Below are 56,475 nucleotides of genomic sequence, written 5' to 3'. Positions count from 1 at the left end.
CGTGATCGCCGTGCTCGCCGGCGAAGGCGAGGACGTGAAGGCGGCAGGCAGTGCCAAGCCCAGCGCCTCGGCCGCGCCGCCTAAAACAGCGGAAAAGCCCGCCGAGGCTTCCGCCGCGGCGCCGGCTCCCGCGCCTGCACCGGCCGCACCCAAGGCTCCGCCCGCCGCGGCACCTGCGCCGCAGGCTGCCGCTCCCGCCGCGCAGGCCAATGGCCACGGCGGTCGCGTGTTCTCATCGCCGCTGGCGCGGCGTCTGGCCAAGGAAGCCGGCATCGATGTGTCGATGGTTACGGGCACCGGCCCGCACGGCCGCGTGGTCGCCCGCGACGTCGAGCAGGCCAAATCGGGCAAGGGCCTCAAGGCCCCTGCTGCTGCTCCGTCGCCCGCGCCTTTGATCGCGCCGACGATGTCGGACAAGCAGATCCTGTCGCTGTTCGAGCCCGGCTCCTACGACATTGTCCCGCATGACGGCATGCGCCGCACCATTGCGCAGCGCCTGACCGCATCGATCCAGAACGTCCCGCACTTCTATCTCACCATCGACTGCGACATCGGCAAGCTGCTCACGGCCCGCGAGGAGATCAACGCCGCCGCGCCGAAGGACAAGGAAAAGAAGCCGCTCTACAAGATCTCGGTCAACGACTTCGTCATCAAGGCGATGGCGGTGGCGCTGCAGAGGATCCCGAACTGCAACGTCAGCTGGACCGAAAGCGGCATGGTCAAGCATCACCATTCCGACGTCGGTGTTGCCGTCGCGATGCCCGGCGGCCTGATCACGCCGATCATCCGCAAGGCGGAGACCAAGACGCTCTCGACCATCTCCAACGAGATGAAGGATTTTGCCGCGCGCGCACGATCCCGCAAATTGAAGCTCGAGGAATATCAGGGCGGCACCACGGCGGTCTCCAACCTCGGCATGTACGGCATCAGCCACTTCACCGCCGTGATCAACCCGCCGCATGCGACGATCCTTGCGGTCGGCACCAGCGAGGAGCGGCCCGTGGTGCGCGGCGGCAAGATCGAGATCGCGCACATGATGAGCGTGACCTTGTCCTGCGATCACCGCGCCATCGACGGCGCGCTCGGCGCCGAGTTGATCGGCGCCTTCAAGCAGCTGATCGAAAACCCCGTCATGATGATGGTGTGAGCCGCGAGGGTTGAATTCGTAGGGTGGGCAAAGGCGCAACGCGCCGTGCCCACCTTGTTTCTTTGGGTTGGAAGGCGGTGGGCACGCTTCGCTTTGCCCACCGTGCGAACTTCGGGGAGCCGCAATGGCCGATACATCCTTCGACGTCATCATCATCGGCTCCGGCCCCGGCGGCTACGTCACTGCGATCCGCGCCGCCCAGCTCGGCTTCAAGACCGCGATCGTCGAGAAGTCCTATCTCGGCGGCATCTGCCTGAACTGGGGCTGCATCCCGACCAAGGCGCTGCTGCGTTCGGCCGAGATCTATCACTACATGCAGAATGCCAAGGATTACGGTCTCTCCGCCGAGAAGGTCTCGTTCGATCCGAAGGCCGTGGTGCAGCGTTCGCGCGGCGTCTCCAAGCGCCTCAACGACGGCGTCGGCTTCCTGATGAAGAAGAACAAGGTCAGCGTGATCTGGGGCGCGGCCTCGATCGACGCGCCCGGCAAGGTCACCGTGAAGAAGTCCGATGTCGAGGCCCCCAAGGGCGCGCTGGGCGAGGGCACCTACCAGGCCAAGCACATCATCGTCGCGACCGGTGCGCGGCCGCGCGTGCTCCCCGGCCTCGAGCCCGACAAGAAGCTGGTGTGGACCTATTTCGAGGCGATGGTGCCGGAGCGGATGCCAAAGTCGCTGCTGGTGGTCGGCTCCGGGGCGATCGGCATCGAGTTCGCCTCTTTCTTCCACACCATGGGCTCCGACGTCACCGTGGTCGAGGTGCTGCCGCAGATCCTGCCCGTTGAGGACGCCGAGATCGCCGGCCTTGCCCGCAAGCGCTTCGAGAAGCAGGGCATCAAGATCATGTCCTCGACCAAGGTCACCAAGCTGGAGAAGAAGGCCGACAGCGTCGTCGCCACCATCGACGACGGCAAGGGCAAGCCCGTCACCACCGAGTTCGAGCGCGTGATCTCGGCGGTCGGCGTCGTCGGCAACATCGAAAATCTCGGCCTGGAAAAGGTCGGCGTGAAGACCGACCGCGGCATCATCGTCGTCGACGGCCATGGCAAGACCAACATCCCCGGCATCTATGCCATTGGCGACGTTGCCGGCCCTCCGATGCTCGCGCACAAGGCCGAGCATGAAGGCGTGATCTGCGTCGAGGCCATCAAGGGCCTCAACCCGCACCCCATGGACAAGAACATGATCCCCGGCTGCACCTATTGCCATCCGCAGGTCGCGTCCGTCGGCCTCACCGAAGCCAAGGCGAAAGAGAGCGGCCGCGAGATCCGCGTCGGCCGCTTCCCCTTCGTCGGCAACGGCAAGGCCATCGCGCTCGGCGAGGACCAGGGCCTGGTCAAGGTGATCTTCGACAAGAAGACCGGTCAGCTTCTCGGCGCCCACATGGTTGGCGCGGAGGTCACCGAGCTGATCCAGGGCTACGTCGTCGCCATGAACCTGGAGACCACGGAAGAAGAGCTCATGCACACGGTCTTCCCGCATCCGACGCTGTCGGAGATGATGAAGGAAGCCGTGCTGGATGCGTATGGAAGGGTGTTGAATATTTGACGGGTCCATCGTCGCCCACCGCCGTCATTGCGAGCGAAGCGAAGCAATCCAGGCTGCCTCTGCGGAAAGATTCTGGATTGCTTCGCTGCGCTCGCAATGACGAGCAGAGAGAACCGATTGCAGAATAAGAAGGAAATCAGCCCATGCACGACAACGACAATCTCACCATCGAACGCCCGACCTTCGTCACGCATCTCGAATGCGCGATGGAGGGCGATCATTACGCCGCCGACCAGGTCCACAACCTCTCCAAGGCCGGCAAGCCGCTTCTTGTCCGCTACGACCTCGCCGGCGTGAAGAAGGCGCTGACAAAGGATGCGCTGGCCCAGCGCCCCGGCGACATGTGGCGCTACCGCGAGCTGCTGCCGGTGCGCAAATGCGAGGACATCGTCTCGCTCGGCGAGGTCACCACACCGTTGATCCGGCTGCCGAAGCTCGGCGCAAAGCTCGGCGGCGGCGAGATCATCGTCAAGGACGAGGGGCGGCTACCGACCGGCTCGTTCAAGGCGCGCGGTCTCGTGATGGCGGTGTCGATGGGCAAGGCGCTCGGCATCAAGCATATGGCGATGCCGACCAACGGCAACGCCGGCGCGGCGCTGGCGGCCTATGCGACGTCCTGCGGCATCAAGACCACGATCTTCTGCCCCGCCGATACGCCCGAGGTGAATGTCAGCGAGATCGAGCTGCAGGGCGCGACCGTCTACCGCGTCAACGGCTATATCGACGATTGCGGCAAGATCGTCGGCGAGGGCAAAGCGAAAGTCGGCTGGTTCGATACCTCGACCTTGAAGGAGCCGTACCGCATCGAAGGCAAGAAGACGATGGGCCTCGAGCTCGCCGAGCAGCTCGGCTGGGACGTGCCCGACGTGATCTTCTATCCGACCGGCGGCGGCACCGGCCTGATCGGCATGTGGAAGGCGTTCGACGAGCTCGAGAAGATCGGCTTCATCGGAAGCAAGCGCCCGCGCATGGTTGCGGTGCAGGCGTCGGGCTGCGCGCCGATGGTGCGCGCCTACGAAGCCGGGACCGAGCACGCCACGCGCTGGGAGGACGCCCACACCATTGCGTCGGGCATCCGCGTGCCGCAGGCGATCGGCGATTTCCTGATCCTGCGCGCGGTGCGCGAAAGCAAGGGCTTCGCGATCGCCGTCGACGACGACAAGATCTCGTCGGCGCTGAACGAGGTCGCACGCGAGGAGGGGCTGCTGTTGTGCCCCGAGGGCGCCGCCACCTACGCCGCCTACAAGCAGAGCCTCGCCGACGGCCGTGTCAGCAAGACCGATCGCGTGATGTTGTTCAACTGCGCGACCGGCCTGAAGTACCCGCTGCCGCCGGTCGCCCGCACGCTCGACCGTCACAAGCCGATCGACTACGCGCAGTTCCAAGCATGATCTGGGAAAGTGCGCAGCGGTTTTCCGAAAGATCATGCTAGACAACAATCTAAAGCGCGATGACGTTTCATCCTAATCGCATCGCGCTTTAGCGCGGCACTGCGCTACAAACGATCCCTCTTCCCGTACGCGGGCAGAGGCCAAAAAAACAACGACATCGCTGGGGAGAAGACAATGAAGAAGGCCGCTTGGGCTGCGCTGATTGCTATTCTCGCTGTGACCGGCGCCGCGCGCGCCGACGACTATCCCTCACGTCCCATCACCGTCATCGTGCCTTTCGCCGCCGGCGGACCGTCGGATGCGATGGCGCGAGTCCTCGCTGACCGGATGCGGGTGACGTTGGGGCAGCCCGTGGTGATCGAGAACGTCACCGGCGCGGGCGGTTCGATCGGCGTCGCTCGCGCCGTGCAATCGCCGCCGGACGGCTACACCATCTCGTTCGGCCACCTCGGCACCCACGTCGCCAACGGTGCCGTCTACAAGCTCAAATACGATCTCGTCGCCGACCTCGAGCCTGTGGTGCTGTTGCCGAGCAATCCGATGATCGTCGTCAGCAAGAACGCGGTACCTGCGACCTCGCTGAAGGAGCTGTTGGACTGGCTGAAGTCGCGGCCGTCGCCGCCGACCGCAGGCACCGCCGGCGCGGGCTCCGGCAGCCATATCGCGGGCGTCTATCTCGAGAACGTCTCCGGCATCAAACTGCAATACGTGCCGTATCGCGGCACCGCGCCCGCGCTGAACGACCTCATCGCCGGCCAGATCGACCTCATCGTCGACCAGACCTCCAACTCCATCAACCAGGTCCGCGCCGGCACCATCCGCGCCTATGCCATCACCGACGACAAGCGCCTGCGTTCGGCGCCCGACATTCCGACCGCAGAGGAGGCCGGCCTGAAAGGCTTCAAGATGACGCTGTGGTCGGGCATGTGGGTTCCGAAGGGCACGCCGAAGGAGATCGTGACCAAGCTCAATGCAGCCGCCGTCGAAGCGCTGAACGATCCCGGAGTGAGGAAGCAGCTCGAAAGCCAGGGCCTGGAGATGACGCCCAAGGATCAGCTCACGCCCGAAGCGCTCGGCACCCGCCAGAAGGCCGAGATCGCAAAATGGTGGCCGATGATCAAGGCGGCGAACATCAAGGTGGATTGAAGCGGGCGCTCACTGCAAGGTTTCGTGACCTGCCGCCAGCGCACGGTCCAGGCACTGCATCAGATCCGAGGCGGCGAACGGCTTGCCGAGAAAACAGATTGCCCCGGCTTTGAGGGCACGCACCCGCACGCTCTCATCCGGAAAGGCTGTGATGAAGATGAACGGCGTCGCCGAACCATGCGCGCGCATCTGCGTCAACAGATCGATTCCGGTCATCAGCGGCATCTGCACGTCGGCGATCACACACGAGGTGCCATTCGAATCGGACGACCTCAAAAACTCATCGGCTGACGCGAATGTGTGGACGACGTATCCGCGTGATTCCAGGAGATTGTTAATAGCGGCCCGCACGTAAGGGTCGTCGTCAAGCACTGAAATGACCGAAGCCGCTGACAAGACGTCCGCTCCTCACCCGGCATCACGTTCGCCGTCGCCACGGCCATACATAAACCGGTAAGGTGGACCTGCCAGTTGCGATTGGAAACTCATACTTAGGTTTGTGCGTCGGGCTTGTTGGACCCTATCCCGAGCGCCTCGCTCATTCTCACCAGATCGGCCAGCGACTTCGCGCCCATTTTCCGCATGATCTGGCCGCGATAGATTTTGACGGTGATTTCCGCCAATCCGAGCTGGGCGGCCACCTGCTTGTTCATCAGGCCGGCCGTCACCAGTGACAATACATCTCGCTCCCGCGAGGACAGTGACTCGAAGCGGGATCTCACGGTCGAGACCGTCCTGTTGAGGTCGCGGCGCTTGCGGTCTCTTTCGATCGCGGCCTGGACTGCATCCAGGATGTCCTGGTCGCGGACCGGCTTGGTCAAGAAGTCGATCGCGCCGCTCTTCATGGCCCGAACCGTCATGGGAATATCACCGTGACCGGTGATGAAGATGATAGGCGTGTGGATATTCGCCTTGGCAAGATCGGATTGAAGATCAAGGCCGCTGGCTCCGGGAAGGCGGATGTCGAGCACGAGGCAACTGGGGACTTCCGGCGGCTTGGCGTGGAGGAGTTGTGGTGCCGAGCCGAATGCTTCGACCTTGAGGCCAACCGACTCGAATAAATTGGTGAGCGCACGGCGCATGGACGCGTCGTCGTCGACGATAAAGACGATTGGCTGATCGCCGTCGTCCTCCTGCGGCGACGGAGGTTCCCCGCGCTGGGTCACTAAGTTTCCTCCCGATGGAAGGGCAAGGTGATCTGAAAAGTCGCGCCGTGCTCCTGGTTGGGGACGGCGAAAAGCCGTCCACCGTGCGCCTCGATGATGGATCGACAGATCGACAGCCCCATGCCCATGCCGGTGGACTTCGTGGTAAAGAACGGCGTGAACAGGCGGTCTATTGCCTGTTCACTGATGCCGACTCCGCAGTCGGAAACGCTCACCAGCACCGCGCCATCGCCGCTCGCCGCCGAACGGATCGCCAGCTCGCGCGGGCGATCATGGACGTCTTCCATGGCCTCGATCCCGTTCATGATCAGGTTGATGAGGACCTGTTGCAACTGGATTCGATCGCCGAATATTTTCGGCAGTGCCGACGACAGCTCCATTCGCACCGACACGGCATGGCTGGCCATCTCACGCTGAACGAGCGCCACCGACTCCCGTACGACGACATTGGCGTCGAGCGGAGCCATGTCGATGTCGGAGCGCTTGGCGAGCGCTCGAACGCGACGGATCACGTCGCTGGCACGCGTGCCATCCTCGATGATCCACTCGACGGAGCGGCCGGCCGCTTGGAGGTCGGGCGGACTGCGCTGCAGCCAGGCGAGGCAGGCGTCGGCGTTTGCGATCACAGCGGCGAGCGGCTGATTGATTTCGTGGGCAATGGAAGCGGTCAGCTCACCCAGGGTCGTGACACGTGTCACATGGGCGAGCTCGGCCTGGGCCTTGCGCAGAGCATCTTCGGCCTGATTGGCCCGGATGGCCGCGGTTACGTCAGTGCAGACGCCACGATAGCCCAGAAAAGCGCCTTCGGCGTCGAAGAACGGCTTGCCACTGGTCCGGACGTAGATCGTCTGCCCGCTGCGATCCTTGCTGCGATACACCAGGTCACGGAAGGGGACGTGGGCGTCGAGCGCTGCCCGGTGTTGTTGCCATTTCTCCGGTTCGAGATCGGCGTCAGGAGCGATATCCCAACGCGTGAGTCCGATCAGGCCGGCGGGAGCGGTCATGGTATCGGAGTGTTCCGATATCTGGGTGACTCGATGGTCTGGCCCTGTTTCCCAGAACCAGTCGGAGGCGGTTTCGGCATAGTCGCGGAAGCGCTGCTCGCTCGCGCGCAGTCTGCGCTCTGCCTCTTTGGTCGCCGTGATGTCGGTCACCGATCCCACGAACTCCACGCACCCGTTCGAATCCCGCATCGCGCGGGCGACCGCCCGGACGTACTTGATGGAGCCGTCGGGCATCACGAGCCGGTATTCGTGGTCGTAATCCTTTCCCTCTCGCGCGGCCCGAGCCGTTGTCTGTTGCACCGCGAGCCGGTCGTCCGGATGGATCCGCTGGAGCATGAACGGGATCTTCGGCTTGGTTCCCTCGTCGCACTGGAAGATGCGGTAGGTCTCCTTGGACCAGGTGATCTCGCGGGTTGCGGCCTTCCATCCGAAACTGCCGGTGTGGCTCAATTGCTGCGCCTGGGCGAGATAGGCCTCGCTCTGTCGCAGCGCATTCTCGGCTTCCTTGCGCTCGGTGATGTTCTCGCAGGCGATCAGGACGATTGGTCCGCCATCCGCCCGCAGCATGGTCTTGGCATTCTCGCGCACCCATAGCACCGAGCCGTCCTTGCGTATCTTCCGGATCTCCCAGGTGTGGGACTGGTCGACGGTCTCAAGGCACAGCGTGACACACGCGCGGACGAGGTCGCGATCCTCCTCGAAGAAGACGTCCAGCACCGATCGGCCGATCAGTTCCGCGGCGGCGTAGCCCAGTTGCGCGGCGCCGAACGTGTTCACGTTGATCACGGTTCCGGCCGGATCGACCATGAAGTACATGACCGGTGTGTGCTCGAAGACTTGCTGCCACTGCTTGACCGCCTCGAGCAGGTCGTCACCATCGGGCTCGCTGCGCGGCTTAGGGGTTGCGGTTTGCCTTACGCAGCCGGCGAGGAATTGCGCGGCTGACTTCCCGAATGTCGCTGCTCGGCCAGGCTTCATCGCAGATGCTCCCGGCGTTCTCTGCGTAAATACGAGTAGAGCACGTTGCAGCGGGACGAGCAATTCCCGCCAAGCTCGGATGGGCAGTCATGCGTTCGCCTGTGACTTGACCGCTGCCGCCCTGTCCAGTGCGCAGCATCACGTACGCCATGCCGGCAAGATTTTCACGGTGACCGTGCGGCCGGAGCATCGTGCGCCGTCTCGTTGCACATGAGCCGGCGGGGAGCCCCCGGGCGAGTACGGACAAACCTAGGTATAGCTCCTCCATTCCTAGTCATACCGGTCACTTACCTCCGTACAATTGAGCGTCTCGTGCCCTGGGGAATAGCCTCACGACCATCGGGCGTATTGCAGTGAGCGCACGAAACGAACTGGCAAAGCGCGAGCAAGGGAGGAAGACGACAATGTGCGTGACATCGGTGCTTCCTGAGCGTGGCCGATCCGAGTCCGAATGTTGCTCTTCAGTCAATGGCTGTGCAGTGTGCGGCGGCAAGTTTGGCCTGATCCGCTACTATTCCTGGCGCACCGCGCTCTGCTCCAAGAAATGTGTCGATCGCTTCCGCACACGCCGCGAGCGCGATCACCGGTGGTTGTTCCGGGTTCAGGCCGCGTGAGGCCGAATTAGAGAGCTGATATCGTCCGAGGATCTGATCCGGGAGCACGTTCGTTGAACCGTTCATGCAAGCTGTTGTGCTCGATGGTTCTCCTCGGCTTCACTGCGACGGTCCGGGCACAGGAGGCGGGACACGATGCCGTACATCGCCGGCACCCACCCCAGGACCAGGCGCTGCACGAGAAATTCTATTCGACCTGGCACATGCCGGATAATCCGAGCGTCAGCTGTTGCAACAGTGCTGACTGCTATCCGACCGATATCAAATACATCGACGACCAGATCTATGCGCGGCGCCGGGAGGACGGGAGATACATTCTGATTCCACCGCAAAAGGTGGAGCGAAACAGGGATAATCCGGACGGCCGAAACCATCTTTGCGCTCCGCCGCCCGCACTGTCGCCGCTGGATAGCGTTTACTGCTTCGCGTTAGGAGGTGCCACATGAGATTCGCGTTCGTGCTGGTGAACGACCGGACCCCGTTCCGGGAGACCTGGTGCATGCAGTGCTGCGAGCCGATCAGCGGCAGCTATCTCCGCGAGATCGCGACCCGTCTGCCTTACTGCGACCATCAGTGCTACGCGCTGTTCTGCGAGACGCTTGCGAAAGACCGCATGAGGGCGGCTTCATGAAGTTCATGGTGGTCAATCACGAGCCCCCGTTGTGCGCGGACACGTGCAGCACCTGCTCGCGATCGATCCGGTCCGGCTATGTCCGGCATGTGCGGACGCAGCGCCTCTACTGTGACTACGATTGCTACCGGCGCGGCGAACTCGTGACGCTGCTGATGCAATGGTCGGTGCCAGGGCGCAACGAGCTGGCCTCCGGGAACGTCGAGGTCGCCGCTCGCAACGCGGTCGAGATGTTTACGGTCCTGGGTGCCGTCTTCTGCTGGAGCTGCACGATCCACGCCTTCGCCTTCGCAAGAATCTTGACCAGCGCATATTCGGACGGTCGCGATCCGATCACGATGGAAGGAGGTGACACCTAGCTACGCGACGGCGCTCGCGTGGAAGCCGCAGCGACGCAACCTGGCAGGCGCCGTGTCCAGCCCCGGCGACGTCGCCTAGGGTGCGGGCGCTGCGGCCGCCACGGGTGCCGTTGCGCCGGCCTCCTGCGTGACGACGCGCTGGTCGCTCTTGCCGGCGACCATGCCGCTGCCCTCGAACCTTGTGCGGTAGACCAGCACGTTCTCCATCACGCGCTGGACGTAGTTGCGGGTCTCCGACAGCGGGATGCGCTCGACCCAGTCGACCGGATCGACATTGGGGTCCCTGGGATCGCCGCGCGTCTGCACCCATTCGCGCACGCGGCCACGCCCGGCATTGTAGCCGGCGAAAGTCATGATCTGGTTGCCGCGGTATTCCGAAAAGAGCGCACTGAGCTCGGCTGCGCCCATCTGCGTATTGTAGACGGGATCGGAGACCATCTTGCTCCAGTCATAGGTCAGGCCGAAGCGCTTGGCGGTGTCGCGGCCCGCTTCCGGCGTCACCTGCATCAGCCCGACCGCGTTGGCATGGGACTTGTCGCGCTGGTCGAACGAGCTTTCGGTGCGCGCCACCGAATAGATTACGCTGGTCTCGATCGCTGGTGCGACCTGCTTGTGCTCGGGGATGCCGATGGTGGGGAAGGCGTAGTGGTCGAGCGCGAGCCCGCGCGCCAGCGCCGTCTTGCCGACCTCCAGCATCACGCGCGCATCGTTGCGCCGGCGGGCAACCTCGCCGAGGGCCTCGAGTGCTGCGACATCGCTGCTCTCCTTGGCGAGGTCCTCGGCGAAATAGAACACCATGTTGCGCTCGCCGATGGCGTAGAGCATGTCGGCCGCGCGCACGCGTTCGTCCTCGGGGGGCGTGTCGGTCGAGGCCAGCACAGGCGAGGGCGGACGCAGCTCGATCTGGTCGAGGCCGAGCCTTGCGCGGGCGAGCTGGCCGTAATAGGCGGTCTGATAGCGTGCCGCCGCCCGATAGCTCATGCGTGCATCGGCCATGGCGCCCATGGCTTCGGCGGCACGGCCGCGCCAGTAATGGGCCCGCGACAGCGCGATCGGATTGGACGAGCCCTCGTCGATGGCGGCAAAGTGCATCATCGCCGTCGTTGGATCGTCGAGAAAGCGTAGCGCGATCCAGCCGCACATGAAGTGATAGTCGACGCGGTACACCTCCTTTTCCGGAACGGCCGCCGTGCGCACCACGTCGTAGGCGGTCCTGGACTTGCCCTGGTCGAGCAGCTTGCGTGCGAGCATGCGACGCTCGCGCCACCAGGCATCGGTGTCCTGGGCGGACATCATGCCGGGCGCAGCGGCCAGGATCATCTCGGCCGCATCGTCGATGCGGTCGTTCTGAAGATGCCACTGGGCGCGGCACAGCACATAGCCGAGATCGCGGCGCGCTTCGGCCGGCACGTCCTCGAGATAGTCCTTGGCCTTGCTCTCCTTGCCGGTGACCGCGGCACAGGCCTTGACGATCGCGAGCTCATCCTCGCCGAGCCGTTTGGCGGCGCGCCTCGCGCCTGCGTAATCCTTGGCGCCGAGCCGCTTGTCCATGCGCGCGCGGTGATCGTCCATGGACAGAAGATCGCGAAACGCCTCGTAGGAATCCTCCTCGCTGCGCTCGGACAATTCGTCGGCGCGCCAGGCTTCGCGCACGAGCCGGGCGGCGCTGTCGGTATCGCCCTCAGCGCGCAATACGCGGGCGAGCGCAAACTTGCCCTTGGCGCTGGTCGGCCGGTCCATCGTGAACTTGTGCACAGTGGCGGCGTCGGCCTTCTCCTGCCACAGCCGCGCCTCGGCACGGCGGCGGAGCAGGGCGCTGCTCGGCCAGTCCGGATTGGCGGCGAGGAAGGCGGCATAGCGCTTGAAATTGGCGGTGCTCTCGGAATGGCGCAGCATGAACCAGTCGGCGAGTTTCTGTCCGGCAGGATCGGCGATGCGGTCGCGCGCCGCGCTCGCGTCATTCGTCTTGCCCTTGCGCGCGAGATCGATGGAGTCCTTCAGCGCGGCGAGGTCGCCGGTCAGCGGCGGCGGTGCCGGCCTATCGGCGGGCTCGACCGTCTTCTTCGACTTGCGCCTGGCCTCGGCACGCTTGGCGTGCCGTGCCTTGCCGGCGGAAGCATGGCGGTGCTTGCCGGCTTTCGCTTCATGCGTTTTCTTCGGCGCGGCCGATTTCTGGCTGCTTTTCGCGACCAGTTCCGTGGGAAGGAGGGCCATCGCGGCCACAGCAACGAAACACGCGAGCGAGCGTAGGCACTGGTTCATTTGATGGTCCCCCTGCGAAACCACTACAAACCAAGGTCCGCGACGACATGCGGCTTGAGAATCGAATATCGAACGATGCCGAGGCATCGTCCCGCGTTCCTGACGCTGTCGCAACAATGCGGCGAAAAACGGATGCGCCGTGGGAACTTCCGCAAAGGAGAAAAGGGCAGGATCGCTAACCTTCGTTAACGGTCGGTCTCGCGCGACGGTTGCATGGTACGGGACGCCAGGAGGGCCAAGATTGCGCGTGTTCCCGCAGCCAGTCCGGTGTATGGAGTTCCCTCGTTCCGTTCTTTTGGCCTTTGCCTTCCGCAACCCATGCCGATTTTCAACCAGTCGATCCGGCGCAAGATTGTCGGAATCGCCCTCGGATTGATCGTCCTGATGCTGGTCACCTCGATCCTGTCGATGGTGATGTCGAGTCAGGTCGGCGTCCTGCTCGACGAGCTGACCAACCGTTACATCCCGGCCTATAGCCATCTGGCGCGCGCCAGCAGTCGCTCGCTGGAGCGGGGGCTGGCGCTGCGGCGGATGGTCATGACCCGGATGGAGGCGCCGTCGGATGAGGAGGCCTATACGGCGCGCCTTCGCGACGTCGAGGAATCGGACCGCAAGATCGAGGAGGAGGCTGAGGCCGCGCGCAAGCTGATCAACGCGATCATCGAGGACCCCAGGACGTTTTCCGACAATGCCGCGCTTGGACGGATCGATATCCGCATCGAGACCGCCGTCGTCGAGCTGCGGCGCGACCTGAGCGAGGACCATGCGAAGCTCCTCAAGCAGGTCGAAGCCAAGCAGATGGCCGAGGCGCGCGGCACGCTGGAACACATCGACGTGACGCGCGAACAGTTCAACCGGAAGATCGATACGATCCGCGGCGATATGCTGGCGCAGGTCTTCTTCTCGACGTCGCAGGTGATCAGCCGCCAGCATCAGACGATCATCGTTTCGGGAGTCGTGACATTGCTCGCGGCGATCGTCGGATTTGCCTTTGCGCTGCTGGTGTCCAGCGGCATCACGCGTCCGGTGCGGCTGCTGCTGGCCGGCACCCGCGAGGTCGAGGCGGGCCGGTTCGACAAGCCCATCGCCGTCTCGACGCAGGACGAGATCGGCGAGCTCGCCGCGGCCTTCAACCGCATGATCGAGCAGTTGCGGCACAACGAGCGCATCCGCGAGACCTTTGGCCGCTACATCGACCCCAAGGTGGTGCAGGGGCTGATCGAGCGGCCGGAGGTCGCAATCGACGGCGAGCGCCGGGTCATGACCATCATGTTCTGCGACATGAGCGGCTTCACCTCGATGAGCGAGGGCATGACCCCGCGCGGCCTCGTCAAGGTGATGAACCACTATTTCACGATGATGTCCGGCCCCATCAGGAGCAATCGCGGCGTCATCGACAAATATATCGGCGACGCCATCATGTCCTATTGGGGACCGCCCTTCGTCGAAGAGGACGCGCAGGCCCTACTCGCCGGGCTTGCCGCTGTCGAGATGGCCGACCAGGTGCCCGCGCTGCAGAAGCAGCTGCCCGATCTGCTCGGTATCCGCGCCATGCCCGCGCCGTGCGATCTGCGGATCGGCATCGCCACCGGCGAGGTCCTGACCGGCAGCATCGGCTCCGAGCTGATGATGAGCTTTACCGTGATGGGCGACGCCGTGAATCTCGCCTCGCGGCTTGAGGCCGTCAACAAGGTCTACGGCACCCGCATCCTGGTCTCGCAAGCGACTGCGGACGCGATTGGATCTCGCCTCGAATTGCGCGAGATCGACCGTCTTGCGGTCGCGGGCCAAAGCGCGCCGCAGGCGATCTTCGAGGTGATGGCGCGACCGGGCGCACTCACCGATGCGCAAGTCAGCCTGCGCACGCACTATGTCGAAGGTCTCGCCGCGTATCGTGCCCGGCGCTTCGACGACGCACGTGCTGCCTTCAACGCGGCGCTCGAGGCGGTCCCCGGCGACGGTCCCTCGCGCGCGATGCTCGGCCGCATCGCGCAGTTCGCGGCCAATCCGCCGGATGCCGCTTGGGACGGCGCCTGGCGGCTCGAGCAGAAATAGGCTGCCGCGGAATAATTGATGCTACCCCATAACGATGTTCGCCGTGACCTATTTCCCGGATTTAGGTTAGCTGTCCTTGTGGCGTTTGACGGGGACACGCCGATGACAGAACTTCAGGACAGGTTGGAACGGTTCGAGACGCTCACCGCCGAATGCGAGCTGATCGCCAAGCTCGCCACCGACGGCACCAAGCGCGAGTTCTATCTGAGGCTCGGGGAACAGTATCGCCAGCTGGCGGTGGATATTCGGCAGGCGATCGCGACCACGGCTGCGGCCTGAGGCCGGCTGAAATCCGTTCTTAACATTTAGCGCGCATTCTCGCAGCACGCGGGCATCGCTGATCGGCGGTGGCTCGTGGTGGGAAGGCCGGGGTTCGTTGCAATGCAGCGCACCTCGCGAGTATCATCGTGCTGTGCCTGAGAGGGCAAGTCCCATGCGCCTCGTTGCCGTGATCATATTCGCGCTCATGACGGCGGCCTGCGACCAGGAGCGGGACATCACCGGCTCGACGACGTCGAGCTGTCCGATACGAAACTACAGCTACAATCCACGCGACCTGAACCAGTGCGTCAACGCCTGCAGATCGTGCGATCGCGGCACCACGGTCACCTGCACGACATCCTGCACCCTCAAGGGGGCTCGCTGAGCGGATTGCCTTCTGCCTTGCGCGGCGTCGCAACCGCGCGATCCCCGGCCCCCATCGTCCCCGCCGTTTTGATCTGATAGGCTCGATCGGAGCAGGGGGACATCGTATGAGATTCGCAAGCTTTGAAATCGACAACGCCGGAGGTCTCGTGGGAACGGCGAGCAACGCGCAGGCTCCCGCGTCCGTGGCGTCGACGGTGCCGAGGCACCGGAACGATTCACATAGGTAGTCATTGGAAGCAGTGGGCAGGACGCGGAGTCCGATGGAATGGGTATGCTCGATCCCGGCCGGTTCCTGGTATCGTGCTCGCACTGCGATGCCTGGCCGATGGCCGCCAACGTGAAACGTTCAAGCTGGTCGGCATCCCCGCATGAGGTCCGTTTCGTCTGCACGCGCTGCCGGCGCGAAGAGACCGCGATCGTCTCGGCGTCCGGCGAACTGACGCCGATCAAGCGCCTCGACGCTCCGCCGCGGGATGTCGCTGTCGCCTGGGCTCAGGCCCAGCGCCCGCGGGGGCGAACGTAGGCGGCGCAGGGCATTGCTCGATTCGTTGTGGAGCCGGCCGATCGCGTCTGCGCCAAGATGCCAGCGGTCGATTGACTCCCGGCCTGGACGCCCCGTAGATTGGCCGCCGACGGTTCTCCTTATGGAGATCAAAAGGGAACGTGGTGCGAGATGTCCCAAGGTCGGGATCTTCTCAATGCCATGGCTGCCCCCGCAACTGTAAGCGGTGAATCTCTCGTCCTACGCCACTGGGAATCTCGGTCCTGGGAAGGCGACGCAGAGGTAACGACCCGCGAGCCAGGAGACCTGCCGTCAGCCGTGGTCACACGCGAAGATGTCGGTCGGGGAGTACAGACATTAGCTTTGCCGGAGCCATCGATCGCTCCGCCGTAAAGCCTCGTTCGCTGTGACGTGCCACTGACGTCATGCCGAGGTTACAATTGTGTCCCGTATTGTCACTGCCGCCGGGCGCCGCTGCGCCGGCATCGTTGCGGCCGTTTCGCTGTATTCGCTCGATCACTCCATCGTCCACGCCCAGCAGTCCGTCGCCGAGCAGCTGCCACCGGTCGAGGTGACCAGATCCGACGATCAGAACCGTACCCGTGCCAGGGCGATCGGCGAGGGCGAGGCGGGGCGGCGCCGAGCGGCGCCGGACGGGGCGCCGAATGGGACCGGCTCGTCCGGCTCGGGCAACGAGGCCGCCGCCGGCAATGGCGGGATCGTCGGCGCCGCCACGACCGTCATTACGGCCACGGACATCGCTCATGCACCGTCGCAGACGCTGGCCGAGATCATCGCGGCGCAGGTGCCGGGTGCCCAGATCACGACGTTCTATGGCGGCCAGATCGGTGCCAGGACCAGTGTCGACCTGCGCGGCTTCGGTGCCTTCGCCACGGCCAACACGCTGGTGCTGGTCAACGGACGGCGGTTGAACGACATCGATATGGCGCAGGTGGACCTCTCCACCATCCCGCTCAATGCCATCGAGCGCATCGAGATCACGCGCGGCAATTCCGGTGCGGTACTGTATGGTGACAATGCGGTCGGCGGCGTCATCAACATCGTCACCAAGAACGGCGTCGGCGGCCCGCCCGTGACAGCGCGCATCGAGGCCGGTTTCGGCTCGTTCAATACCAGGCTCGGCAACGTCTCGGCCGCGGTCAATTCCGGTCCGTGGTCGACCTCGTTCTACGGCAATGCCGTCAGGACCGACGGCTATCGCGACAACAATCGCTATTCCCAGGAGAACGGCGTCGGCAATCTGAACTACACGACGCCGGGCCTGACCGCCTTCCTGACCGTCACCGGTGACAATCAGGAGCTGCGACTGCCGGGTGGCCGCACCGTCGATCCCTCCCTCGGCGTCGACGAGCTCGCGACCAGCCGGCGAGGGACCAGCACGCCCTTCAACTACGCCAATCAGCAGGGTTTTGGCGCGACCGCGGGCTTCACGAAAACTCTTGTCAACGGCGTCGATCTCATCGTCGACGGCGGCGTGCGCGACAAGAAGCAGCAGAGCGCGTTCTTCTCGAGCCCGGCGCCGGTCCCGGCTTTATTCACGTCGACCTATGTCGATGCTGACCTTACGACATGGTCGATCACGCCGCGGCTCAGCGTGAAGAGCCTTCTGCTCGGAATGCCCTCGCAAGTGCTGACCGGCGTCGACTACTACGATGCGACCTTTCAGCAGAACCGCGGCGCCGGCCAGGGTCTCGCTCCCTGGCACAATTACGATCTCAGGCAGCGGACGGTTGCGGGCTATGTCCAGCACACGCTCGGCGTCGCACCGGCGACCGATATCTCCTACGGCGCCCGGGTGCAGAACACCAATCTCTCGGCACGTGACAATTTCGACCCGGCGGCTCCGTTCAACGCCGATATCGGCGCGCTTCCACTCGGGAGCGACGAGACGCAATATGCGCTGCATCTCGGTGCGGAGCATCGCCTCAACGACACCGTCGCGCTGTTCGGCCGGGTTGCGCGCGCCTTCCGTACGCCTGACGTCGACGAGCGGGTGTCGTCAGGCCCTTCGTTCGACCCGTTCTTCAATCCGCTCCCACAGACGTTCCAGCTCAAGACCCAGACCTCGCAGGACATCGAGGGCGGGCTGCGCATCAGAGGAGGCGGACTGCAGATGCAGAGCAGCCTCTATCTGATGGACCTCGCCAACGAGATCCATTTCAATCCCATCCTGTTCTACAACACCAATCTGGATCCGACCCGCCGCTACGGCTCGGAGACCAGCGTCTCCTATCGCATCAACGACGCCCTGCTGGTGCGTTCCGGCATGGCCTACACACGGGCCGTCTTCCGCGAAGGCGTCTGGGCGGGCAACGACGTGCCGCTGGTGTCGCGCTACACCGCGAGCGCGGGCCTCACCTGGAACATCTGGCAGAACTATCTGGTGCTGGACGCCACCGCGCGCTTCTGGAGCGAGCGTCGCATGGACAACGACCAGGCCGGAACCCAGAAGCCGATTCCCGCCAATGGCACGATCGACCTCAAGCTCAGCGGCCAATATGAGCGCTGCTTCTGGTCACTCAGCATCAACAATGTGCTGAACGCGCTCTACTACGACTACGCCGTCGCAAGCACCTTCACGGACGGTCGTTTCAGCGCCTATCCGCTACCCGGTCGCACCTATCTGCTCAAGGCCGGCGCCACGTTTTGATTTCAATGGGGCTGTCACGGGCGCCCAAATGGACTAAAACTCGAAGAGAAGGAGATCACTTATGGCTCTCAATATCCTGCCGTCCGGCGGCGACGGTTTCCGCCTCCATCCGGTGGCGCCGCGTCTCGGGCCGATGTTCGGCTTCGCGCTGCTGACGGTATCGTGCGCGCTCGCAAGTTTTGCGTTCGCCTGTGCAACGCCGTTCGCGGCCTTCGCCGTGGTCGCGGCTGCGATGCTGCTGCTGCGTCCGGCGCTGCTCGTCGTCACCGGCGCCTGGCTCGTGAACCAGAGCATCGGTTTCGGCGCGCTGCACTATCCCATCGATGGCAGCACCATCGCTTGGGGTTTCGTCATTGGCGCGGCTGCGCTGCTGGCGACCGCAGTGGCGTCGGCCGTGCTCCGCATGCTGCCGCAGAGCCGCACGACGCGGATGCTGGTGCTCGCGCTCGTTGCCGCCTATGCGGCCTACGAGCTCGCGCTGCTCGCCGCCACGCCGCTCCTGGGCGGAGAGGCCGCCTTCACCGCAGCCATCGTCACGCGCATTGGGCTGACCAATGTCGCCTGGCTCGCCGGCCTCGTCGCCGTCTGCGAGGTCGTGCGCCTGCTCGATCCGTTCGGGCGCAAGGGAGTGATGTCGGCCTGAGCAGTCCTCGCGGCGCCTGGTTGGAGCGCGGCGAAATCCGGGACAAATCGTTCCATAGCGCGACACCTCCCGGACTACGCTTCCGCGCCATCCGGGTGGCGTCGCCTGTGTCGTCCTCTGTCAATCCGCCAGTGTGAAAATATTCGACTTTACAGAAATTCGGATTTGTCGTATGTGTCGCCCATCCCGGCTCATCCTTGAGGGGCGATCATGAGGTCGTCATTGTCGCGAGCCGGGCTTGCGGTGGACGCGGCAGCGTCGGGCGCGAAAGGTGCGGGCAGGGAGGGTAGTCCCCGGTGAGCTCGTGGCCGCGCGCGGACGAACGGCGCTGCTAGGCTTCGTCTCGCCTGTAAGTTTCCAGCTCCGTCGACAGGGCTGGAAAAACTGCGGCGAAATGGCGAACCGCGCGTACGGCAAAACCGTGTGGTCCTGGCCGTCGTTGCTACGGTCAAGCTCTTGCGGAGGCGGCAATCGCGTCAACCGGCGCGGAGGTCGGTGAATTTTGCGAGGGTGAGGGAGGCCAGAACGAACTCGGCTCCCGGGAGAGCGCGGCATAAGCCGTCCGACCATCGCGCAGGGAAGGCCGAGTGATTGGCACCACCTGTATGCTGCTGTGCGGTTTTCTGCGTGTGCCTTTTGCGCAGCAGACCGCGGGTGCGTTGTCAGCACCCGGCCTTCCCTGTGCCCTCTTGGCTCGAGAGGGTGAGCGACGAAGCAAAACTCGGGCGAATTCGGCCGCGGGAATGCGAGTGCATGTCCGCAGCCACATCCACCGTCATTGCGAGGAGCGTAGCGACGAAGCAATCCAGAATCCCACCGCAGAAAGGCTCTGGATTGCTTCGCGGAGCCTGTCATCGGCGGCGCTTCGCGCCGACCCGGTGGCTCGCAATGACGCGGAGGAGAGAGCGTGCGCCAAACTCCACTCTCGTGCCCCGGACGCAGCGCAGCGTCTCTTCGACGGTGCGTTGCAGAGCCGGGGCCCATACTGCTGTGTCGCATACCGTGTGGCCGCGGCAGATATTGGCACCCAATGCCCAAGCCGACTCAGCCGCCATGGCGCGTTGTTCTCGGGGGCAGAAATGGGAGCACTGCGTCCGTTGCAAAATCTGAAGTTGTCAGATGGCTTCTCGGCGGAGGTATCCAAGTAGCCTTAGCCGTGTCTTCTACGCCACGATTGTTGTGACTTCGCAACACTCATGCCGCATTTAACCTTCATCACCGGCGGTTCGCATCGTCGCCGCTTTTTGGCCACACCCGAACATGAATAAAATCACTCTAATGTTTTAAGGCAGTGGCGGTCTTCGAAGGCGACGAGAAAGTCCCAAGGTCGATTCAAATCTTGGCTCTGATTTTTCGGGTCTGAAAGGGTTGGCCGGGGAAGCTGGTTGCGATGGTCGCGAAGATTGACAAGCAGAGGCTGCCGAGCCGTCACGTAACGGAAGGCCCTGCGCGTGCGCCCCATCGGTCCTACTTCTACGCCATGGGGCTGACCACCGATCAGATCCACCAGCCTTTCGTCGGCGTCGCCTCCTGCTGGAACGAGGCTGCTCCCTGCAACATCGCACTGATGCGCCAGGCCCAGGCGGTGAAGAAGGGCGTGGCGTCGGCCGGCGGCACGCCGCGCGAATTCTGCACCATCACCGTCACCGATGGCATCGCCATGGGCCATGACGGCATGCGCTCCTCGCTGCCGTCGCGCGAATGCATCGCCGATTCGGTCGAACTGACGGTGCGCGGTCACGCCTATGACGCGCTGGTCGGCCTTGCCGGCTGCGACAAGTCGCTGCCGGGCATGATGATGGCGATGGTCCGCCTCAACGTGCCCTCGATCTTCATCTATGGCGGCTCGATCCTGCCCGGCAATTTCCGCGGGCAACAGGTCACCGTGCAGGACATGTTCGAGGCGGTCGGCAAGCACTCGGTCGGCGCCATGTCGGACGAGGATCTCGACGAGATCGAGCGTGTGGCCTGCCCGTCGGCGGGCGCTTGCGGCGCGCAGTTCACGGCCAACACCATGGCGACCGTCTCGGAGGCGATCGGCCTCGCTTTGCCGTACTCGGCCGGTGCCCCGGCACCCTACGAAATTCGCGACGCGTTCTGCATGACCGCGGGCGAAAAGGTGATGGACCTGATCGCCCAGAACATCCGGCCGCGCGACATCGTCACCCGCAAGGCGCTGGAGAATGCGGCTGCCGTGGTTGCGGCCTCCGGTGGCTCGACCAATGCTGCGCTGCACCTGCCGGCGATCGCGCACGAGGTCGGCATCAAGTTCGACCTGTTCGACGTCGCTGAAATCTTCAAAAAGACACCTTATGTCGCGGATTTGAAGCCGGGCGGCCGTTATGTCGCCAAAGACATGTTTGAAGTAGGTGGCATACCGCTTCTGATGAAGACGCTGCTCGACAATGGCTTCCTGCACGGTGATTGCCTTACCGTCACGGGCCGCACGATCGCCGAAAACCTCAAGAGCGTGAAATGGAATCCGCACCAGGACGTGGTGCACCCGGCAGATAAGCCCATCACCGTGACAGGCGGTGTGGTCGGTCTGAAGGGCAATTTGGCGCCAGAAGGTGCGATCGTGAAAGTCGCGGGAATGTCCAACCTCAGGTTTACCGGTCCGGCCAGGTGCTTCGACCGTGAGGAGGATGCTTTCGAGGCGGTCCAGAACCGCACCTATCGCGAAGGCGAAGTCATCGTGATCCGCTACGAGGGGCCGAAGGGCGGCCCCGGCATGCGGGAAATGCTCCAGACCACAGCGGCGCTGACCGGCCAGGGCATGGGCGGCAAGATCGCGCTCATCACCGACGGCCGCTTCTCCGGCGCCACCCGCGGCTTCTGCATCGGCCATGTCGGGCCGGAGGCGGCGGTCGGCGGCCCGATCGGGCTGCTCGAGGACGGCGACATCATCGAGATCGACGCGGTCGCCGGTACCCTTAACGTAAAATTGAGCGACGCCGAGCTCGCCCAGCGCAAAACCAAATGGAGCGCGCGCGCGACTAACCATACGTCGGGTGTGCTCTGGAAATATGCTCAGCAGGTCGGACCGGCGGTCGGTGGGGCGGTAACCCATCCAGGCGGCGCGCACGAGAAACAGTGCTATGCGGACATCTAGGCGTGCCATAGTTGCGTTTGTGTTGGGGGCGGCTGCGCTGGCCGCGCCGGCGCTCGCCTTCGACGGCGCGCCGGTCAACCCCAAGGACGCGGCCATCCCGGTCGTAACCACCTTGCCTGGCGCCGCAGGCGCCGTGCGCACCAAGGTTCCGCCGGCAGTCGCACCCCAGGAAACCTCGCTCAGCGCGCTGCAATATGCCGCCGAGGGTGGTCACCCCATCGCGCAGTGGAAGCTCGGCCGCATGTATGCCAACGGCGACGGCGTCGCCCAGGACGATTTGCGTGCGTTCGAATATTTCAGCCGGATCGCCAACGCGCATGCCGAGGACAGCCCGTCGGCGCCGCAGGCGCAGATCGTGGCCAACGCCTTCGTCGCGCTCGGCCGCTATTATCTCAGCGGCATCCCGAACTCGAAGATCAAGTCGGACCCGGAACGGGCGCGGGAGATGTTCTCCTATGCGGCCTCCTATTTCGGCAACGCCGACGCGCAATACGATCTCGCGCGGCTGTACCTGAAGACCCCGGACGCCTCGCGCGAGGATTTCCGCTATGGCGCGCGCTGGCTCGGCCTCGCCGCGCAGAAGGGCCAGCACCAGGCGCAGGCGCTGCTCGGCCAGATGCTGTTCAACGGCGACCGCCTGCCGCGCCAGGCCGCGCGCGGCCTGATGTGGCTGACCCTGGCGCGCGACAGCGCCGGCGCCGAGGAGACCTGGATCAAGGAAAGCTACAACCGCGCCTTCGCCAAGGCCTCCGACGACGACCGCGCCATGTGCCTGCAAATGCTGGAGCAGTGGGTGCAGGGCCGCCGGGACTAGGTTAGGTCCCGTGGGATGGGCAAGGGCGCCTTGGCGCCGTGCCCACCGCCCGATCGGCGCTCACGCCGCGTCGAGATCCAGATCCGCCCACACCGGCACGTGGTCCGACGGCTTCTCCCAGCCGCGCACATAGCTGTCGATGCCGACATTGGCGAGCCGGTCGCTGGCCTGTGGCGACAGCAGCAGGTGGTCGATGCGCAGGCCTTGATTCTTCTGCCACGCCCCGGCCTGGTAGTCCCAGAAAGTGTAGAGCCCGGGCTCATCGGTGACGGCGCGCAAGGCGTCGGTCAGGCCGAGGCCGAGCAGGGACTGGAAGCTCTCGCGCGTCTCCGTCTTGAACAGGGCGTCCTCGGTCCAGGCGGCCGGATTGTGCACGTCGCGGGCATGCGGGATGACATTGAAGTCGCCCGCAAGGATCAGCGGCTCCTCAGCCTTGAGGCGCTCCTTCGAATATTCAAGAAGCCGGGACATCCATTTGAGCTTGTAGGGATATTTGTCGCTCCCGACCGGGTTGCCATTGGGCAGATAAAGGCAGGCGATGCGCAGCACCCCCCGCTTGAGCGTGACCACCCCCTCGAGGAAGCGGGCATGCGCATCCTCGTCGTCGCCGGCAAGCCCCGACTTGGTCTCGTCGAATCGCAGCTTCGAGAGCAGGGCGACGCCGTTGAACGTCTTCTGCCCATGGGTGACGACGTTGTAGCCCAGCGCCTCGATCTCCAGCCGCGGGAAGGCCTCGTCGACGCATTTGATCTCCTGGAGGCAGACGATGTCGGGCTGGCACTCCTTCAGCCAGGTCAGCAGGAGATCGATCCGCTGCCGGACCGAGTTCACGTTCCAGGTGGCTACTCTGATGGACATAGGGAGGGGCTCCGGGCGGGGCCATGGTTAGAACAAACTGCAAACGCGCCCGTCAAGGACGCCGCAAAATCTCCCACAAAATTAACCCGGTCTAAGCAGGCGGCGGGCCATTGATGATCGAAAGGTTCCGCGGATGGGTTGGCCGGACGAGTCGATGAAGCGAACTGAGCCGCACGACGGCCTGATCGGCGCATTCCTGTATTGGCTTGGCGGCTTCGAGATCGAGGACGGCCTGACCGCCGATCTCAGCGAGCGCGAGATCCGCCGCATCCGCGCCAAGCAGATCGACGCCGTGACGCGGCTGATGCCGGTGACGATGGCGGTGACGATGCTGAACGTCGCCATCGTGCTGATCCTGTTCTGGGGCAGGGGCTGGAACGACTTCCTCGCGATCTGGGGCCTGACGCTTGCCGTCACCGCCTCGCTCGCGGTGCGCTCCTGGCAACGGTCGCATCAGAACCCGCCGCAGGAGGCTTCGCCCCGCGTCGCGCGCCGGATGTTGCGGCAGGCATTCTTCCTCGCCGCGATCTGGGGCACGCTACCGCTCGCGCTGTTCAGCCGCATCGAGCCGACCAGCCAGCTCATCCTGGCCTGCCTGATGGTCGGCATGATGTCGGGCGGCGCCTTCACGCTCTCGACCTTCCCGCGCGCGGGCCTCGTCTATCTCGCCACCATGACCGTTGCCTGCGCCGGCGCGCTGCTGCTGTGCGGCACCGGGCCCTATCTCGTGACCTCGGTGTTCCTGCTGCTGTTCGCATTCTTCATGGCGCGCAACATCGTCTCGCAGGGCAATCTGTTCCTCGGCAATCTCAAGGCCCAGCTCGAGCTCGAGCGCCAGACCGAGATCATCTCGCTGCTGCTGAAGGATTTTCAGGAAAACGCCAGCGACTGGTTGTGGCAGACCGACGCCGACGGGCATCTGATCGACGTGCCCCAACGATTCGCGGATGTCGCGCAGCTGCCGCTTCCGCTGTTGAAGGGATCCTATTTCGCCGACGTGCTCGACATGCTCTGCCCGGACGACAAGAGCGCAGCTTACAACGTTGTCGGCCTGATGGAGCAGAACGAGCCCTTGCACGAGATGAACCTCAGGGTCGTTGCCGGCGGCGAGGCGCGGCTGTGGTCGCTCACGGCGAAGCCCGCCTATGACCGCGAAGGACATTTCCTCGGCTATCGCGGCTTCGGGCGCGACGTGACCGAGCGTTGGCGCGCGGAAAAGGCGGAGGCCGAGAGCCGCGCCAAGTCGGACTTCCTCGCGGTGATGAGCCACGAGATTCGCACGCCGATGAACGGCGTGCTCGGGCTCGCCAGCATGCTGCTCGAAACCAAGCTCGATCCGGAACAGCGCGAAGCCGTCACCACGATCCGCGACTCCGGCGACAATCTCCAGCGCATCCTCAACGACATTCTGGACTTGTCCAAGCTCGAGGCCGGGCGCTTCACCTTTGAGGCGATCGACTTCGGCCCGCAGGCGCTGGTCGAGGCTGTCGCGACCGTTATTCGCGCGAGCGCCAAGAACAGGGGGCTGACGGTCAAGGTCGAACTCGATCCGAACCTGCCGCCGACCCTGCGCGGCGACGTCGCTCGCATCCGCCAGGTGCTGCTCAACCTCGCGTCCAATGCGGTGAAGTTCACCGACCGAGGCGAGGTGACGATTTCGGTCACCTGCCAGGCGCGACGCGACCTGCTGGCGACCGTCGAATGGACGGTGACCGACAGCGGCATCGGCATCGCCCCCGAAAAGCTCGGCCAGCTCTTCAGCGACTTCGCGCAAGCCGATGCCTCGATCAGCCGTCGCTTCGGCGGCACCGGCCTCGGCCTTGCGATCTCACGGCGCATCATCGAGCAGATGGGCGGCACCATCGGCGTCACCTCGACGCCGGGCGAAGGCTCGACCTTCCGTTTCACGCTGGTGCTGCCCTGGAGCCAGGCGCAGACGCCCGATCAGGCAGACGGCCGCGACGAGGCCGACGATCTCAAAGCCCGCATTGCCGGCCTCGACCGGCCGCTGAAGGTGCTGGTCGCGGAGGACGATGCCGTCAACCGCATGGTCGTGAGCAAGATGCTGGGATCCTTCGACGTCGAGCTGCGCGTCGTCGCCGACGGCGCCGAGGCCGTCGCGGCGGCATCCGAGGGCAATTACGACATCGTGCTGATGGACGTGCGCATGCCCGACATGGACGGACTTGCCGCCACCCGCGCGATCCGCGCGCAAGGCGGGCGCTTCGAAGCCTTGCCGATCGTCGCGCTGACCGCCAACGCCTTCCCCGAGGACATCAAGATTTGCCGTGAGGCGGGCATGTCGGACTTCCTCGCCAAGCCGCTGCGCAAGCCGGCGCTGATCGCGGCACTCCTGCGCGCGCTGGACGGCCACGTCATGTCGGAGGACGCGCCGCTCCAGCCGGGCCTGACGCCGGTCGAGGTGGAGTGGACGGAGGAGGAAAGGCAGATGACGGGCGCGTAGCCGGTCAGACCGAGAAGCTCGTCCCGCAGCCGCAGGACGCTGTGGCATTGGGATTGTTGACGCGGAACGAGGCGCCGATCAGATCGTCGACGAAATCGACCTGCGAGCCCGCCAGGAATGGCTGGGAGGCGGAATCGACCAGCACCACCGCATTGTCCTGCTCGATCACGAGATCGTCGTCGGTGCGGGCACGGTCGATGTCGAACTTGTACTGGAAGCCGGAGCAGCCGCCGCCCTCGACAGAGATGCGCAGCATCGCGCCGGAACCTTCGCCCTTGAGGATCTCCCCAATCCGGCGTGCGGCCCGGTCGCTGATGGTCACGGCAGTCGTCATCGTTCGTCTCCGATAGTCCCGCAGTCATACCCAATTCATTTGGTATCCCGCGCCCGACATAGTTAAGTGCCACCATACGCAGAATCAAATGGATAGGGACTAAATTCGCCGTGTCCGTCGGAATGGCAGCCCCCCGTGCGCCCTATGCCTGCGATCCCGATCGCAGCCGCGGCCGGCTGGTCCCCGAGCCCCCGAGCCGGACCCGCAGCCCGTTCCGGCGGGATTGCGACCGGGTGATCCATTCCACCGCCTTCCGCCGGTTGAAATACAAGACCCAGGTGTTCGTGTTCCACGAGGGCGACCATTACCGCACCCGGCTGACCCATTCGCTGGAGGTGGCGCAGATCGCCCGGGCGCTGGCCCGGCAGCTTGGGCTGGATGAGGACCTCACCGAAACCCTCGCGCTTGCGCACGATCTCGGTCATCCGCCGTTCGGGCATGCCGGCGAGCGGGCCCTGGACGCCTGCCTGAAGGAATTCGGCGGCTTCGACCACAACGCCCAGACGCTCCGTGTCGTCGCCTCGCTCGAGCACCGCTATCCCGAGTTCGACGGGCTCAACCTGACCTGGGAATCGCTGGAGGGCATCGTCAAGCATAACGGTCCGCTGACCGACCGCAGCGGCGCGCCGGTCGGGCGCTATCGCGAGCACGGCATTCCCGTGGGCATCGCCGACTACATCAGGACCTACGACCTCGAACTGTGGAGCTTCGCGTCGCTGGAGGCGCAGGTCGCCGCGATCGCCGACGACATCGCCTACGATGCCCACGACATCGATGACGGCCTGCGCGCCGGCCTGTTTCACCTCGACGATCTCAAGGTGATGCCGCTGACCGCGGAGATCATCGCCGGGATCGCTGCGCATTATCCCGATCTCGAGGACGTCCGGCGCGGCGCCGAACTGGTGCGCGAGCTGATCTCGCACCTGATCGGGGCGGTGTTTGCGGAGGCACGGAAGAACCTCGCCGCCACCAAGCCGCAATCAGCTCAGGAGGTGCGCCAGCAGGGCCGGGCGCTGATCGCGTTCCCCACCGAGGTCGCGGAGGAAGAGGCCGCCATCAAGGCCTTCCTGTACCAGCACATGTACCGCCACAAGCGGGTGATGCGGGTGATGGGGGAGGCGGAGCAGATCCTGTTCGATCTGTTCGCAAAATACCTGAAATCCCCCGGCGAGCTGCCGCCGGAATGGCTGCTCGGGGCGGAGGCAGACGACGAGGGCGATCGCGCCCGGCGGATCGGCAATTTCATAGCCGGAATGACGGATCGTTTCGCACTGACCGAGCACCAGCGGCTCTTTGACTCGACCCCGGATTTGCGTTAGGCGGCGGCCATGCCCCAGACACCCTCATCCCTGCATCTGTTCGCCGACGTGCTCGCGCGCGTGCACGCCGCCTGCCGCGCGCTTGCGGCGGACGCCAATTGGCCGGAGGGCATCGATTTCTCACGCGTGGTGGTCGAACCGCCGCGCGATGCCTCCCACGGCGACATGGCGACCAACGCTGCCATGGTGCTTGCGAAAGAGGCAAAGGCAAAGCCGCGCGACCTCGCCGAGAAGATCGCCGAGCGGCTCCGTGCCGACGCGCTGATCGCCAAGGTCGACGTCGCCGGTCCCGGCTTCATCAACCTGACGCTGAAGCCGGCCGCCTGGGCCGAAGCCCTGCGGACGGTACTGCGCGAGGGCGCCGATTACGGCCGCGTCCGGGGCGGCTCAAAGGTCAACGTCGAATACGTCTCGGCCAATCCGACCGGACCGATGCATGTCGGCCATTGCCGCGGTGCCGTGTTCGGTGACGCATTGGCGAGCCTGCTCCAGTTCGCCGGCCACGACGTCACGCGCGAGTACTACATCAACGATGCCGGCGCTCAGGTCGACGTGCTCGCACGCTCCGCGTTCCTGAGGTATCGCGAAGCGCTCGGCGAGGATATCGGTGCCATTCCCGAAGGGCTTTATCCCGGCGACTACCTCAAGCCGGTCGGGCAGGCGCTGGCGAAGGAGCACGGCGACAAGCTCCTCGCGATGAGCGAGGCTGGGTGGCTTCCGACCGTGCGTGCCAAGGCGATCGCGATGATGATGGACGAGATCAAGGACGATCTCGCCGCCCTCAACATCCGTCACGACGTGTTCTTCTCCGAGCGCTCGCTGCTCGAGACGGGCAACAACAAGGTCGCCGAGACCATCGATTTCCTGCGTGCCAAGGGCGACATCTACGAAGGCCGCCTGCCGCCGCCGAAGGGCGCCCCGGTCGAGGATTGGGAAGATCGCGAGCAGTTGCTGTTCAAGGCGACCGCCTACGGCGACGACGTCGATCGTCCCCTGATCAAGTCGGACAATTCCTACACCTACTTTGCCTCCGACATCGCCTACCACAAGAACAAGTTCGACCGCGGCTTCGCCGAAATGATCGACGTCTGGGGCGCCGACCATGGCGGCTACATCAAGCGCATGCAGGCGGCGGTAAAGGCGACCACCTCCGGAAAGGGGGCGCTCGACGTCAAGATCGTTCAGCTCGTGAAGCTCTTGCGCAACGGCGAGCCGGTCAAAATGTCGAAGCGGAGCGGGGACTTCGTCACCTTGCGTGAGGTGGTGGATGAGGTCGGTCAGGACGCCGTCCGCTTCATGATGCTCTACCGGAAGAACGACGCGGTGCTCGACTTCGACCTCGCCAAGGTCATGGAACAGTCGCGCGACAATCCGGTGTTCTACGTCCAGTACGGTCACGCCCGCGGCCACTCGATCTTCCGCAACGCGCGCGCCGAGGTGTTCCCGGAACTACCTGAGGATACCGGCAAACGGATCGCCTGGCTCAGTGAGTCGGCCATGGAGCGGCTGTCGGACCCGGTCGAACTCGATCTTCTCAAGCGCCTCGCAATTTATCCTCGCATGCTCGAGGCCGCTGCCGCGGCCCACGAGCCGCACCGAATTGCCTTTTATCTCTATGAGTTAGCGAGCGAATTTCACGCACTTTGGACGAAGGGGCGCGATTTGCCCTATTTACGCTTCATTATCAATAATGATGCAGATCTTACAAAGGCGCGACTGGCCATGGTCCAGGGCGTCGTCTCGGTCCTGGCATCGGGCCTCGCCATCCTCGGCGTCCATGCCCCGGACGAGATGCGGTAGTTTGGGGCGAACTACTTAAGGGGAATTCGGGGGGTAACCGGCAGAAGCCGGATCGCTTAGACTTGGTTCAAAGCCTTGTGGGTCGAAGGCCGCGCCTTGGTCGAGGGGCGCGCGGCTTTCCCGAAGGGACGCATCATTACGATGGCCGAACGATATCAGGACAGACCGTTTCCTTCCGATGACTATGGTCGCGGTGGCGATCAGCATGGCAAGGCGGAAAATGATCCCTTGGCCGAGCTCGCCCGCCTGATCGGACAAACCGATCCGTTTGCAGCGCAGGGCCGGCCGACCGCGCGCCCGCCGGCAACGCCAGCCCGAAGCTATCATCCGGACGATTATCGCCAGGACGATTTTCGCCAGGACGATGATCAACAGAATTATGCCGAGCAGGCCCCGCCGCCGCCCGGGCCGCCCTCATGGATGCGACGCGCCAACGTGCAGCCCGCACCCGCGCCGGAGCCTGACTATCCCGTCTCGGTCAGCCCGGTTCATCCGCTGCATCGCTATTCGGCCAAGCCTGCCGCGCCCGAACCCGATGTTCATCAGGCTCAGGCCTATCAGGATGGCTCTTATCAGGAACAGGCATATCAAGCTCAGGCCTACCAGCAGCACGGCCAAGCTTACCAGGATCAGGCCGAGCAGGAGTCGTACGCGCAGCCCGATCCCTCGCGCTACGACGATGCGCTCTACGGCCGGCTGGAGACAGGCGAGCAGGACTATCAGCGCGATCCCGCCTATCCGGACGACCCTTACGCATTCCAAAGCGACTATCCCGACGACGCCGAAATCGAAGAGCCGAAGAAGCAGCGCGGCGGCATGATGACGGTCGCGGCGATCCTCGCGCTCGCCGTGGTGGGTACCGGTGCGGCCTTCGCCTACAAGACCTATCTGGGCTCGCCCCGCAGCGGCGAGCCGCCGATCATCAAGGCCGATAACACGCCGACCAAGATCGTGCCGGCGCCGACGGACTCGTCGGCCAAAGTGCCGGACCGTATGGCCAGCGGTGACGGCACCGAGAAGATCGTGCCGCGCGAGGAGGCGCCCGTCGACGTCAACGCCAAGGCGGGCGGTCCCCGCGTCGTGTTCCCACCGCTGAACCAGAATGCGAACCCGCCGTCGGTGGCCAGCGTCTCGCCATCCGCGGTTCCGTCGCCCAGCACGGGGCCGGTCCCGGGCAATGGGACGTTGCCGAGCAATTCGCCGCGTCCGATCCGGACCGTCGCCGTAAAGGGCGACCAGACCGACGGCACCGTGCCGCAATCGGCCGCCGCCAAGCCGACGATCGCCGCGCCCAAACCTGTTGCCGCGCCCGCTGCGACGGCGGCGCCGCACAATTCGCCGACCTCGGCAAATGCCAGCCTCAACCAGCCGCTTTCACTCGCGCCGCAGTCGGGACCGACGGCCGAGCCTGCGCACCGGATGGCTGCCACCAACCCGACGCAGATCGCCCCCGCCAGCAACGGTGGCGGCTACATCGTGCAGGTGTCTTCGCAGCAAAGCGAAGACAGCGCCGCGGCGTCCTACCGAGTGCTTCAGAGCAAGTACGGCAACGTGCTCGGCTCCCGCTCGCCGGTGATCAAGCGGGTCGATCTGACCGACAAGGGCAAAGGGATCGTCTATCGCGCCTTCGCGGGTCCCTACGCTTCGGCCGAGGAGGCGACGCAGGCCTGCAACAGCCTGAAGGCTGCCGGCCTGTCCGCCTGCTTCATCCAGAGGAATTAACGGCCGTTTCCTTGACCCCCTCGCGGGGCAGGGTTAATCGGCCGTATGAGCACGCGGGCCTTCATTACCGGCGTATCCGGAACAGAACTGACCGCCGCCGAGCGGGAGTTCATCCGTGCCGAACGCCCATGGGGCTTCATCCTCTTCAAGCGCAACGTCGCGGCACCAGCCCAAGTTGCTGCATTGGTTGCGGAATTGCGGGCGGTTGCCAATGCTCCCGATGCTCCGGTGCTGATCGATCAAGAAGGCGGACGGGTGCAGCGACTGGGCCCGCCGCACTGGCCGGTCTATCCGCCGGGCGCCGTATTCGCGACCTTGTACGACACTGATTCGGCGCTTGGGCTCACCGCGGCGCACCTGAGCGCCCGCCTGATCGCTGCTGATCTCGCTGATCTCGGCATCACCGTGGATTGCCTGCCGCTGGCCGATGTGCCCGTGCCGGGGGCCGACGCCGTCATCGGGAACCGGGCCTATGGCACCGAGCCGGGCAAGGTTGCGGCGATTGCCCGTGCGGTCACCGAGGGCCTGGAGCAGGGCGGCGTCCTGCCGGTTCTCAAGCACATTCCCGGGCATGGCCGGGCCACCGCCGACACCCATTTCAAGCTGCCGACGGTCGACACGCCCCGGGACGAGCTGGAACGGACCGATTTCGCCCCGTTCAAGTCACTCGCGGATCTGCCGATGGCCATGACTGCACATGTTGTGTTTAGCGCGGTCGACCCCGCCCATCCGGCGACGACATCTGCGACAATGATTGCTGACGTGATTCGCGGCGCAATCGGGTTCCAGGGTTTGTTAATGAGTGATGACGTGTCGATGAACGCGCTGTCGGGGAATATCGCAGAGCGGACCCGCGCCATCTTCGCGGCCGGCTGCGACGTTGCCCTGCATTGCAACGGCAACATCGAGGAGATGCGCGACGTCGCCGGCCAGACACCTGAATTGTCGGGCAGGGCATTGGAGCGGGCGAAAGCCGCGCTCGCCGCACGCAAGCCGCCGCAGCCACTCGACCGGGCCGCCGCGCACGCGGAACTAGACGCATTGATCGCACGGGCAAACACGGCATCGGCATGACCGCAGAAATCCTATCGTTCGAAACCGGGCGGCCCGCAGAGCTCGCCGAGGGTGAGCCGGCGTTGGTGGTGGACGTCGAGGGCTATGAGGGCCCGCTCGACCTCTTGCTCGCACTGGCGCGGCAGCAGAAGGTCGACCTCGCCAAGATTTCGATCCTGGCGCTGGCCGACCAGTACCTCCACTTCATCGAGGCCGCGCGGAAGATCCGGCTCGAGCTTGCCGCCGACTACCTCGTCATGGCGGCCTGGCTTGCCTTTCTGAAGTCGCGCCTGCTGCTGCCGGAGCCGCCGAGTGCGGAAGGCCCGAGCGCCGAGCAGATGGCGACGGCACTGGCCAACCGCCTGCGCCGGCTGGAAGCCATACGCGAAGCGGCCAACCGGCTCATGAACCGGCCGCAATTGCAGCGCGACATCTTCCCGCGCGGCGAGCCCGAGCAGATCGCCGAGATCAAGCATCCGAAATACACCGCGACGCTGTACGACCTGCTCACCGCCTATGCCGCACAGCGCCAGTCGCGCGTGCTGGCGAGCGTGCATCTTGCCAAGCGCACGGTGTGGTCGCTCGCCGAGGCGCGTGCCACGCTGGAGCGGCTGGTCGGCAGCCTCAACGAACAGGACGACTGGGGCGTGCTCGACGATTTTCTGATCCGGCATGTCGCCGATCCGACGCAGCGGGCAACGGTGTTCGCCTCGAGCTTTGCCGCCGCGCTCGAACTGGTGCGCGAAGGCCAGCTCGAGCTGAACCAGAAAGAGGCGTTTGCGCCGATCTATTTCCGGAAGGGGCGCCCAAAACCGGTCCCGGACGCAGCTCCTGCGCCCGACGCGCCGGTCGCCTAAGTGCAAGAAGGAGAATCTGCCATGGCAAGCCTGGCTGAAGTGCGGGTAGAAGAGGCCGAGCCGATGGAGAACGAATCCCAGGCACGTCCCGAAGAATTGCGGCTGCTTGAAGCGCTGCTGTTCGCGTCGAGTGAACCGCTGGATACCGCGACGCTGGCCAAGCGCATGCCCGAGGGCGTGGACGTGAAGGCCGCGCTTGAGCAGCTCCAGGCCGATTATGCCTCGCGCGGCGTCAACCTCGTGCGTGTCGCAAACAAATGGACATTCCGCACGGCCGGCGACCTCGCCTGGCTGATGACGCGGGAGACCACCGAGACCCGCCGCCTGTCGCGTGCGGCGATCGAGGTGCTGGCGATCATCGCCTATCACCAACCGGTGACACGTGCTGAGATCGAGGAGATCCGCGGTGTCGTGACCTCAAAGGGCACACTCGACGTGCTGCTGGAGACCGGCTGGATCAAGCCGCGTGGCCGCCGCAAGACGCCCGGCCGCCCCTTGACCTTCGGAACCACCGAGGAATTCCTGTCGCAATTCACCCTGGAACAGCTCGGCGACCTGCCGGGCCTCGAAGAGCTGAAGGGCACGGGCCTGCTGGATTCGCGGCTGCCGACTGGATTTAGCGTGCCGACGCCGTCCGACGACCCGGCTCTGCGCGAGGACGAGGATCCGCTGGAACCGGGCGAGGACCTCGATCTCGCGCTGGCGCCTGCGGTCGAGCCCGAGACGCCGGAAGGCGGCGCCGAGGACTGATGCCCGTCCGCTTACGGGACCTGCGACCGGTTAACACTAGCAAGATTGCGTAGTGCCGACAGCGAATTGGCGCTGCCTTGGTCCTTGTTTTTGAGACCTGCCAAGCCTAGGTTTCGGTGAAGATCGGCCGGGTCCCCGGCCATGCGCGTTTGGAGGGTTGCAGGATGGGTTCACTCAGCATTTGGCACTGGATCTTGGTGATCGCAGTGGTCCTGCTGCTGTTCGGCCGCGGCAAGATTTCGGATCTGATGGGCGACGTGGCGCAGGGCATCAAGGCCTTCAAGAAGGGCATGCAGGACGACGACAAGCCCGCCGAGAAGCCCGAGCCGGCCAAGTCGATCGAGCACAATGGTGCGCCGACTGCCGCACGGTCCGACGTCGGCAGCAAGGCCGTCTGAGCCAGAGAGCACGCGAGACACGGGTAGCGGCCCCGATCCTGCGCGCGAGGATTGGGCCGGCTCCGGCTGGCGTGAACGGAAGACCTCATGTTCGACATCGGGTGGAGTGAACTGGTCCTGATCGGGGTCGTGGCCCTGATCGCCATCGGCCCGAAAGAGCTGCCGGGCGTGTTGCGCATGGTCGGGCAATGGATGGGCAAGGCCCGCAAGATGGCTGCGGAGTTCCAGGGCCAATTCCAGGAAGCGATGCGCGAGGCCGAGATGGCCGACCTCAAGAAGAGCTTTGACGAGGTCAAGGAAGCCGCCACCGGCTTTGCCAGCAACAATCCGCTGACCTCGCTCCAGAAGGACGTCAGCGACGCGCTCCGCGTCGATGCGCTGGACAAGCCGGCCGAGACGCCTGCCGCCACCGCCATCGATCCGCCCCTCACACCGACGGCACCGGAAACGCCGACGCCTGCGACCTTCATGGAAGCCGAAGCGCATGCGGCTGCGAACGAGCCTCTCGCGATCACGCGTGACGTCGAACAGGCACCGGTTGCGCAGGACACCGCGCCATCCGAGGCGATCAAGGACGCCAAAGCGTCATGACCGACGCCGATATCGAGGCCAGCAAAGCCCCGCTGATGGACCATCTGATCGAGCTGCGCTCGCGGCTGATCAAGGCGCTGCTCGGCTTTGGCATTGCCTTCATCTTCTGCTTCTTCTTCGCCAAGCAGATCTACAACGTTCTGGTCTGGCCGTTCGTGTGGGTCGCTGGGCCCGAGAACTCCAAGTTCATCTACACGGCGCTGCTGGAATATTTCATCACACAGCTGAAGCTCGCGCTGTTCGGCGCCGGCTTCATCTCGTTCCCGATCGTTGCGACGCAGATCTACAAGTTCGTGGCGCCCGGGCTCTACAAGCATGAGAAGCAGGCCTTCCTGCCGTATCTGGTCGCCACCCCGTTCTTCTTCGTGCTGGGCGCGGCGCTGGTCTATTTCGTCGTGTTGCCGATGCTGGTTCGCTTCTCGCTCGGCATGCAGCAGGCCGGCAGCGACGAGACCGCGCAGATTCAGCTCCTGCCCAAGGTCGGCGAATATCTGTCGCTGATGATGTCGCTGATCTTCGCCTTCGGCATCGCCTTCCAGCTTCCGGTGATCCTGACGCTGCTCGGCCGCATCGGCATCGTCACCTCGAAGATGCTGCGCGAGAAGCGCCGCTATTTCATCGTGATTGCCTTCGTCATCGCGGCCGTGTTGACACCGCCCGACGTGCTCAGCCAGTGCTCCCTGGCCATTCCGCTGATGGCGCTGTACGAGGGCTCGATCATCGCGGTGGCGATGGTAGAGAAGAAGGCGGCGGCTTCGCAGGCCGCCACCGGCACCGACGTGTCGACGCCGGCCAATCCGGCGGAGTAGGGCACTTTCGCTCTATCATCGCACTGCTCAGCCCATGATTCGTCATGCCCGGGCTTGACCCGGGCATCCACGACTTGATCTAAGGCGGCAGACACGTGGATGGCCGGTCCGGCCATGACGGGAAAACAGCCATGCACGACATCAAATCGATCCGCGACAATCCGCAAGCCTTCGACGCTGGCCTCGCACGGCGCGGTTTGAAGCCGATGTCGGCCTCGCTGCTGGCGATCGACGAGAGGCGGCGTGCGGCGATCCTAGCCTCCGAGCAGGCGCAGGCGCGGCGCAATGCGGCTTCGAAGGAGATCGGCGATGCCAAGAAGGCTAAGGAGGAGGCGCGGGCGGCCAGGCTGATGGCCGAGGTCGCCGACCTCAAGACCACGATGCCGCAGCTCGAAGCCGCCGCCAAGGCTGCCGACGAGGAGCTGACGAAAGAGCTGTCGGCGATTCCGAACATTCCGTTCGACGAAGTGCCTGACGGCGTCGACGAGCACGGCAACGTCCAGCACCACGTGTTCGGCAACAAGCGCAACTATAGCTTTGCGCCAAAACTGCATGACGATCTCGGCACCGCGCTCGGCTATATGGATTTCGAGGCGGCGGCCAAACTCTCCGGCGCGCGCTTCGTCGTGCTGAAGAAGGGGCTGGCGCGGCTCGAACGCGCCATCGGCCAGTTCATGCTCGATCTGCACACGACCGAGCACGGCTACACCGAGATCAATCCGCCGCTCCTGGTGCGCAATGAGGTGATGTTCGGCACCGGGCAACTGCCAAAATTCGAGGACGACCAGTTCTGGGCGATCAAGGGCGAACTGCTCGCCTCGCCCGACCTTGAGCGGCTGAAGAACGAGCGCCTCGGCCTGATCCCCACCGCCGAGGTGTCGCTCACCAATCTCGCGCGCGAGTCGATTCTCGACGAGAAGCAATTGCCGATGCGGCTCACCGCGCTGACGCCGTGTTTCCGTGCCGAGGCGGGCGCGGCCGGGCGCGACACGCGCGGCATGATCCGCCAGCACCAGTTCACCAAGGTCGAGCTGGTCTCGATCACCGCGCCGGAAACCAGCAAGGATGAGCTGGAGCGGATGCTGTCCTGCGCCGAGCAGGTGTTGCAGAAGCTCGACCTGCATTATCGCGTCATGACGCTGTGCGCAGGAGATATGGGTTTCTCGTCGCAGAAGACCTACGACATCGAGGTCTGGATGCCCGGGCAGGGCGATGGCGGCATGTTCCGCGAGATCTCGAGCTGCTCCGTCTGCGGCGACTTCCAGGCGCGGCGCATGGATGCGCGCTCGCGTGGGCCGGACGGCAAGCCGCGCTTCGTGCACACGCTGAACGGCTCCGGCACCGCAGTCGGCCGCGCGCTGATTGCGGTGATGGAGACTTATCAGCAGGAGGACGGCTCGATCGCGGTCCCCAGCGTGCTCCAGCCCTATATGGGCGGGCTGAAGGTGATCGCGCGCGACTAAAGCGTTTGCGAGCGAAGTGGATACCGGTTCGCGTCAAGAAAACGCGGCATGACGAGAATCGCGTTGCGAAGATCGGACGGCCGGCTATCCTGCCGGCCCCTCAATGCGACCCCACCCTTCATGCCCTTGCACCGCGACATCTTCTGGATCGGCAGACAATGGGCGGTGACAGGTGCCGGGATCCAGGCCATCGATCAGCGTCTTCGCGGCGTGCTTGACATCGATATCGCGCGGCTCTGGGACGACGATCTCGTGCAGAGCCGACGAGCCAAGCCCGGAGTGAATGCTGCGGATTTCGACAAGGCGCTGACGGTGGCACGCGAACGGTTTCCGCAGGCGCCGACACCTGACCCGTTCGTCGCGCAGCTGGAGGCGCTCGGTGTGATCGAGGCTCCCGTCCTGAATCCGGTCGTGCCGGCGATGCAACTGCGAGCGGAGGGCCGGCTCGCGCGTTTCCTGCCGCAATGGCGCATTCGCCGCTAAAGCGCGATGAGATTTGGATGAATCGTCATCGCGATTTAGGTCTTTGTTTGAGCATGATCTTTTCGGAAAACCGCTTTACACTTTTCCGGATCATGCTCTAGCGGGACCAGGCCGGGAACCTGCTGCCGGGCCCTGATCAGCCGGTTTGCCTGATGGGCCGCGGCCGGATATGACAGATCAAACGGTTTTCGGAATCGACCTCGCGCATGCGCATTCTCTGCACCAATGACGACGGCATCCATGCTCCCGGCCTCAAGGTCGTGGAGGAGATCGCGCGCGCCTTGTCGGACGACGTCTGGGTGGTGGCGCCCGAGCTCGACCAGTCCGGCGTGTCGCATTCGCTGTCGCTGAACGATCCCTTGCGCCTGCGCGAGGTCGGCCCGCGGCACTTTGCCGTGCGCGGCACACCGACGGACTGCGTCATCATGGGGGCCCGCCATATCCTGGGTGCCAAGCTGCCTGATGTCGTGCTGTCCGGCGTCAACAAGGGCCGCAACGTCGCCGAGGACGTGGTCTATTCCGGCACCATTGCCGGCGCGCTGGAGGGCACCATCCTGGGGCTGCCGTCATTCGCACTGTCGCAGGAATTCAGTGTCGAGACCCGTGAACGGCCGCCGTGGGACACCGCGCGCAAATTCGGGCCCGACATCCTGCGCAAGGTGATCGCTGCCGGCGTTCCCAAAGACACCGTCATCAACGTCAATTTCCCGTCCTGTGCGCCGGAGGATGTGCTGGGCGTCCGCGTCACGCGCCAGGGCAAGCGCAATCTCGGCTTCCTCAAGATCGACGAGCGCAGCGATGGCCGCGGCAATCCCTATTTCTGGATCGGCTTCGAGCGCACCGCGATGATGGATACGCCCGCCGACGGCACCGATCTCGCGGCGTTGCGCGAGCGCTACGTTTCCGTCACGCCGCTCAGGCTCGATCGCACCAACGAGGCATTTTCGGAAGAGCTGAGCCTCACGCTGAAATAGGGCTCGATCCCTTGCCGTTCCGATGGAATCGGAACGGGACTCTGGATTCCTGTTTCGACGCGTTTTCGTGACGCGAACCGGCGTCGACTTCGCTCGAAAACCCTCTAGCCGCCGCGAAGCGCGGCTTCGATGGTTCTGCCAAGCGCATCGAGCTGAAACGGCTTTTGCAGCGACGGCCGGTCGCGGTATTGCTCGGGCAGGCCGGAAGAGCCGTAACCGGTGGCGAAGATGAATGGGCGGCCCTTCGCCATGATGACGTCGGCCACTGGCGAGATGACCTTGCCGTTGACGTTGACGTCCAGAATGGCGAGGTCGAACTCGGTGGATTGCGCAAGCCGCATGGCCTCGGTGATGTCGCCCGCTTCGGCGGCAACCTTGTAGCCGAGCTCCTCCAGCATGTCCGCGACCATCATTCTGATCATGACCTCGTCTTCGACGAGGAAAACAGAGCGGCCCGAAAGCCCTGTCGCAGTCATTGGTGAGTCCTTGCCCATTTTCGTGAACGTTCGCAGATAACGATAGGGGGCGCAATGCGCGTTTCGGCGAACGCAACCCGCAAACGGCTTAGCGCTTTGAAAGCCCGGTTGTGGTCAAATGCTGCGCCGAAAGGCTATCATGAGTTCCTGAGCCGGAACAAGATTCTCGTCTCGGGTTCTTGCGGTGCAACGCGATGCGCCAGACGAGATGAGCAACAGCAGCTATGACGTCCCATCAGCACCCGCCGGAAAAGATGATGTTTCAGCTGACGCTGAGGCGTCGGGGCATCAGCGATCAGGCCGTGCTGAGGACCATGGAGGAGGTGCCGCGCGAGCTTTTCGTCGAGGACGCCGATCGCGACGGCGCCTATCGTGACAGCGCGCTGCCGATCGCCTGCGGGCAGACCATCAGCCAGCCCTTCGTCGTCGCCTACATGACCGAGCAGCTCCAGCTCAAAAAGCAGCACCGGGTGCTCGAAATCGGCACCGGGTCTGGCTACCAGGCTGCCGTGCTTTCGCGCCTTGCTGGCCAGGTGCTGACCGTCGAACGCTATCGCAAGCTCGCCGACACGGCACGCGCCCGACTCGAAAAGCTCGATTGTCACAATGTCGAGGTGATGCTCGGCGACGGCCTCAATCTGCCTCCCAATATCGGTCCGTTCGATCGCATCATCGTCACCGCCGCGCTGGAGCAGATTCCGGACAACCTGATCGAGCGGCTGGAGGTCGGAGGCGTCCTGATCGCCCCGGTCGGCCCGCATCAGGGCGTGCAGACGCTGACCCGCCTGACCCGCAGCGAGACCGGAATCGAGCGGAGGGAACTCGTCGAGGTCCGCTTCGTACCGGCACTGCCCGGGGTGGCGCGGGAACTGTAGAACCCGGATCGGCTGTGCCGCCAACACCTTATTGGGAGGGTTAAGCCGTTATTTACTCGGTAGGTGTTTACTTAAAACACCAGTTCTGTTGCGTACGAGTGAGTAACCATGTCCGCTGTCGCCGAGTTGCTTTACTCGCGCCGCGTGCCGCAGGTCGCGGCGCTGGCGCTGATCTCCTTCAGCTTTGCAGGGTGCAGCGCCGACATGTCGTCGCGTCTGTCCCAGACGAATTTCTCCAATCCCTTCGCCTCGGAATCCACGGGATCGGTGCAGCAGGCGCCGCCGCAGCAGCGTGAGCTGCCGCAATATGCGCGGCCGCAGACGCAGCCCGGCTATTATCAGTCGCAGCCCTTGTCGGCGCCGGCAGTGTCCGCGCCGCAATCCTATCCGGTCGCGTCGGGTGGGGGAGTGTCCGGTGGCGGACGCGGCGTCGGCTCCTATGCGCCTCCGGCGCAGCCGCGTCTCGAGACCACGGCCACCGTGCCGCCGCGCTCGGTTGCGGCCGCCCAGCCGACCGGCGGGACCAAGATCATCGTCGGTACCAGCGACACGCTGGACGTCCTGGCGAAGCGCTATCGCGTCACGCCGCAGGCGATCCTTGCCGCCAACGGCTACAAGGGGCCGCGCGCGCTCTCGCCGGGCCAGCAGCTGATCATTCCGCATCCGGCGACGGCCGCTGCACCGGTGCCCGCGCCGGCGATGGCGCCCGTTGCGGCAGCGCCCGCGGCCAAGCCGGTTGCGGCCATGGCTGCGCCGTCGAGCACCCATTTCGTCAATCGCGGCGACACGCTCGCCAGCATTGCGCGGAAGAATCGTATCTCGGCGGCTGAACTCGCCCGTGCAAACGGCCTCGATCCGTCGGCCAAACTCAAGCTCGGCACCAAGCTGACCGTGCCCGGCGCGAAGACTGCGGCCGTCGCGGCGCCGGTTACTGCGGCTCCGGTCGGGGCTGCTCCGGTGGCCGGAACGCTCCAGCCCGTAGCGGCCGCTCCCGCGCCTGCCACCAAGATGGCGGCGGCCACGCCGGTGCAGAGCGCGCGCCTGGCCCAGGCCACGGCCAATGTCGAAGAGAAACCCGCCGAGACGCCGGCGAAGGCCGCGGAGGCCACCGGTGCGCTGCCGACCTTCCGCTGGCCCGTCCGCGGCAAGGTGGTCACGAGCTACGGCGCCAAGACCAATGGCAAAGCCAATGACGGCATCAATCTCGCGGTGCCCGAAGGGACGCCCGTGAAGGCGGCCGAAGACGGCGTCGTCGCCTATTCCGGCAACGAGCTGAAAGGTTACGGCAATCTGGTCCTGGTTCGGCACTCCAATGGCTACGTCACCGCATATGCCCATGCGAGTGAGCTGTTGGTGAAGCGCGGCGACACCATCAAGCGCGGCCAGGTCATTGCCAAGTCGGGTCAATCCGGGGAGGTGGCGTCGCCGCAGCTCCACTTCGAGATCCGCAAGGGATCCAGCCCGGTTGACCCGCTTCAATTCCTGAACGGGGCGTGAGGCCTCCGCTTCGGTCGGGCACACCCTCGCCAAAAACACGTTGTCATCGTCCGCGAAGGCGGACGATCCAGTATTCCAGAGACGCCAGTTGTTGAGCCGATAAGCCGCGGCGTACTGGATCGCCCGCTTTCGCGGGCGATGACAGTTGAATTCGGGGTAACAGCTCCCGCTACTTCGCCGTCAGCTTCACACCCAGCCGTCCCGCCAGCTCCTGCACGAACTGCCAGGCGACGCGGCCCGAGCGCGAGCCGCGCGTCGTCGACCATTCCAGCGCCTCGCGCTCCAGCGCTTCGTCATCGATCCTGATGCCGAAATGGCTGCAATAGCCGCGCACCATGGCGAGATATTCGTCCTGGCTGCAGCGGTGAAAGCCGAGCCAGAGGCCGAAGCGATCCGATAGCGAGACCTTCTCCTCGACCGCTTCCCCCGGATTGATCGCGGTCGAGCGCTCGTTCTCGATCATGTCGCGCGCCAGCAGGTGGCGGCGGTTCGAGGTGGCGTAGAGAATGACGTTCTCGGGCCGGCCCTCGATGCCGCCTTCGAGCACGGCCTTGAGCGACTTGTAGGAGGCATCGTTGCCGTCGAAGGAGAGATCGTCGCAGAACACGATGAAGCGGAAGGACGAGGCCCGCAGCTGCTCCATCAGCGCGGGGAGGCTCTCGATGTCCTCGCGGTGGATCTCGATCAGTTTCAGCTTGTCGGCCGGTTTGCGCTCCGCGTTGATGCTGGCATGCGCTGCCTTCACCAGCGACGACTTGCCCATGCCGCGCGCACCCCAGAGCAGGGCGTTATTGGCCGGCAGGCCATTGGCGAAGCGCTCGGTGTTCTCCATCAGGATGTCGCGCATCCGGTCGACGCCCTTCAGCAGGAACAGCTCGACGCGGCTGACGCGGGGCACGGCCGCGAGGCACCCGTCGGGATGCCAGACATAGGCGTCCGCGCGCTCGAACGACTCGGCCTCGGCGGCCGGCATGCCCTGGGCGGAGAGGTGCGCCGCGATCGTCTCCAGCGCGCGCACGATGCGCTCCTGGGACAGGTCTGGGGCTGCCTTGGCTATGGCTTTGGAGGCTGCCGTGGGGCGTTTTGCCGCGACGCGGGCGGGCTTCCTGGCAGGGGTGCGGGGGCCTTTGCCGGCCGGGCTTTTGCTAAGGTTTTTGGGCATGTCCGAAGTTCCTGAGAACGCAGCCTTATCGGGCCTGACGGCGCGCCGCAAGGTGGCCCAAAAGGGCGGTCTGGCAGCGTTGCAATTGGGGCAATGGCCGCTATAGTCCGCGCGAATTTGACCGAACCGGTCGCCCTCGAGGGCCTGACCGGCTTTCCCCCGTTCTCACGAGGATCGTCCGAATGCTGATTACCCCTGCGTATGCCCAGGCCGCGGGCGCCGGCGACACCAACAGCATGTTGATGTCGCTGCTGCCGTTCGCCCTGATCTTCGTGATCATGTACTTCCTGATTCTGCGTCCGCAGCAGAAGAAGGTCCGCGACCACGCCGAGCTCGTGAAGAACATCCGCCGCGGCGACACCGTCGTGACCTCGGGAGGCCTCGTCGGCAAGGTCACCAAGGTCGTCGACGACGACCAGATCGAGTTCGAGATTTCCGACGGCGTGCGCGTGCGGCAGATGCGCCAGATGATCTCCGGCGTGCGAGCCAAGGGCGAGCCGGCGAAAGAAAGCTCGAAGGATAGCGCCAAGGACGACACCGCGGCGAAGTGAGCGCTCGCGCGAGTCTCTCAAGTCTCCTGATCTGACAGGTCCAGTCGATGTTGTATTTCACGCGGTGGAAGGCGCTGGGGATTATCCTGACGGCGCTGATCGTGTGCCTCTGCGCGATCCCCAACTTCTTCCCCGAGGAGCAGGTCAAGACCTGGCCCGCCTGGGCGCAGCGCCGGCTCGTGCTCGGCCTCGACCTCCAGGGCGGCTCCTATCTGCTGCTCGAGGTCGATTCCAACTACGTGAAGAAGGAGCGGCTCGACCAGGTCCGCGACGACGTTCGCCGGACGCTGCGCGATGCCAAGATCGGCTTCACCGGCGGCGTCACCGTGCGCAACGACGCGGTCGAGGTTCGGATCACCAAGGAAGGCGATGCGCAGGCTGCACTCGCCAAGCTGCGGGAGCTGTCCCAGCCGCTGGGCGGCCTGATGGGATCCAGCGGTCAGCGCGACCTCGAGGTGGCTGATGCCGGCGGTGGTGTGATTCGCCTGAGCATCCCGCAGGCCGCGATGCTCGACCGCATGCGCAAGACCATCGAGCAGTCGATCCAGATCGTCGAACGCCGCGTCAACGAGCTCGGCACCGTCGAGCCCGTGATCCAGCGCCAGGGCAATGACCGCATCCTGGTGCAGGTCCCGGGTCTTCAGGACCCGACGCGCCTCAAGGAACTGCTGGGCAAGACCGCGAAGATGGAATTCCGCATGGTCGACACCTCCGTGCCGCCGGACCAGGCGCAACAGGGGCGGTTGCCGCCGGAATCCGAGCTGTTGATGAGCGCATCGCCGCCGCCCACGCCCTACGTGGTCAAGAAACAGGTGCTCGTCGCCGGCGGCGACCTGACCGACGCCCAGGCGAGTTTCGACCAGCGCACCGGCGAGCCGGTCGTCAGCTTCAAGTTCAACTCCTCGGGCGCGCGCAAGTTTTCGCAGGCCACGACGGAGAACGTCGGACTGCCCTTCGCGATCGTGCTCGACAACAAGGTGATCTCGGCGCCCGTGATCCGCGAGCCGATCACCGGCGGTCAGGGCCAGATCTCCGGCAATTTCACGGTGCAATCGGCCAACGATCTCGCGATCCTCCTGCGCGCCGGCGCGCTGCCAGCGCCGCTCACGGTGGTCGAGGAGCGCACCGTCGGTCCGGGCCTCGGCCAGGATTCGATCGAGAAGGGCGAGCTTGCGGCCTATGTCGGCTCGATCCTCGTCATCGTCTTCATGCTGCTGACCTACCGTCTGTTCGGCGTGTTCGCCAACATCGCGGTGGCGATCAACGTCGCGATGATCTTCGGCCTGCTGTCGCTGCTCAATGCCACGCTGACCTTGCCCGGCATCGCCGGCATCGTGCTCACAGTCGGCATCGCGGTGGACTCCAACGTGCTGATCTACGAGCGCATCCGCGAGGAGCTGCGCGGCGGCCGCAACGCGATCTCGGCCATCGACGCCGGCTTCAAGCGGGCGCTCGCGACCATCCTCGATTCCAACATCACCACCTTCATTGCCGCCGCGGTGCTGTTCTACATCGGCACCGGCCCGGTGCGCGGCTTTGCCGTGACGCTCGGAATCGGCATCATCACCACGGTGTTCACCGCCTTCACCATGACCCGGCTGATCGTAGCCTGGTGGGTGCGGTGGAAGCGGCCGCAGAGCGTGCCGATCTAGGAGCCTGATCGTGACTCACACCGTTCTCATCGGGCTCGGCGTCCTCATTGCCATTCTCACCGTGGTCTCGGTGTTCGGCTGGCTGCCGTCGCTGCGCATCGTCCCTGACGATACGCATTTCGACTTCACGCGCTTCCGCCGCATCAGCTTCCCGATCTCGGCGGCGCTATCGATCGTCGCGATCACGCTGTTCTTCACGCATGGCCTGAATTTCGGCATCGATTTCAAGGGAGGCACGCTGCTCGAAGTGCGGGCCAAGTCCGGCGCCGCCGACATCGCGGCGATGCGCACGACGCTGGATGGCTTGCGTCTTGGCGAAGTCCAGCTGCAGCAGTTTGGCGGACCCGAGAACGTCCTGATCCGCGTCGCGGAGCAGCCGGGCGGCGACGCCGCCCAGCAGGAGGCCGTGCAGAAGGTTCGCGCTGCGCTTGGCGATTCCGTCGAATACCGCCGCGTCGAGGTGGTCGGCCCGCGCGTCTCAGGCGAATTGCTGGCCTACGGCATGCTCGGCCTGATGCTCGCGATCCTGGGCATCTTGATCTATCTCTGGTTCCGCTTCGAATGGCAGTTCGCGCTCGGCGCCATGATCGCGAACGTGCATGACATCGTGCTGACCATCGGCTTCATGTCGATCAGCCAGGTCGATTTCGACCTGACCAGCATCGCCGCACTGCTGACGATCCTGGGCTATTCGCTCAACGACACCGTCGTCATCTACGATCGTATCCGTGAAATGCTGCGGCGCTACAAGAAGATGCCGATGCCGCAGCTTCTCAACGAGTCCATCAACTCGACACTCTCGCGCTCGATCATCACTCACTTCACGGTGACGCTGGCGCTGCTTGCGCTGCTGTTGTTCGGCGGACACGCGATCCACAGCTTTACCGCAGTGATGATGTTCGGCGTGGTGCTGGTCGGCACCTACACCTCGATCTTCATCGCGGCCCCGATCCTGATCTACCTCGGCGTCGGCGAGCATCGCGAAGATGCGCCCGATACGGCTACGCCGGCGAAGAAAAACAAGGCATGATCCGAACCTCGTGCCCTCGCAGGAGTTTGCGAGGGCAGTAAGCCCATTCGGACGAAGCTCATGGCCGGCGATCCCAATGCTCCGCATTTCCCGCGCTCGGCGCCGATCGATGCCTATGGCAAGGGCGGCTTTGCCTTTGCCGGCATGTCGCATCGGGGCTCGCTGCTCTGCCTGCCGGACGCGATCTGGGCCTGGGACGTGACGGACCCCCAGAAGATCGATCGCTATTCGCTGGATCGGGTCTTCACGGCCGCCAACAGCATCGACACGCTCCTGGTCGGCACCGGAACCGGGCTCTGGCTGCCGCCGCCGGAGCTGCGTCAGGCGCTCAAGGCGGTGAGGGTGGTGCTGGACACGATGCAGACCGGACCCGCCGTACGCACCTACAACATCATGATCGGCGAACGGCGGCGGGTTGCCGCTGCGCTGATCGCCGTGCCATGAGCAGCCCTGCGCCGCCGCCCGATTCCGTTGCCTTCTGCGCCGAGCTGGTGCGCAGCCATGACTTTCCACGCTACGCCGCGACCCTGTTCGCGCCGGTCGCCGAGCGCCGTGCGTTGCTGGCCCTGTATGCCTTCAACGTCGAGATCGTCCGCGTCCGCGACCAGGTGAGCCAGCCTTTGCCGGGCGAAATCCGCCTGCAATGGTGGACCGATATGCTGTCAGGCCATGTCCATGGCAGCGCCGAGGGCAATCCGGTGGCGGCCGAGCTGCTCCGCGCGATCCGTGATTTCAATCTTCCGGTCGAGCCGCTGTCGCTGCTTGCCGACGAGCACCAGTTCGATCTCTACAACGACCCGATGCCGACCATGGCCGCGCTGGAAGGCTATCTGGCCGCGACCTCATCGGCGCTGTTCGGTCTGGCGGCGCAGGTTTTGGGACCGCCGTCGGAGGCGGTCGATCATCTCGTCCGCCATGCCGGGCTGGCGCAGGGCATCGTGCAGGTCATCGCCAACTTGCCGCGCGATGCCGCGCACCGGCAGTTGTTCCTGCCGCAGCAGCTGATGGAGAGGCACAATTGCAGCATCGAGGACGTCTTCGCCGGCAAGGAGACACCCAATCTCCATGCGGTGCTGGAGCAGCTTGCGGGTGAAGCCCGCCAGCATCTGACGACGGCTTCGTCGCTGCTGGCACAGGTGGCACCGTCGACGCGGCCGGCGTTTCTGCCGCTGAGCCAGGCGCAGGCCGATCTCGAGCGCCTGTCGCGTCCGGGACGCAACCCGTTTACGCTGCAGCCGTCGTCGCGGCTGCGCACGCTCTGGACATTGTGGCGCGCCTCGCGATCGCGTGAATTTACCAAATAGCGGCTGGCTTATCGCCTGAGCCCGCCAAATGCTCTATGCTGTCCTATGGCTGACTTATCCCGAAGCACGTCCGATCTCAGCGGCTTTCCGGTCGCACCAAGCGACATTCTTGCGGCCGCCGAGACCATCCGCGGCGCCGTCGTTGAGACGGCCTGCAGCCATAGCCGAACACTGAGCAGCATCTGCGGCTGCGACATCTGGCTGAAATTCGAAAACCTCCAGTTCACCTCCTCGTTCAAGGAGCGCGGCGCGCTCAATCGGCTCACCGCGCTGACGCCGGAAGAGCGCGTGCGGGGCGTGATCGCAATGTCCGCGGGCAACCACGCGCAGGGCGTCGCCTACCACGCCAAGCGGCTCGGCATTCCCGCCACCATCGTGATGCCGATCGGCACGCCCATGGTGAAGATCGAGAACACCAGGCATCACGGCGCCGAGGTGGTTGTCACGGGCGCGACTCTGGAAGAGGCGGCGGGCTTCGCGCGCAGCCACGGTGAAGCGCGCGGCATGATCTTCGTCCACCCATATGACGATCCGCTTGTCATCGCGGGACAGGGCACGATCGGGATGGAAATGCTGAAGGCGGTACCGGATCTCGACACGCTGGTCGTACCGATCGGCGGCGGCGGGTTGATCAGCGGTATCGCCATTGCCGCGAAATCGATCAAGCCATCGCTGCGGATATTGGGCGTCGAGGCCTGGCTCTATCCCTCGATGTACAACGCCATCCATGACGGCAATCTGCCGGCGCGCGGCGACACGCTCGCCGAGGGCATTGCGGTGAAATCACCGGGCAAGATCACCACCGAAATTGTGCGCCGCCTCGTCGACGACATAGCGCTCGTCAATGAAGCCGAGCTCGAACGCGCGGTCGCCACCCTGATCTCGATCGAGAAGACCGTGGTCGAGGGTGCCGGCGCCGCGGGCCTCGCCGCGCTGATGTCCGATCCGTCCCGTTTTGCCGGCCAGAAGGTCGGCCTGGTGCTGAGCGGGGGCAACATCGATACGCGGCTGATTGCCTCCGTCCTCACCCGAGAGCTGGCGCGCGAGGGGCGGCTGACGCAGTTGTCGCTCGATATTCCTGATCGCCCCGGGCAGCTTGCCGCCGTGGCCGCGCTGCTGGCCGAAGCCGGCGCCAACATCATCGAGGTCTCGCATCAGCGGACCTTCTCAGATCTTCCGGCCAAGGCGACGCTGCTGCAGCTGGTCATCGAGACCCGCGACAGCGCGCATCTCGACGAGGTGATGGCGAGACTGAGCGCATCCGGACTGAGCGCGCGCTGCACCTGAGCGGTGCGCGGGCATGCCGCTACCGCGACGCCAGAGCCACGAGGTGACCGATCAGCCGATCGACCTCGGCTTCGGTGTTGTAATAGTGCGGCGATGCCCGCACGAGCGGCGGCAGCGAGCGGAGCTCGGCATCGATGCGGGTACTTGCTGGATCCGACGCGCCGATCGTGATGCCGGCGGCGGCAGCGCTGCCCACGATGGCGTCCGCCTCATACCCGTTCATCGTGAAGCTGACGATGGCGCCCGGCGCGCGGCCGAGGTCGCGAATGGCGAGGCCGCGGACCGACGCAAGGCCGCCCCGAAGGCGGTCCGCCAGCAGACGGCAGCGCTGCTCGATGGGATCCATGCCGATATCGAGTGCATAGTCAACGGCAGCGCCGAGCCCGAGCCGGGCCGCATAATTATTCTCCCAGGTCTCGAACCGGCGCGCATCGTCGCGGAGCCGATATTCATCGCGAGAGACCCAGGGTGCTGCAAAATGGTCGATCATCGGCGGCTCGAGCTGCTGCAGCAGTGCGCGGCGGACGTAGAGAAAGCCGGTGCCGCGCGGGCCGCGCAGGAATTTGCGGCCCGTGGCCGACAGCATGTCGCAGCCGATGGCTTCGACGTCGACCGCCATCTGCCCGACCGCTTGGCAGGCGTCGAGCAGATAGGGAATGCCATGCGCCCGCACGATCCTGCCGATTGCCTCTGCCGGATTGACCAGCCCGCCATTGGTCGGAACCCAGGTGATGGCGATCAGCTTCACGCGTCGGTCGATCATGCGCTCCAGCGCGTGCAGGTCGAGCTCGCCGCTGGCATCGCTCGGCACCACGTCGATGATCGCGCCGGTGCGCTTGGCGACCTGGAGGAAGGCGACATAGTTGGCGGCGTATTCCGCTTCGGCGGTCAGGATCCGGTCGCCCTGGCGAAACGGAAGCGAATAGAACGCCATCTGCCAGGCAACCGTCGCGTTCTCCACGAGGGCGATCTCGTCTGGGGCGGCATTCAGCAGGCGCGCGACCGAGCCATAGACCGCGTCGAGCCGATCGGACTCACGGTCGGCGGCGGCATAGCCGCCAATCTCGCTTTCCAGGTCGATATGTCCCTTCACCGCCGCGACGACCGGCGCCGGCATCAGAGCCGCACCCGCATTGTGCAGGTATGCGAGCCGGGAGGCGGCAGGCGTGTCGGCGCGTATCCGGTCGAGGTCAATCACTTGCGCCTCCGCTTCTCGCGATCTTCATGCATGAATTAGACGCGTCGAGGACTGCGAGCAAGACGGCGCAGTCTTGCTCAGATGCAGAGGCTGAGCAGCTTGATGGTGCAGGTGCTGGATTTGGGTTTGGTTGCGGGCGCCGCCTCGCGCTTCACGGCAACCAGCGGCTCCTTGTCCTTCTTGCCCTTACCCTTGCCCTTCGGCTCGTAATCGCCGGCGATCACCATGGCCCAATAGGTGCGCTTGCCGCTGGCATTCTTGGCGCTGGCGATGCCGACGCGGGAGGCGTTGTGCAGCAGCAGGTTCTTGCGGTGCCCGGACGAGTCGATCCACTGTCCCAGCGTCTTCTCGAAATTGTCGTAGCCGTAGGCGATGTTCTCGGCGGCGCGGCCCGCGCCCGCCGGCGCGACGCGGCGGTTGAAGGGCCCGAGCGCATCATGACTGAGGTCGTCCTTCGCCGCCATCGCGCGGGCCTGATCCATGGCAATGCGGTCGAGGGTGGCATCGCGAACGACGCGGACCTCGCCGTGCTTGAGACGGAAGCTCGAGATCAGCTCGGCCGGCGAGTCAGCCATCGCGGGCGCGCCTGCCAGCAGCAGAAGGCCGGCGATCATCCCGCCAATCACACGATGCATCATCGTCCCCCGAGTGCCCATGATCTTTGCCAGCCCTGCGCTATCCAAGCGTTTCTCTATCGCCAATGTGGACGCTTCAAGGCACGCCGCAATACTAACCCGCCGGCAGCTTCGCCTCGAAATTGAAGCGGTCGCGCAGGTTCTTGCGCTGCTCCAGGATATCCTTGAGGAAGGCGCGGTCCTGCTCGTTCTTCATCATCGGCTCGATCAGGTCGAGCTGGTTCATGGCGACCAGTTGCAGAACCTCGGTGCGCGGCGCGCCGCTCGCGTTGCGCGGCAAGGCGTGCACGATCTGGATGTGCTCGGGCGGCTTCGGTCCCTTGGCGGCGGCAAGCTCGCTGCGGAGCTGGCCTTCGAGCGCGGCCTGATCGGCTTCGACGAAGGCATAGAGCCCGACGCCGGAGCGGCGGTCGGCAAAGGCGACGATGGCGGTGTCGCGCACGGCAGGATTCCGGCGGATCAGCTCGGCGAGCACCGGCGCGTCGTTGACGAGCCGGCGGCCGCCGCCCTCGCGGTCGGTAAAGTTGAACAGGCCGCGGGTGATGGCGCGATAGACCTTCTTGCCGGTGGCGAGCCACAGGCGCGCGGCGAACGACTTCTTCGCCAGGATCTTCCGCTCCCGCGGCGTTAGCGCCTCCGGCGCGTAGGAGCGCTTGTGCTTCAGAAGATGCCGCAGGTCTTCATAGGCCAGGATGCGATAGAGCCGGCCGCGACGGCTGAAGCACGCGGCGAGCTGAAAATCGGTCACGTAGGCGCGGCCGTCGCGGCCGACCAGCCAGTTCTGCTCCTTGGCGAGATCGTTGTGGCAGATGCCGGCGCGGCGCAGCCGGCGCAGCGCGGCCTTGGCCGAGCGGAAATAGGCGAGATCGCCATGCGGCTTTGCCAGATGCAGCGCGACGCCGTCGACGAAGCCGCGCACCAGCGCGCGGCGTCCGGCCCACAGCAGCTCGGGACCGACATTGAGGCCTTTGGCGCGCACCAGTGCATGCTTCTCGCGGGCGAACAGATGGCGTGCCAGCAGAAACGACCACCATGGCACCTCGTCGAGCCGGCGCAGCACCGCGTCGGTCTCGCCGCTCTCGGCGCGGAAGCGGCCGCGCTCCACGGTCGAGAACACGTCGCGCTTGAGCAGCACGCCTTCGGTCCAGCGCGCCGACAGCTCTGCGGCGTCGTCTTTGGGGAGGCTCATCGAAGACTCATGCGGCGGCGGCAATGCGAAGATGATCGGCGATCCAGCGATCGAGATCGGCGAGCGCCCGTGCGCTCAGCGCCTGTTTCTTGGCCACCGTCTTCTCGTTGCCGCGCAATCGCGTGCCGTCGGGCTTCTTCGTCGGTACCGTTGCGAGCGGCGGGAACAGGCCGAAATTGACGTTCATCGGCTGGAACGACCGTGTGCCCGGCTCGATGGTCTCGATATGGCCGCCGGTGATGTGGCCGAGCAGCGATCCGAGCGCAGTCGTGCCCGGCGGACTGACAAGCATCCCGCCGCGTGCGTCCGCTGCCGCATAGAGACCGGCGATCAAGCCGACGCTGGCGGATTCCACATAGCCCTCGCAGCCCGTCATCTGGCCGGCAAAGCGCAGCCGCTTCTGTGCCCGCAACCGCAATTGGGTGTCGAGCAGCTTCGGCGAATTCAGGAAGGTGTTGCGATGCAGGCCGCCGAGTCGGGCGAACTCGGCCTTCTCGAGACCGGGAATGGTGCGGAAGATGCGTTGCTGCTCGCCGTACTTCAATTTCGTCTGGAAGCCGACGATGTTGTAGAGCGTGCCGAGCTTGTTGTCCTGACGGAGCTGCACGATCGCATAAGCCTTCGTGGCGGGATCGTGCGGATTGGTGAGGCCGACGGGCTTCATCGGACCATGGCGCAGCGTCTCGGGGCCGCGCTCCGCCATCACTTCGATCGGCAGGCAGCCGTCGAAATAGGGCGTATTGGTCTCCCATTCCTTGAATTCGGTCTTCTCGCCGGTCATCAGCGCGGCGACGAAGCTGTCATACTGCTCCTTTGTCATCGGGCAGTTGATGTAGTCGGCTCCATTGCCGCCGGGGCCGACCTTGTCGTAGCGCGACTGGAACCATGCCACCGACATATCGATGGACTCGCGGTGCACGATCGGCGCGATGGCGTCGAAGAAGGCGAGGGCGTTCTCGTCGGTCAGTTCGCGGATGGCGTCGGCCAGCGGCGCGGAGGTGAGCGGGCCGGTGGCAATGATGACGTTGCTCCAGTCGGCCGGCGGCAGGCCCCCGACCTCGCCACGGGCGATCTCGATCAGGGGATGATCTTTCAGCGCCTTGGTAACGGCCGCCGAGAAGCCGTCGCGGTCGACCGCGAGTGCGCCGCCGGCGGGCACCTGGTTGGCATCGGCCGCGCGCATGATCAGCGAGTCGAGCCGGCGCATCTCCGCGTGCAGGAGGCCGACGGCGTTGTTGGCGGCGTCGTCCGATCGGAACGAATTGGAGCAGACGAGCTCGGCGAGCTCATCGGTGCGGTGCGCCTCGGTCATGCGGGTCGGCCGCATCTCGTGCAGCACCACCGGCACGCCGGATTTCGCCACCTGCCAGGCAGCCTCAGAACCGGCGAGGCCGGCGCCGATCACGTGGACGATGTTGGATTGGGGTCCTGTCATGGGGCGGACAGGTAGCGCTTTTCGGCGGAGAGTGGAATCGCCGAGATCGAGTTTTCTGCCACCAGAGACGACAACGCCCGCACGAGGCGGGCGCTATCGGGTCGTCCGGTCGGGGCTGAAATGATCAGCCCTGATACTGACCGGCGGCAACGCGCGGGATGTCCGAGCGATCGAGGCCGATATCGGCCAGTTCGCGATCGCTGAGCTGGGACAGCTCGGCAACATTGCGCTGATAGTCCCGGAAGGCCTGGATCATGCGGATGAGCGAGAGCAGCATTGGTAGTCTCCTGTAGTTCGATTCAGCTCTTGCCCGAGCCTCATCGTTGAAGTGAATATAGATGGGAGTAGTGCAGTGCGAAAGTTCCTATGTTGCGATGCAGCTAAGCGCGGGGTGCATAGCGTCTGTAACGGACGATTAACCTGAGGGCGCTTCCGCCCAAGCAACGGGCAGAGTCTCGTAGAGCGAGCAACAAATGTCCGTGAATTCACGGACTTATCGCGTCAGAGTGAGCTGCGATGCGTCAGGGAAATATGTTGCGTTTCCTGCGCCCGCTAGGACCCACACTAGCTACTGAACCCAAGTCACACATGCGCGATTCGCATGAGTCAGGAATAAAAGATATGAATATTAATTCATTCATATCTGCTGCGGATAGCCCTGATGTCTGTCGCTTTTTCGACCGGTGAACGTCCCTGCACGCTGAGTGCACGCTTTGCGTGCAGCATCGCTTTCATGAAGACAGCATTTCTGCATGCCGCTCTGCGCCACGCGCAGCATCACGCAATTCTCGCGGAGAATTTATTGCGACAAGTTGACGCGCCCAGATGAAAGTCATGCCGCAGAATCCGGCAATGTCGCTGGTCTGTGCAAGGACAAGAAGGAAGGTAACGTCATGTCGAAGTTACTCGGGGTTATCGCAATTGCTACCGTCGCGTTCGCCGTTGCGCCGGCTGAGGCCGCCAAGCACGCCGCGGGCGGCTGCAGCGGGACGAATCTGGAGAAGACGGAGACCGCGATCGAGAACATGGCCGACGGCGACAGCAAGTTCGTCGCGCAGAAGGAAATCGCGGCGGCGCAGGACGCGCTGCTCAACGGCAAGATGGGTGTGTGCGGTGCGCATCTGAACAAGGCGATGCAGGCCAGCATGGCCAAATAGAACCAAATAGAAGCTGAGAAGTTAGCGCATCAAAGAGAGGGTCGGTCGCCGCGCGATCGGCCCTTACTCGCTTCTCCGAAGGTCTAAGGGGCGCGCGCCAGCTGGGTGGCGAAATAGGCGATGGTCTTGGAATAGACCTCGCTCTTGTTCCATTGCTGAAGTACCGCAAAATTCGGACTGCCCGGCTGCCAATCCTTGCCTCGTTGCCAGCCATAGCCGGCGAGATAGTTGGCGGTGGAGGCGAGCACGTCGGGCGCGTTGTGCAGGAGATCGCGCTTGCCATTGCCGTCGAAATCGACGGCATATTTCATCCAGGATGACGGCATGAACTGGGTCTGGCCGAGCTCACCGGCCCAGGCGCCCTTCATGTCGGCAGGCGCAAGATCGCCGCGCTGGACGATGCGCAGCGCGTCCATCAGCTCGGCGCGAAACTGCTCGGATCGACGGCAATCGTAAGCGAGCGTTGCCAGCGAACGGATCGTTGCGAACTTGCCGGTGTTGACGCCGAAATCGGTCTCCAAACCCCAGATCGCAACCAAGACCTCGCCGGGCACCCCATAGGTCTGCTCGATGCGCGACAGCACCGAGCCGTATTGCTTCATCCTGTTGGATCCGCGTTCCAAGCGCGGCGGCACCATGCGGCCGGAGAACTCCTCGAAGCTCTGGCTGAAGACTTTTTGCGAGCGATCGCGGTTGAGTACGCTCTGATCGAGCGTCACGCCGGCAAGCCCGGCGGTGATGGCCTGCTGCGAGATGCCTTTCGCCGCAGCGTCGGTTTTGAAATCCGCAAGCCAGGCATCGAAATTGCCCGAGCCGCAGGCAACAGCAGCGAGCGCTGGCTGGCCTGACAGGATTGAAGCGGAGAGGGCGAAGGCTGCGAGAGCAAGACGAGAAATCGTCGGGATCATTCGAGTAAATGAATTCCGTGAAGCGATCTGATCGGTCGACGCAATCTCGGCCGGAACCGCGGCCAAAGCAAGGCGCACAACAGAGTGCGATCCTGCCCGAACCAGGGCAAGGCAGGATCGCATGTCACGATATCGTCAGGCGTCGGTCCGATTGCGCCAGGGGAAGAGGTTGGCCGGGAAGTCGGCGGCCGGCTTGCGCGGACGATGCGGCGGGGGCGGCACCGGGCGCGCCCCGGGCTCCGAGACGATCACCTTGCGGTAGAGGTGCCACGTGGCATGGCCGAGCAGCGGGATCACCACGGCAAGGCCCACGAAGGCCGGTATTGTGCCGAGCGCGAGCAGCACCGCCACAATGAAGCCCCACGCCGCCATCGGCACGGGGTTTCTTGCGACGACCCGCAGCGACGTCACCATCGACTCGAATGCGCCGGCATGACGGTCGAGCATCAAGGGGAACGACACGACGCTGATGCAGAGCGCGGCGAGTGCGAACAGGAAGCCGGTGCCGCAGCCAACCGCGATCAGCCACCAGCCTTGCTGAGTCGTCAGCACACGCGTCACGAAGTCCGAGAGGCCGGTCACGCCCTCATAGCCGAACGCTGCGATGTAGATCGCCTGCGCAGTCGCGACCCAAGTGACGAGCAGGGCGAGCAGCAACGTGCCGAGGCCCAGCATCGCACCGAACGAAGGCGAGCGCAGCACCTCCAGGGCATCCCAGGCGCTGGCCGGTTCATAGCGCTCGCGCCGGCTGGAGAGCTCGTAAAGTCCGAGCGCCGCGAAGGGCCCGATCAGGGCGAAACCGGCAGCCAGTGGAAACAACAGCGGCAGCACCGAATAGCCCATCACTACGCGGGCGAGCACGAGGCCGAGCACCGGGTAGATCACGCACAGGATGATGGCGTGGCTCGGAACGGCCTTGAAGTCTTCCCACCCGCGCCTGAGCGCGTCCCGCAGATCGGACAGTCGGATGGTTCGGATCACCGGTCCAGCCGCATCCGCGGGCTGGGCCATCGTGGGGACATTGCCCTGGTAGAGTGTGGCCATGGTCGCTAGCTCCCTTGCCAGGCAGCCAAGCCCGGCGCCGGCAAACGGCGCAAGCGGCCGCCATTCTCTGAAATCTCGCGATCCCGACCACACGCGAATTCCGGCTGGCATCGCGAGCTGAACGCCAACAATACTCCCAAAGTCCAAGTCCTGTCCCTCATGCTTGGGTGAAATTCGATGCCGCGCCGCAACCGCAACCACAACGACGTCATTCTGTCGTCATTTCGCCGCAGATAAGCTGATGCTGCTGTTAGCCCGCGGAACTTCGCGGGCGCAGCGCGGCAACTTCGTCTATAAGTGCCACTCAAGGCCCTTCCAACGGATTCCTTTTCGGGGAGCAGACATGAGCATTTTCGGGAAAATCATGAGCGCGATCTTCGGCAGCCAGCCGGCCTCCGCCGCGCCCGCCGGCGGCACAGCTTCGCCCGGCGCGCCCGCAAGCGCGCCAGGCGCTTCGTCGCCGGCTGCCGCGCCCATGGCTGCCGTCGACGTGGCGGCGATCGTCGACAAG

At 64.8% G+C, this 56,475-nt stretch carries 52 protein-coding genes and 1 riboswitch (2 of these 53 cut by a window edge); of the genes, 37 read left to right on the top strand and 15 right to left on the bottom strand.

Annotation, left to right across the window (positions count from 1 at the left end; genetic code table 11):
• The 4 genes from H1B27_RS13675 to H1B27_RS13660 form a co-directional block, all read left to right on the top strand.
• A protein-coding gene (locus H1B27_RS13675; protein WP_061881817.1) for a pyruvate dehydrogenase complex dihydrolipoamide acetyltransferase crosses the window boundary here: on the top strand, positions 1-1,147 show its 3' portion. It extends 215 nt beyond the left edge of the window; the window shows 1,147 of its 1,362 coding nt (coding positions 216-1,362); its start codon lies off the left edge, out of view; the stop codon is at positions 1,145-1,147.
• A gap of 124 nt (positions 1,148-1,271) precedes the next feature.
• Positions 1,272-2,693 (top strand): dihydrolipoyl dehydrogenase, encoded by a 1,422-nt coding sequence (gene lpdA / locus H1B27_RS13670; RefSeq protein WP_197966394.1) that lies wholly within the window; start codon positions 1,272-1,274, stop codon positions 2,691-2,693.
• A 143-nt stretch (positions 2,694-2,836) separates the two neighbouring features.
• Positions 2,837-4,084, top strand: coding sequence for a threonine synthase (locus H1B27_RS13665; protein ID WP_197966393.1), 1,248 nt, complete (start codon positions 2,837-2,839; stop codon positions 4,082-4,084).
• A 174-nt stretch (positions 4,085-4,258) separates the two neighbouring features.
• Positions 4,259-5,230: a tripartite tricarboxylate transporter substrate binding protein BugD gene (locus tag H1B27_RS13660; protein WP_197966392.1), complete on the top strand. Its 972-nt coding sequence runs from the start codon at positions 4,259-4,261 to the stop codon at positions 5,228-5,230.
• Positions 5,231-5,239: 9 nt separating this feature from the next.
• Here the strand turns inward: H1B27_RS13660 and H1B27_RS13655 are convergent, their stop codons facing one another.
• The 3 genes from H1B27_RS13655 to H1B27_RS13645 form a co-directional block, all read right to left on the bottom strand.
• A complete protein-coding gene (locus H1B27_RS13655; RefSeq protein ID WP_061881813.1) occupies positions 5,240-5,626 on the bottom strand; it encodes a response regulator transcription factor in 387 nt (128 codons plus the stop codon).
• Positions 5,627-5,721: 95 nt separating this feature from the next.
• The gene (locus tag H1B27_RS13650; RefSeq protein ID WP_061881812.1) at positions 5,722-6,396 is read right to left on the bottom strand and encodes a response regulator transcription factor; all 675 of its coding nucleotides are present in this window, start codon (positions 6,394-6,396) and stop codon (positions 5,722-5,724) included.
• The gene (locus tag H1B27_RS13645) at positions 6,396-8,378 is read right to left on the bottom strand and encodes a PAS domain S-box protein (protein WP_197966391.1); all 1,983 of its coding nucleotides are present in this window, start codon (positions 8,376-8,378) and stop codon (positions 6,396-6,398) included. Before H1B27_RS13645 ends, H1B27_RS13650 begins: the two co-directional genes overlap by 1 nt.
• A gap of 1,056 nt (positions 8,379-9,434) precedes the next feature.
• Between H1B27_RS13645 and H1B27_RS13640 the strand changes: the two genes are divergently transcribed.
• Both H1B27_RS13640 and H1B27_RS13635 read left to right on the top strand, forming a co-directional pair.
• Complete coding sequence (locus H1B27_RS13640) at positions 9,435-9,623, top strand: hypothetical protein (RefSeq protein ID WP_061881810.1); 189 nt, start codon at positions 9,435-9,437, stop codon at positions 9,621-9,623.
• Entirely contained in the window at positions 9,620-9,982 is a 363-nt protein-coding gene (locus H1B27_RS13635) for a hypothetical protein (RefSeq protein ID WP_197966390.1), read from the top strand. Before H1B27_RS13640 ends, H1B27_RS13635 begins: the two co-directional genes overlap by 4 nt.
• Positions 9,983-10,057: 75 nt before the next feature.
• On the opposite strand, the gene H1B27_RS13630 is transcribed toward H1B27_RS13635, so the two are convergent.
• Positions 10,058-12,244, bottom strand: a complete 2,187-nt coding sequence (locus H1B27_RS13630) for a lytic transglycosylase domain-containing protein (RefSeq protein WP_197966389.1) — start codon at positions 12,242-12,244, stop codon at positions 10,058-10,060.
• 318 nt (positions 12,245-12,562) lie between these two features.
• Here H1B27_RS13630 and H1B27_RS13625 point away from each other — a divergent pair, with 318 nt between their 5' ends.
• The 8 genes from H1B27_RS13625 to H1B27_RS13590 all read left to right on the top strand — a co-directional run bounded on the left by H1B27_RS13625 (position 12,563) and on the right by H1B27_RS13590 (position 22,689).
• Positions 12,563-14,299: an adenylate/guanylate cyclase domain-containing protein gene (locus H1B27_RS13625; RefSeq protein ID WP_197966388.1), complete on the top strand. Its 1,737-nt coding sequence runs from the start codon at positions 12,563-12,565 to the stop codon at positions 14,297-14,299.
• A gap of 102 nt (positions 14,300-14,401) precedes the next feature.
• Positions 14,402-14,578: a hypothetical protein gene (locus H1B27_RS13620; RefSeq protein WP_165935731.1), complete on the top strand. Its 177-nt coding sequence runs from the start codon at positions 14,402-14,404 to the stop codon at positions 14,576-14,578.
• A gap of 154 nt (positions 14,579-14,732) precedes the next feature.
• Entirely contained in the window at positions 14,733-14,945 is a 213-nt protein-coding gene (locus tag H1B27_RS13615) for a hypothetical protein (protein ID WP_061881805.1), read from the top strand.
• Between the two features lie 267 nt (positions 14,946-15,212).
• Entirely contained in the window at positions 15,213-15,470 is a 258-nt protein-coding gene (locus tag H1B27_RS13610) for a hypothetical protein (RefSeq protein WP_061881804.1), read from the top strand.
• Positions 15,471-15,563: 93 nt separating this feature from the next.
• A riboswitch (cobalamin riboswitch) is annotated at positions 15,564-15,777 on the top strand.
• A gap of 114 nt (positions 15,778-15,891) precedes the next feature.
• Complete coding sequence (locus tag H1B27_RS13605) at positions 15,892-18,120, top strand: TonB-dependent receptor (RefSeq protein WP_197966387.1); 2,229 nt, start codon at positions 15,892-15,894, stop codon at positions 18,118-18,120.
• A 61-nt stretch (positions 18,121-18,181) separates the two neighbouring features.
• Complete coding sequence (locus tag H1B27_RS13600; protein WP_197966386.1) at positions 18,182-18,763, top strand: hypothetical protein; 582 nt, start codon at positions 18,182-18,184, stop codon at positions 18,761-18,763.
• Positions 18,764-20,153: 1,390 nt separating this feature from the next.
• Positions 20,154-21,875 carry a dihydroxy-acid dehydratase gene (gene ilvD, locus H1B27_RS13595; protein ID WP_028182308.1) on the top strand — a complete coding sequence of 574 codons (1,722 nt, stop codon included), beginning with the start codon at positions 20,154-20,156 and terminating at the stop codon, positions 21,873-21,875.
• On the top strand, positions 21,862-22,689 hold the full coding sequence (locus tag H1B27_RS13590) for a tetratricopeptide repeat protein (RefSeq protein ID WP_028182307.1): 828 nt from the start codon (positions 21,862-21,864) through the stop codon (positions 22,687-22,689). Before ilvD ends, H1B27_RS13590 begins: the two co-directional genes overlap by 14 nt.
• A gap of 60 nt (positions 22,690-22,749) precedes the next feature.
• Here H1B27_RS13590 and xth read toward each other — a convergent pair whose 3' ends face one another.
• The gene (gene xth / locus H1B27_RS13585; RefSeq protein ID WP_061881800.1) at positions 22,750-23,547 is read right to left on the bottom strand and encodes an exodeoxyribonuclease III; all 798 of its coding nucleotides are present in this window, start codon (positions 23,545-23,547) and stop codon (positions 22,750-22,752) included.
• A 133-nt stretch (positions 23,548-23,680) separates the two neighbouring features.
• On the opposite strand from xth, the gene H1B27_RS13580 reads away from it, so the two are divergent.
• The gene (locus H1B27_RS13580) at positions 23,681-26,011 is read left to right on the top strand and encodes a hybrid sensor histidine kinase/response regulator (protein WP_197966385.1); all 2,331 of its coding nucleotides are present in this window, start codon (positions 23,681-23,683) and stop codon (positions 26,009-26,011) included.
• Positions 26,012-26,015: 4 nt separating this feature from the next.
• On the opposite strand, the gene erpA is transcribed toward H1B27_RS13580, so the two are convergent.
• Positions 26,016-26,345 carry an iron-sulfur cluster insertion protein ErpA gene (gene erpA, locus H1B27_RS13575; RefSeq protein ID WP_024342679.1) on the bottom strand — a complete coding sequence of 110 codons (330 nt, stop codon included), beginning with the start codon at positions 26,343-26,345 and terminating at the stop codon, positions 26,016-26,018.
• 110 nt (positions 26,346-26,455) lie between these two features.
• On the opposite strand from erpA, the gene H1B27_RS13570 reads away from it, so the two are divergent.
• The 12 genes from H1B27_RS13570 to surE all read left to right on the top strand — a co-directional run bounded on the left by H1B27_RS13570 (position 26,456) and on the right by surE (position 38,564).
• Entirely contained in the window at positions 26,456-27,664 is a 1,209-nt protein-coding gene (locus H1B27_RS13570) for a deoxyguanosinetriphosphate triphosphohydrolase (RefSeq protein WP_197966384.1), read from the top strand.
• A gap of 9 nt (positions 27,665-27,673) precedes the next feature.
• The gene (gene argS, locus H1B27_RS13565) at positions 27,674-29,464 is read left to right on the top strand and encodes an arginine--tRNA ligase (RefSeq protein WP_197966383.1); all 1,791 of its coding nucleotides are present in this window, start codon (positions 27,674-27,676) and stop codon (positions 29,462-29,464) included.
• Between the two features lie 141 nt (positions 29,465-29,605).
• Positions 29,606-31,186, top strand: a complete 1,581-nt coding sequence (locus tag H1B27_RS13560; RefSeq protein ID WP_197966382.1) for an SPOR domain-containing protein — start codon at positions 29,606-29,608, stop codon at positions 31,184-31,186.
• Between the two features lie 45 nt (positions 31,187-31,231).
• On the top strand, positions 31,232-32,260 hold the full coding sequence (nagZ, locus tag H1B27_RS13555) for a beta-N-acetylhexosaminidase (RefSeq protein WP_197966381.1): 1,029 nt from the start codon (positions 31,232-31,234) through the stop codon (positions 32,258-32,260).
• Entirely contained in the window at positions 32,257-33,096 is an 840-nt protein-coding gene (locus H1B27_RS13550) for a segregation and condensation protein A (protein WP_028179491.1), read from the top strand. Before nagZ ends, H1B27_RS13550 begins: the two co-directional genes overlap by 4 nt.
• Positions 33,097-33,117: 21 nt before the next feature.
• Positions 33,118-33,846: an SMC-Scp complex subunit ScpB gene (gene scpB / locus H1B27_RS13545; protein ID WP_197966380.1), complete on the top strand. Its 729-nt coding sequence runs from the start codon at positions 33,118-33,120 to the stop codon at positions 33,844-33,846.
• Between the two features lie 164 nt (positions 33,847-34,010).
• Positions 34,011-34,244 carry a twin-arginine translocase TatA/TatE family subunit gene (locus tag H1B27_RS13540; RefSeq protein WP_018317874.1) on the top strand — a complete coding sequence of 78 codons (234 nt, stop codon included), beginning with the start codon at positions 34,011-34,013 and terminating at the stop codon, positions 34,242-34,244.
• An 87-nt stretch (positions 34,245-34,331) separates the two neighbouring features.
• Entirely contained in the window at positions 34,332-34,835 is a 504-nt protein-coding gene (tatB, locus tag H1B27_RS13535; protein ID WP_197966379.1) for a Sec-independent protein translocase protein TatB, read from the top strand.
• Complete coding sequence (gene tatC / locus H1B27_RS13530) at positions 34,832-35,644, top strand: twin-arginine translocase subunit TatC (protein ID WP_197966378.1); 813 nt, start codon at positions 34,832-34,834, stop codon at positions 35,642-35,644. Before tatB ends, tatC begins: the two co-directional genes overlap by 4 nt.
• 131 nt (positions 35,645-35,775) lie before the next feature.
• The gene (gene serS, locus H1B27_RS13525; protein WP_197966377.1) at positions 35,776-37,107 is read left to right on the top strand and encodes a serine--tRNA ligase; all 1,332 of its coding nucleotides are present in this window, start codon (positions 35,776-35,778) and stop codon (positions 37,105-37,107) included.
• 120 nt (positions 37,108-37,227) lie between these two features.
• Complete coding sequence (locus H1B27_RS13520; RefSeq protein WP_197966455.1) at positions 37,228-37,590, top strand: hypothetical protein; 363 nt, start codon at positions 37,228-37,230, stop codon at positions 37,588-37,590.
• A gap of 206 nt (positions 37,591-37,796) precedes the next feature.
• Positions 37,797-38,564: a 5'/3'-nucleotidase SurE gene (gene surE / locus H1B27_RS13515; protein ID WP_061881789.1), complete on the top strand. Its 768-nt coding sequence runs from the start codon at positions 37,797-37,799 to the stop codon at positions 38,562-38,564.
• Between the two features lie 104 nt (positions 38,565-38,668).
• Here the strand turns inward: surE and H1B27_RS13510 are convergent, their stop codons facing one another.
• The gene (locus tag H1B27_RS13510) at positions 38,669-39,040 is read right to left on the bottom strand and encodes a response regulator (RefSeq protein WP_061881864.1); all 372 of its coding nucleotides are present in this window, start codon (positions 39,038-39,040) and stop codon (positions 38,669-38,671) included.
• A gap of 224 nt (positions 39,041-39,264) precedes the next feature.
• Between H1B27_RS13510 and H1B27_RS13505 the strand changes: the two genes are divergently transcribed.
• Positions 39,265-39,915: a protein-L-isoaspartate(D-aspartate) O-methyltransferase gene (locus H1B27_RS13505; protein ID WP_156505316.1), complete on the top strand. Its 651-nt coding sequence runs from the start codon at positions 39,265-39,267 to the stop codon at positions 39,913-39,915.
• A gap of 108 nt (positions 39,916-40,023) precedes the next feature.
• Complete coding sequence (locus H1B27_RS13500; RefSeq protein WP_197966376.1) at positions 40,024-41,412, top strand: LysM peptidoglycan-binding domain-containing M23 family metallopeptidase; 1,389 nt, start codon at positions 40,024-40,026, stop codon at positions 41,410-41,412.
• 169 nt (positions 41,413-41,581) lie between these two features.
• Here H1B27_RS13500 and H1B27_RS13495 read toward each other — a convergent pair whose 3' ends face one another.
• On the bottom strand, positions 41,582-42,574 hold the full coding sequence (locus tag H1B27_RS13495) for an ATP-binding protein (protein WP_197966375.1): 993 nt from the start codon (positions 42,572-42,574) through the stop codon (positions 41,582-41,584).
• Positions 42,575-42,756: 182 nt separating this feature from the next.
• On the opposite strand from H1B27_RS13495, the gene yajC reads away from it, so the two are divergent.
• Genes yajC through H1B27_RS13465 form a run of 6 tightly spaced genes read left to right on the top strand, consistent with a single transcriptional unit; the run spans position 42,757 to position 48,398 of the window.
• Positions 42,757-43,125 carry a preprotein translocase subunit YajC gene (gene yajC, locus H1B27_RS13490; protein WP_028179502.1) on the top strand — a complete coding sequence of 123 codons (369 nt, stop codon included), beginning with the start codon at positions 42,757-42,759 and terminating at the stop codon, positions 43,123-43,125.
• Positions 43,126-43,172: 47 nt separating this feature from the next.
• Positions 43,173-44,777, top strand: a complete 1,605-nt coding sequence (gene secD / locus H1B27_RS13485; RefSeq protein ID WP_197966374.1) for a protein translocase subunit SecD — start codon at positions 43,173-43,175, stop codon at positions 44,775-44,777.
• A gap of 10 nt (positions 44,778-44,787) precedes the next feature.
• Positions 44,788-45,807 carry a protein translocase subunit SecF gene (gene secF, locus H1B27_RS13480; RefSeq protein ID WP_061881785.1) on the top strand — a complete coding sequence of 340 codons (1,020 nt, stop codon included), beginning with the start codon at positions 44,788-44,790 and terminating at the stop codon, positions 45,805-45,807.
• A gap of 60 nt (positions 45,808-45,867) precedes the next feature.
• A complete protein-coding gene (locus tag H1B27_RS13475) occupies positions 45,868-46,251 on the top strand; it encodes an Mth938-like domain-containing protein (RefSeq protein WP_061881784.1) in 384 nt (127 codons plus the stop codon).
• A complete protein-coding gene (locus H1B27_RS13470; protein ID WP_197966373.1) occupies positions 46,248-47,111 on the top strand; it encodes a phytoene/squalene synthase family protein in 864 nt (287 codons plus the stop codon). Before H1B27_RS13475 ends, H1B27_RS13470 begins: the two co-directional genes overlap by 4 nt.
• Positions 47,112-47,156: 45 nt before the next feature.
• Positions 47,157-48,398: a threonine ammonia-lyase gene (locus tag H1B27_RS13465; RefSeq protein WP_197966372.1), complete on the top strand. Its 1,242-nt coding sequence runs from the start codon at positions 47,157-47,159 to the stop codon at positions 48,396-48,398.
• Positions 48,399-48,417: 19 nt separating this feature from the next.
• Here the strand turns inward: H1B27_RS13465 and H1B27_RS13460 are convergent, their stop codons facing one another.
• From H1B27_RS13460 to H1B27_RS13440, 5 genes are all read right to left on the bottom strand, one after another.
• Positions 48,418-49,596 (bottom strand): aminotransferase class V-fold PLP-dependent enzyme, encoded by a 1,179-nt coding sequence (locus tag H1B27_RS13460; RefSeq protein ID WP_197966371.1) that lies wholly within the window; start codon positions 49,594-49,596, stop codon positions 48,418-48,420.
• A gap of 77 nt (positions 49,597-49,673) precedes the next feature.
• Positions 49,674-50,231, bottom strand: a complete 558-nt coding sequence (locus H1B27_RS13455; protein ID WP_035677946.1) for a CAP domain-containing protein — start codon at positions 50,229-50,231, stop codon at positions 49,674-49,676.
• A gap of 94 nt (positions 50,232-50,325) precedes the next feature.
• Positions 50,326-51,420, bottom strand: coding sequence for an AMP-binding enzyme (locus H1B27_RS13450; RefSeq protein ID WP_061881780.1), 1,095 nt, complete (start codon positions 51,418-51,420; stop codon positions 50,326-50,328).
• 7 nt (positions 51,421-51,427) lie between these two features.
• On the bottom strand, positions 51,428-52,855 hold the full coding sequence (gene trmFO, locus H1B27_RS13445; RefSeq protein WP_197966370.1) for a methylenetetrahydrofolate--tRNA-(uracil(54)-C(5))-methyltransferase (FADH(2)-oxidizing) TrmFO: 1,428 nt from the start codon (positions 52,853-52,855) through the stop codon (positions 51,428-51,430).
• Between the two features lie 124 nt (positions 52,856-52,979).
• A complete protein-coding gene (locus tag H1B27_RS13440) occupies positions 52,980-53,132 on the bottom strand; it encodes a DUF1127 domain-containing protein (protein WP_007590701.1) in 153 nt (50 codons plus the stop codon).
• 475 nt (positions 53,133-53,607) lie between these two features.
• On the opposite strand from H1B27_RS13440, the gene H1B27_RS13435 reads away from it, so the two are divergent.
• Complete coding sequence (locus H1B27_RS13435) at positions 53,608-54,012, top strand: hypothetical protein (RefSeq protein ID WP_246515391.1); 405 nt, start codon at positions 53,608-53,610, stop codon at positions 54,010-54,012.
• Positions 54,013-54,095: 83 nt separating this feature from the next.
• On the opposite strand, the gene H1B27_RS13430 is transcribed toward H1B27_RS13435, so the two are convergent.
• A complete protein-coding gene (locus tag H1B27_RS13430; protein WP_197966369.1) occupies positions 54,096-54,920 on the bottom strand; it encodes a lytic murein transglycosylase in 825 nt (274 codons plus the stop codon).
• Between the two features lie 135 nt (positions 54,921-55,055).
• Entirely contained in the window at positions 55,056-55,964 is a 909-nt protein-coding gene (locus H1B27_RS13425; RefSeq protein WP_197966368.1) for a DUF2189 domain-containing protein, read from the bottom strand.
• A gap of 343 nt (positions 55,965-56,307) precedes the next feature.
• Between H1B27_RS13425 and H1B27_RS13420 the strand changes: the two genes are divergently transcribed.
• On the top strand, positions 56,308-56,475 hold the 5' end (the start) of the coding sequence (locus tag H1B27_RS13420; protein ID WP_061881776.1) for a DUF3597 domain-containing protein. 231 nt of this gene lie beyond the right edge of the window; 168 of the gene's 399 nt are visible here — the first part of the coding sequence; the start codon lies at positions 56,308-56,310; its stop codon lies off the right edge, out of view.

Origin of the sequence: Bradyrhizobium diversitatis (assembly GCF_016031635.1) — a bacterium.
Classification (GTDB): Bacteria; Pseudomonadota; Alphaproteobacteria; order Rhizobiales; family Xanthobacteraceae; genus Bradyrhizobium; species Bradyrhizobium diversitatis.
Note: the sequence above shows the minus strand (reverse complement) of the source record. Positions and strands in the feature narration are given on the sequence as shown.

What these genes read in the sequence shown, in the direction of transcription:
- H1B27_RS13615 (WP_061881805.1), top strand. Translation starts at nt 14,733, where the DNA reads ATGCGCCTCGTTGCCGTGATCATATTCGCGCTCATGACGGCGGCCTGC.
- H1B27_RS13510 (WP_061881864.1), bottom strand. Translation starts at nt 39,040, where the DNA reads ATGACTGCGACAGGGCTTTCGGGCCGCTCTGTTTTCCTCGTCGAAGAC.
- H1B27_RS13620 (WP_165935731.1), top strand. Translation starts at nt 14,402, where the DNA reads ATGACAGAACTTCAGGACAGGTTGGAACGGTTCGAGACGCTCACCGCC.
- lpdA (WP_197966394.1), top strand. Translation starts at nt 1,272, where the DNA reads ATGGCCGATACATCCTTCGACGTCATCATCATCGGCTCCGGCCCCGGC.
- argS (WP_197966383.1), top strand. Translation starts at nt 27,674, where the DNA reads ATGCCCCAGACACCCTCATCCCTGCATCTGTTCGCCGACGTGCTCGCG.
- H1B27_RS13665 (WP_197966393.1), top strand. Translation starts at nt 2,837, where the DNA reads ATGCACGACAACGACAATCTCACCATCGAACGCCCGACCTTCGTCACG.
- H1B27_RS13450 (WP_061881780.1), bottom strand. Translation starts at nt 51,420, where the DNA reads ATGAGCCTCCCCAAAGACGACGCCGCAGAGCTGTCGGCGCGCTGGACC.
- H1B27_RS13625 (WP_197966388.1), top strand. Translation starts at nt 12,563, where the DNA reads ATGCCGATTTTCAACCAGTCGATCCGGCGCAAGATTGTCGGAATCGCC.
- H1B27_RS13455 (WP_035677946.1), bottom strand. Translation starts at nt 50,231, where the DNA reads ATGCATCGTGTGATTGGCGGGATGATCGCCGGCCTTCTGCTGCTGGCA.
- H1B27_RS13590 (WP_028182307.1), top strand. Translation starts at nt 21,862, where the DNA reads ATGCGGACATCTAGGCGTGCCATAGTTGCGTTTGTGTTGGGGGCGGCT.
- H1B27_RS13600 (WP_197966386.1), top strand. Translation starts at nt 18,182, where the DNA reads ATGGCTCTCAATATCCTGCCGTCCGGCGGCGACGGTTTCCGCCTCCAT.
- secD (WP_197966374.1), top strand. Translation starts at nt 43,173, where the DNA reads ATGTTGTATTTCACGCGGTGGAAGGCGCTGGGGATTATCCTGACGGCG.
- yajC (WP_028179502.1), top strand. Translation starts at nt 42,757, where the DNA reads ATGCTGATTACCCCTGCGTATGCCCAGGCCGCGGGCGCCGGCGACACC.
- H1B27_RS13540 (WP_018317874.1), top strand. Translation starts at nt 34,011, where the DNA reads ATGGGTTCACTCAGCATTTGGCACTGGATCTTGGTGATCGCAGTGGTC.
- H1B27_RS13435 (WP_246515391.1), top strand. Translation starts at nt 53,608, where the DNA reads ATGCCGCTCTGCGCCACGCGCAGCATCACGCAATTCTCGCGGAGAATT.
- H1B27_RS13635 (WP_197966390.1), top strand. Translation starts at nt 9,620, where the DNA reads ATGAAGTTCATGGTGGTCAATCACGAGCCCCCGTTGTGCGCGGACACG.
- H1B27_RS13505 (WP_156505316.1), top strand. Translation starts at nt 39,265, where the DNA reads ATGACGTCCCATCAGCACCCGCCGGAAAAGATGATGTTTCAGCTGACG.
- H1B27_RS13520 (WP_197966455.1), top strand. Translation starts at nt 37,228, where the DNA reads ATGCCCTTGCACCGCGACATCTTCTGGATCGGCAGACAATGGGCGGTG.
- surE (WP_061881789.1), top strand. Translation starts at nt 37,797, where the DNA reads ATGCGCATTCTCTGCACCAATGACGACGGCATCCATGCTCCCGGCCTC.
- tatC (WP_197966378.1), top strand. Translation starts at nt 34,832, where the DNA reads ATGACCGACGCCGATATCGAGGCCAGCAAAGCCCCGCTGATGGACCAT.
- tatB (WP_197966379.1), top strand. Translation starts at nt 34,332, where the DNA reads ATGTTCGACATCGGGTGGAGTGAACTGGTCCTGATCGGGGTCGTGGCC.
- H1B27_RS13475 (WP_061881784.1), top strand. Translation starts at nt 45,868, where the DNA reads ATGGCCGGCGATCCCAATGCTCCGCATTTCCCGCGCTCGGCGCCGATC.
- H1B27_RS13580 (WP_197966385.1), top strand. Translation starts at nt 23,681, where the DNA reads ATGGGTTGGCCGGACGAGTCGATGAAGCGAACTGAGCCGCACGACGGC.
- H1B27_RS13470 (WP_197966373.1), top strand. Translation starts at nt 46,248, where the DNA reads ATGAGCAGCCCTGCGCCGCCGCCCGATTCCGTTGCCTTCTGCGCCGAG.
- serS (WP_197966377.1), top strand. Translation starts at nt 35,776, where the DNA reads ATGCACGACATCAAATCGATCCGCGACAATCCGCAAGCCTTCGACGCT.
- H1B27_RS13550 (WP_028179491.1), top strand. Translation starts at nt 32,257, where the DNA reads ATGACCGCAGAAATCCTATCGTTCGAAACCGGGCGGCCCGCAGAGCTC.
- H1B27_RS13465 (WP_197966372.1), top strand. Translation starts at nt 47,157, where the DNA reads ATGGCTGACTTATCCCGAAGCACGTCCGATCTCAGCGGCTTTCCGGTC.
- H1B27_RS13610 (WP_061881804.1), top strand. Translation starts at nt 15,213, where the DNA reads ATGGGTATGCTCGATCCCGGCCGGTTCCTGGTATCGTGCTCGCACTGC.
- trmFO (WP_197966370.1), bottom strand. Translation starts at nt 52,855, where the DNA reads ATGACAGGACCCCAATCCAACATCGTCCACGTGATCGGCGCCGGCCTC.
- H1B27_RS13660 (WP_197966392.1), top strand. Translation starts at nt 4,259, where the DNA reads ATGAAGAAGGCCGCTTGGGCTGCGCTGATTGCTATTCTCGCTGTGACC.
- H1B27_RS13430 (WP_197966369.1), bottom strand. Translation starts at nt 54,920, where the DNA reads ATGATCCCGACGATTTCTCGTCTTGCTCTCGCAGCCTTCGCCCTCTCC.
- erpA (WP_024342679.1), bottom strand. Translation starts at nt 26,345, where the DNA reads ATGACGACTGCCGTGACCATCAGCGACCGGGCCGCACGCCGGATTGGG.
- ilvD (WP_028182308.1), top strand. Translation starts at nt 20,154, where the DNA reads ATGGTCGCGAAGATTGACAAGCAGAGGCTGCCGAGCCGTCACGTAACG.
- H1B27_RS13630 (WP_197966389.1), bottom strand. Translation starts at nt 12,244, where the DNA reads ATGAACCAGTGCCTACGCTCGCTCGCGTGTTTCGTTGCTGTGGCCGCG.
- scpB (WP_197966380.1), top strand. Translation starts at nt 33,118, where the DNA reads ATGGCAAGCCTGGCTGAAGTGCGGGTAGAAGAGGCCGAGCCGATGGAG.
- H1B27_RS13425 (WP_197966368.1), bottom strand. Translation starts at nt 55,964, where the DNA reads ATGGCCACACTCTACCAGGGCAATGTCCCCACGATGGCCCAGCCCGCG.
- xth (WP_061881800.1), bottom strand. Translation starts at nt 23,547, where the DNA reads ATGTCCATCAGAGTAGCCACCTGGAACGTGAACTCGGTCCGGCAGCGG.
- H1B27_RS13495 (WP_197966375.1), bottom strand. Translation starts at nt 42,574, where the DNA reads ATGCCCAAAAACCTTAGCAAAAGCCCGGCCGGCAAAGGCCCCCGCACC.
- nagZ (WP_197966381.1), top strand. Translation starts at nt 31,232, where the DNA reads ATGAGCACGCGGGCCTTCATTACCGGCGTATCCGGAACAGAACTGACC.
- H1B27_RS13640 (WP_061881810.1), top strand. Translation starts at nt 9,435, where the DNA reads ATGAGATTCGCGTTCGTGCTGGTGAACGACCGGACCCCGTTCCGGGAG.
- H1B27_RS13440 (WP_007590701.1), bottom strand. Translation starts at nt 53,132, where the DNA reads ATGCTGCTCTCGCTCATCCGCATGATCCAGGCCTTCCGGGACTATCAG.
- H1B27_RS13500 (WP_197966376.1), top strand. Translation starts at nt 40,024, where the DNA reads ATGTCCGCTGTCGCCGAGTTGCTTTACTCGCGCCGCGTGCCGCAGGTC.
- H1B27_RS13560 (WP_197966382.1), top strand. Translation starts at nt 29,606, where the DNA reads ATGGCCGAACGATATCAGGACAGACCGTTTCCTTCCGATGACTATGGT.
- H1B27_RS13645 (WP_197966391.1), bottom strand. Translation starts at nt 8,378, where the DNA reads ATGAAGCCTGGCCGAGCAGCGACATTCGGGAAGTCAGCCGCGCAATTC.